The 57671-nt window shown below is 58.0% G+C and carries 45 protein-coding genes (2 of these 45 cut by a window edge); 28 read left to right on the forward strand and 17 right to left on the reverse strand.

Annotated elements, in window-relative coordinates; all coding sequences use genetic code 11:
* Window positions 1–570 carry the final stretch of a TonB-dependent receptor gene (locus tag ACTHLA_RS09910; protein WP_440188149.1) on the forward strand. The gene continues 2451 nt to the left of window position 1, outside the view, so the window shows 570 of its 3021 coding nt (coding positions 2452–3021); its start codon lies off the left edge, out of view; its stop codon occupies window positions 568–570.
* 225 nt (window positions 571–795) lie between these two features.
* On the opposite strand, the gene ACTHLA_RS09915 is transcribed toward ACTHLA_RS09910, so the two are convergent.
* Window positions 796–1347, reverse strand: a complete 552-nt coding sequence (locus tag ACTHLA_RS09915) for a DUF2059 domain-containing protein (protein ID WP_440188152.1) — start codon at window positions 1345–1347, stop codon at window positions 796–798.
* Between the two features lie 228 nt (window positions 1348–1575).
* A complete protein-coding gene (locus tag ACTHLA_RS09920) occupies window positions 1576–4470 on the reverse strand; it encodes a TonB-dependent receptor domain-containing protein (protein ID WP_440188155.1) in 2895 nt (964 codons plus the stop codon).
* A 371-nt stretch (window positions 4471–4841) separates the two neighbouring features.
* Here ACTHLA_RS09920 and ACTHLA_RS09925 point away from each other — a divergent pair, with 371 nt between their 5' ends.
* The 6 genes from ACTHLA_RS09925 (at window position 4842) to ACTHLA_RS09950 (ending at window position 14169) form a co-directional block, all read left to right on the forward strand.
* Window positions 4842–6938 carry an alpha/beta hydrolase family protein gene (locus ACTHLA_RS09925; protein WP_440188158.1) on the forward strand — a complete coding sequence of 699 codons (2097 nt, stop codon included), beginning with the start codon at window positions 4842–4844 and terminating at the stop codon, window positions 6936–6938.
* A gap of 162 nt (window positions 6939–7100) precedes the next feature.
* Window positions 7101–8663 carry an amidase gene (locus ACTHLA_RS09930; RefSeq protein ID WP_440188161.1) on the forward strand — a complete coding sequence of 521 codons (1563 nt, stop codon included), beginning with the start codon at window positions 7101–7103 and terminating at the stop codon, window positions 8661–8663.
* 231 nt (window positions 8664–8894) lie between these two features.
* Complete coding sequence (locus ACTHLA_RS09935; RefSeq protein WP_440188164.1) at window positions 8895–9470, forward strand: OmpA family protein; 576 nt, start codon at window positions 8895–8897, stop codon at window positions 9468–9470.
* A 190-nt stretch (window positions 9471–9660) separates the two neighbouring features.
* On the forward strand, window positions 9661–9891 hold the full coding sequence (locus ACTHLA_RS09940) for a hypothetical protein (protein ID WP_440188167.1): 231 nt from the start codon (window positions 9661–9663) through the stop codon (window positions 9889–9891).
* A gap of 812 nt (window positions 9892–10703) precedes the next feature.
* On the forward strand, window positions 10704–11786 hold the full coding sequence (locus tag ACTHLA_RS09945) for an AAA family ATPase (protein ID WP_440188170.1): 1083 nt from the start codon (window positions 10704–10706) through the stop codon (window positions 11784–11786).
* 85 nt (window positions 11787–11871) lie between these two features.
* Entirely contained in the window at window positions 11872–14169 is a 2298-nt protein-coding gene (locus tag ACTHLA_RS09950; RefSeq protein WP_440188173.1) for a S8 family peptidase, read from the forward strand.
* A 350-nt stretch (window positions 14170–14519) separates the two neighbouring features.
* Here ACTHLA_RS09950 and ACTHLA_RS09955 read toward each other — a convergent pair whose 3' ends face one another.
* The 3 genes from ACTHLA_RS09955 to ACTHLA_RS09965 form a co-directional block, all read right to left on the reverse strand.
* Window positions 14520–15758 carry an ATP-grasp domain-containing protein gene (locus ACTHLA_RS09955; protein ID WP_440188176.1) on the reverse strand — a complete coding sequence of 413 codons (1239 nt, stop codon included), beginning with the start codon at window positions 15756–15758 and terminating at the stop codon, window positions 14520–14522.
* Between the two features lie 576 nt (window positions 15759–16334).
* Window positions 16335–16826 carry a hypothetical protein gene (locus ACTHLA_RS09960; RefSeq protein ID WP_440188179.1) on the reverse strand — a complete coding sequence of 164 codons (492 nt, stop codon included), beginning with the start codon at window positions 16824–16826 and terminating at the stop codon, window positions 16335–16337.
* Window positions 16823–17155 carry a PadR family transcriptional regulator gene (locus tag ACTHLA_RS09965; RefSeq protein WP_440188182.1) on the reverse strand — a complete coding sequence of 111 codons (333 nt, stop codon included), beginning with the start codon at window positions 17153–17155 and terminating at the stop codon, window positions 16823–16825. The genes ACTHLA_RS09960 and ACTHLA_RS09965 overlap by 4 nt, the downstream gene beginning before the upstream one ends.
* A 379-nt stretch (window positions 17156–17534) precedes the next feature.
* Here ACTHLA_RS09965 and ACTHLA_RS09970 point away from each other — a divergent pair, with 379 nt between their 5' ends.
* Window positions 17535–18320 (forward strand): YoaK family protein, encoded by a 786-nt coding sequence (locus tag ACTHLA_RS09970; protein WP_440188316.1) that lies wholly within the window; start codon window positions 17535–17537, stop codon window positions 18318–18320.
* 18 nt (window positions 18321–18338) lie between these two features.
* Window positions 18339–19067 carry a methyltransferase domain-containing protein gene (locus ACTHLA_RS09975; RefSeq protein ID WP_440188185.1) on the forward strand — a complete coding sequence of 243 codons (729 nt, stop codon included), beginning with the start codon at window positions 18339–18341 and terminating at the stop codon, window positions 19065–19067.
* A gap of 138 nt (window positions 19068–19205) precedes the next feature.
* On the opposite strand, the gene ACTHLA_RS09980 is transcribed toward ACTHLA_RS09975, so the two are convergent.
* Window positions 19206–19952 carry an alpha/beta hydrolase gene (locus ACTHLA_RS09980; RefSeq protein WP_440188188.1) on the reverse strand — a complete coding sequence of 249 codons (747 nt, stop codon included), beginning with the start codon at window positions 19950–19952 and terminating at the stop codon, window positions 19206–19208.
* A gap of 762 nt (window positions 19953–20714) precedes the next feature.
* Between ACTHLA_RS09980 and ACTHLA_RS09985 the strand changes: the two genes are divergently transcribed.
* Window positions 20715–21125 carry a helix-turn-helix domain-containing protein gene (locus ACTHLA_RS09985; protein ID WP_440188191.1) on the forward strand — a complete coding sequence of 137 codons (411 nt, stop codon included), beginning with the start codon at window positions 20715–20717 and terminating at the stop codon, window positions 21123–21125.
* Window positions 21126–21303: 178 nt separating this feature from the next.
* Complete coding sequence (locus tag ACTHLA_RS09990; protein WP_440188194.1) at window positions 21304–21519, forward strand: hypothetical protein; 216 nt, start codon at window positions 21304–21306, stop codon at window positions 21517–21519.
* Window positions 21520–21571: 52 nt separating this feature from the next.
* Here the strand turns inward: ACTHLA_RS09990 and ACTHLA_RS09995 are convergent, their stop codons facing one another.
* Complete coding sequence (locus ACTHLA_RS09995) at window positions 21572–24982, reverse strand: DEAD/DEAH box helicase (protein WP_440188197.1); 3411 nt, start codon at window positions 24980–24982, stop codon at window positions 21572–21574.
* A gap of 426 nt (window positions 24983–25408) precedes the next feature.
* Between ACTHLA_RS09995 and ACTHLA_RS10000 the strand changes: the two genes are divergently transcribed.
* On the forward strand, window positions 25409–25933 hold the full coding sequence (locus tag ACTHLA_RS10000; protein ID WP_440188200.1) for a glycine zipper 2TM domain-containing protein: 525 nt from the start codon (window positions 25409–25411) through the stop codon (window positions 25931–25933).
* Window positions 25934–26371: 438 nt separating this feature from the next.
* Here the strand turns inward: ACTHLA_RS10000 and ACTHLA_RS10005 are convergent, their stop codons facing one another.
* Entirely contained in the window at window positions 26372–27988 is a 1617-nt protein-coding gene (locus ACTHLA_RS10005; protein ID WP_440188203.1) for a Na+/H+ antiporter, read from the reverse strand.
* Window positions 27989–28833: 845 nt separating this feature from the next.
* Between ACTHLA_RS10005 and ACTHLA_RS10010 the strand changes: the two genes are divergently transcribed.
* The 4 genes from ACTHLA_RS10010 (at window position 28834) to ACTHLA_RS10025 (ending at window position 33880) form a co-directional block, all read left to right on the forward strand.
* Window positions 28834–29082, forward strand: a complete 249-nt coding sequence (locus tag ACTHLA_RS10010; RefSeq protein ID WP_440188205.1) for an antitoxin — start codon at window positions 28834–28836, stop codon at window positions 29080–29082.
* A 2-nt stretch (window positions 29083–29084) separates the two neighbouring features.
* Entirely contained in the window at window positions 29085–29390 is a 306-nt protein-coding gene (locus tag ACTHLA_RS10015; RefSeq protein WP_440188208.1) for a type II toxin-antitoxin system RelE/ParE family toxin, read from the forward strand.
* A 293-nt stretch (window positions 29391–29683) separates the two neighbouring features.
* A complete protein-coding gene (locus tag ACTHLA_RS10020; RefSeq protein WP_440188211.1) occupies window positions 29684–31759 on the forward strand; it encodes a hypothetical protein in 2076 nt (691 codons plus the stop codon).
* A 33-nt stretch (window positions 31760–31792) separates the two neighbouring features.
* Entirely contained in the window at window positions 31793–33880 is a 2088-nt protein-coding gene (locus ACTHLA_RS10025) for an AAA family ATPase (RefSeq protein WP_440188214.1), read from the forward strand.
* 23 nt (window positions 33881–33903) lie between these two features.
* Here ACTHLA_RS10025 and ACTHLA_RS10030 read toward each other — a convergent pair whose 3' ends face one another.
* Genes ACTHLA_RS10030 through dcm form a run of 4 tightly spaced genes read right to left on the reverse strand, consistent with a single transcriptional unit; the run spans window position 33904 to window position 36942 of the window.
* A complete protein-coding gene (locus tag ACTHLA_RS10030) occupies window positions 33904–34629 on the reverse strand; it encodes an MvaI/BcnI family restriction endonuclease (protein ID WP_440188319.1) in 726 nt (241 codons plus the stop codon).
* A gap of 2 nt (window positions 34630–34631) precedes the next feature.
* The gene (locus ACTHLA_RS10035) at window positions 34632–35231 is read right to left on the reverse strand and encodes a hypothetical protein (protein ID WP_440188217.1); all 600 of its coding nucleotides are present in this window, start codon (window positions 35229–35231) and stop codon (window positions 34632–34634) included.
* Window positions 35232–35714, reverse strand: coding sequence for a very short patch repair endonuclease (locus ACTHLA_RS10040; protein ID WP_440188220.1), 483 nt, complete (start codon window positions 35712–35714; stop codon window positions 35232–35234).
* Window positions 35677–36942: a DNA (cytosine-5-)-methyltransferase gene (gene dcm, locus ACTHLA_RS10045; protein ID WP_440188223.1), complete on the reverse strand. Its 1266-nt coding sequence runs from the start codon at window positions 36940–36942 to the stop codon at window positions 35677–35679. Before dcm ends, ACTHLA_RS10040 begins: the two co-directional genes overlap by 38 nt.
* Window positions 36943–37726: 784 nt before the next feature.
* Here dcm and ACTHLA_RS10050 point away from each other — a divergent pair.
* The 3 genes from ACTHLA_RS10050 (at window position 37727) to ACTHLA_RS10060 (ending at window position 42372) form a co-directional block, all read left to right on the forward strand.
* Window positions 37727–38134 (forward strand): thioesterase family protein, encoded by a 408-nt coding sequence (locus tag ACTHLA_RS10050; RefSeq protein WP_440188226.1) that lies wholly within the window; start codon window positions 37727–37729, stop codon window positions 38132–38134.
* Window positions 38135–38422: 288 nt separating this feature from the next.
* Window positions 38423–39322, forward strand: a complete 900-nt coding sequence (locus ACTHLA_RS10055; protein WP_440188229.1) for a hypothetical protein — start codon at window positions 38423–38425, stop codon at window positions 39320–39322.
* A 353-nt stretch (window positions 39323–39675) separates the two neighbouring features.
* On the forward strand, window positions 39676–42372 hold the full coding sequence (locus tag ACTHLA_RS10060) for a bifunctional YncE family protein/alkaline phosphatase family protein (protein WP_440188232.1): 2697 nt from the start codon (window positions 39676–39678) through the stop codon (window positions 42370–42372).
* A gap of 811 nt (window positions 42373–43183) precedes the next feature.
* Here ACTHLA_RS10060 and ACTHLA_RS10065 read toward each other — a convergent pair.
* From ACTHLA_RS10065 to ACTHLA_RS10075, 3 genes are all read right to left on the reverse strand, one after another.
* Window positions 43184–44503: a type II toxin-antitoxin system HipA family toxin gene (locus ACTHLA_RS10065; RefSeq protein ID WP_440188235.1), complete on the reverse strand. Its 1320-nt coding sequence runs from the start codon at window positions 44501–44503 to the stop codon at window positions 43184–43186.
* Window positions 44503–44751 (reverse strand): helix-turn-helix domain-containing protein, encoded by a 249-nt coding sequence (locus ACTHLA_RS10070; protein WP_440188238.1) that lies wholly within the window; start codon window positions 44749–44751, stop codon window positions 44503–44505. The genes ACTHLA_RS10065 and ACTHLA_RS10070 overlap by 1 nt, the downstream gene beginning before the upstream one ends.
* Window positions 44752–45224: 473 nt before the next feature.
* A complete protein-coding gene (locus tag ACTHLA_RS10075; protein ID WP_440188241.1) occupies window positions 45225–46184 on the reverse strand; it encodes an aldo/keto reductase in 960 nt (319 codons plus the stop codon).
* Window positions 46185–46317: 133 nt separating this feature from the next.
* Between ACTHLA_RS10075 and ACTHLA_RS10080 the strand changes: the two genes are divergently transcribed.
* From ACTHLA_RS10080 to ACTHLA_RS10120, 9 genes are all read left to right on the forward strand, one after another.
* Entirely contained in the window at window positions 46318–47253 is a 936-nt protein-coding gene (locus ACTHLA_RS10080) for an AraC family transcriptional regulator (RefSeq protein ID WP_440188244.1), read from the forward strand.
* 481 nt (window positions 47254–47734) lie between these two features.
* Window positions 47735–48259: a glycine zipper 2TM domain-containing protein gene (locus ACTHLA_RS10085; RefSeq protein WP_440188247.1), complete on the forward strand. Its 525-nt coding sequence runs from the start codon at window positions 47735–47737 to the stop codon at window positions 48257–48259.
* Window positions 48260–48665: 406 nt separating this feature from the next.
* Complete coding sequence (locus ACTHLA_RS10090) at window positions 48666–48896, forward strand: DUF6429 family protein (RefSeq protein WP_440188249.1); 231 nt, start codon at window positions 48666–48668, stop codon at window positions 48894–48896.
* A gap of 298 nt (window positions 48897–49194) precedes the next feature.
* On the forward strand, window positions 49195–49506 hold the full coding sequence (locus ACTHLA_RS10095) for a helix-turn-helix domain-containing protein (protein ID WP_440188251.1): 312 nt from the start codon (window positions 49195–49197) through the stop codon (window positions 49504–49506).
* Window positions 49496–50629: a hypothetical protein gene (locus tag ACTHLA_RS10100; RefSeq protein WP_440188254.1), complete on the forward strand. Its 1134-nt coding sequence runs from the start codon at window positions 49496–49498 to the stop codon at window positions 50627–50629. Before ACTHLA_RS10095 ends, ACTHLA_RS10100 begins: the two co-directional genes overlap by 11 nt.
* Before the next feature lie 566 nt (window positions 50630–51195).
* A complete protein-coding gene (locus ACTHLA_RS10105; RefSeq protein ID WP_440188257.1) occupies window positions 51196–51501 on the forward strand; it encodes a type II toxin-antitoxin system RelE/ParE family toxin in 306 nt (101 codons plus the stop codon).
* Window positions 51498–51779: a helix-turn-helix domain-containing protein gene (locus ACTHLA_RS10110; RefSeq protein ID WP_440188260.1), complete on the forward strand. Its 282-nt coding sequence runs from the start codon at window positions 51498–51500 to the stop codon at window positions 51777–51779. The genes ACTHLA_RS10105 and ACTHLA_RS10110 overlap by 4 nt, the downstream gene beginning before the upstream one ends.
* A gap of 192 nt (window positions 51780–51971) precedes the next feature.
* Window positions 51972–52553: a hypothetical protein gene (locus ACTHLA_RS10115; protein ID WP_440188263.1), complete on the forward strand. Its 582-nt coding sequence runs from the start codon at window positions 51972–51974 to the stop codon at window positions 52551–52553.
* A 141-nt stretch (window positions 52554–52694) separates the two neighbouring features.
* The gene (locus ACTHLA_RS10120) at window positions 52695–53801 is read left to right on the forward strand and encodes a Fic family protein (RefSeq protein ID WP_440188266.1); all 1107 of its coding nucleotides are present in this window, start codon (window positions 52695–52697) and stop codon (window positions 53799–53801) included.
* 151 nt (window positions 53802–53952) lie between these two features.
* Here ACTHLA_RS10120 and ACTHLA_RS10125 read toward each other — a convergent pair whose 3' ends face one another.
* Window positions 53953–55320 carry an efflux transporter outer membrane subunit gene (locus tag ACTHLA_RS10125; RefSeq protein WP_440188268.1) on the reverse strand — a complete coding sequence of 456 codons (1368 nt, stop codon included), beginning with the start codon at window positions 55318–55320 and terminating at the stop codon, window positions 53953–53955.
* A protein-coding gene (locus tag ACTHLA_RS10130; protein WP_440188271.1) for an efflux RND transporter permease subunit crosses the window boundary here: on the reverse strand, window positions 55313–57671 show its 3' portion. It continues 824 nt past the right edge of the window; 2359 of the gene's 3183 nt are visible here — the last part of the coding sequence; its start codon lies beyond the right edge, outside the window; its stop codon occupies window positions 55313–55315. The genes ACTHLA_RS10125 and ACTHLA_RS10130 overlap by 8 nt, the downstream gene beginning before the upstream one ends.

Below are 57671 nucleotides of genomic sequence, written 5' to 3' on the forward strand. Positions count from 1 at the left end.
TCGCGTCTGTCCGGCAACTATTCGGGCACGGTTACCGAATATGGCAACACGGTCCAGACCGACGCTGGCGCGACATACGCCTGGGATTCGCCTGGCATGGAAGACAATGCGGGCGGCATCCTGCCGGGCGATCGCACCCATACGTTCAAACTCTGGGGTTCGTATGCGTTCAACCCGTCGTTCCTGATGGGCGTGAACCTGCTGGTTCAGTCGCCGGAGCACTTCTCCTGCCTCGGCCTGAACCCGAACGATCCTTACTCGTACGGCTATGGCGATGTGACCCTCTACTGTGGCGGAAAGGCGCAAAAGCAAGGCGGCGGCCTGAAATCCGACTGGACCAAGAATGTCGACCTGTCGTTCCGTTACACCGTGCCTCAGAAATATTCGATCGCAGCCGGCAAGCTGGTTCTGCGCGCGGATATCTTCAACCTGTTCGACACCCACTCGGTGCTGACGCGTTATGTCACCTATGACGGATCCTTTATCGGTCAGGTGGACAGCCAATACGGTAATCCGACCGCCTACAATACGCCGCGCTATATGCGTCTCGGGTTCGACCTGAGCTACTAAGCACGGACGGCTTTTACTTGGCCGAGGCTTTCCTCTCCGGGTTGCTGCGGGTCAGGTAAAAAAAGGGAAGGGCGTTGGCGCGCCCTTCCCACCTTTTATTTCCTGCGCAGGTTGAGGATTGGGTTCTCGGATCTTATCCTTATGGCGCGGACCCGACATAAAAAAGCGCCTGATCCTTAAAGGATCAGGCGCGTTTGGTTTCGGCGCGTCAGATGGGGCCCGCGCTTACGACGCCTTGGCTTTGTCCTTGTCGGCGGGGCAACCGATTTCGGCGCAAACCCGCTTTTGCGTTTCGGCCATCATGTCGGGCATGAAGCTGGGCATCATGCCCATCACCTTGGCCATGACCTGAGGCGTCTTGGCCAGCATGGACTGGCCGACCGGGCTTTCATAGAAGTTGTCCATCGCGGTCAGTTCGTCCATGGTGAACACGTCGGCATAGGCCTGCGCGGTGGCGTCGAGGATCTTGGGCAGATATTCCTGATCGACCTCCATCACGATGCCCATGACCTTCTGCATCTTGGCCGAATCCGCGTCGGTCAGCTCTGGGTGCGATTTTTTCAGGCCCTCGATCATGGCGGGCGTCATCTGCTGCATCATGCCCTTCATCATGGCGTCAAGGTGCATGGCTTCGAACATGCGATGCGTCAGGGCCAGCTTTTCCGGCGTGGCGGTTTCGGCGGCGGCGGGCGCAGCGCCAGTTTGGGCGGCGGCCATATGCGGCACAGCCGTGAAGAAGCACGCCGCGAAGGCGGCGGACAGAATGAATTTACGCATGGAAAATCCCCCGAAAATGTAAAACCGGACTCAACGATCCGGCGTCGTCATATTAGACCTGAGCCTAAGCGCGTGGAAGTGAAATCGGTGTCGCTGAAGGCCTTTTCGCTCTTCGCACTCCATCTTGATGCTTCAATCGAGCGTGAAGATGGAATAGGCGGTGTCGCGGACGAAAAAAGAGCCGCCCCAAAGGACGGCTCTTTCTAAAATCGAACGGGTCGATTTAACTTAGAAGTGCTTGTTCAGCGTGAAGTACACCGAACGACCATAGAGATCGTACATATTCAGCGCCGCGGTGCCGATGCGGAACTCGCCGGACGAGAGGGTCGGCGCCTTCTTATCAAACACGTTATCGACGCCAACCGTCATTTCGAAATTGTCGAAGCGACGCGTGACAGCAAGGCTGTGCAGGACGTAGAACGGCGTGGACAGCAAGATGCGATAGCCATTCGGGTAGTTGGCGGTCTTCGGTTGCACGTCGCTGTAATTATAGAAGCGACGGTCGGAAGCCTGACCTGTCATCTGCATGCCCCAATGATATTCCCAATCGCCCGTCGAGAAGTTGACATTGGTCTGATTGGTGAAAACAGGGTTGCCGACGCTGCCGGTGTAATCGACGGTGTTTTCGCCAATCGTCTCGGCGTTTTTCGTTTGCCATGACGAGCTGGAATAGACTTGAAGGCGACCGAACTGGAACTTCTTCTTATAGTCGATGCGCAGGCTTACGTTTTCGTTCTCGACAGTGGCGATATTGATATAATTGTCATGAACGACCGTGATGTCGTGCGTCTTCGGGTCGCGCGTGAACAATGTGCAGTAATCGTTCGGGAAGGTCTGATTGCCATAGCAGGCGTTGATAATGTTTTGCGATCCGAAGTGGTCGATCTTATTACTGTCTTTGATCGTGTTGTAATTGACCGTGACCTTCAGGTCGGCGAAGGACGGGGTCCAGGACACGCCATAATTGGTATTGATCGCCGTTTCCGGATTCAGACCAGCGCCTCCGCCCGTATAGATGAGCGAGGAGGAAAGCGCGCCGGCATAGTCAGATGGGACGCCATCGGCGGCGCAACGTTGCTGCAGACGCGAATTGTCCGACTCGCCCCATTTGGTGCACGGGTCATTCAGGTCGAGGAAGCCGGTTTGGTTCGCCAGATGGGCTTCATAGATGGTCGGAGCGCGGAACGACGTGCCATGGGTGACAGTAAAGCCGATCGAGTTGGTGATGCCCCAGACCAGGCCAAGCTTGTAGGTGCCATTTGAACCCGCGCTGGAATAGTTCGAGTAACGGCCAGACATGGTGAGGTCCAGCTTTCTGAACAGCGGCTTATTCTTGATCAGCGGGACGTAGAACTCGGCATAGGCCTGCTCAGACGTAAAGGCGCCCTTGGTGATGCCGGTCGTCGAGAAACCCCAGTAGTTCGAGTTCCGGGCGTTATAACCCGGCGTGTCGTTCATCTGATCGCTTTCAAAGAAGACGCCGACCACCGAGCTGACCGCGCCCGCCGGCAGGGAGAACAGATCGCCGGAGATATTGGCTTCCGCAGTCTGCTGCAGATAGGTGGTGTGGCCGTATTCATAGCCGAACAGGAAGTTGTACTGATCCGGCGTGAACTTGCCTTGCAGGACATTGTCCGAGAACCACGGAATATCCATGCAGGCGGCGTTCGAATAAATAATGTCAGGCTGGTAGCATCCGGAGCCGTCAGGGGTTGGGTCCGTCGTGGCGGTCACGCGGTCGTTATAGATAAAGGTCTGGCCGTATTTGGCCTTGCTCTGAGAGACCTGATAATTGGCGTCATAGGTGAAGCCCGACAGGAAACCCTTGTCGAGCGTGCCTGTTACGCCAACGACGCCACGCAGGTAATCAACATCGGCATTTGTGTTGTTCGCGTAGGCAATAATCGGCCGGGCGTAGCCCAGTCCGCCCACGCTCATGAGGCCCGCTGCGACCGTATTGCTGCCATTGTACGGGGAAACGTAAGGGAACAGCTGATAAATCCCTGTGTTTTCACTGACACGGCGATTGTACAGGAGCTCGGTGTAGAGGCTGGCGGTCGAGGACAGATCATAGCCGCCATTGACAAGCAGGCTGAAGGTGCGCACCGGCTGGTACACGGTTTGGGCGCCGTATATGGGGGAATCGTAGTTCAGGTACGGATAGGTGGCCAGATTGCCGGAGCGGCCCGCCCGCACCCAGTCCGGGAGGTAGGAGGCAAGGCCTGCCGCCGGCACATTCGGGTAGCGCGTATGGGTCGGATCGTACTGGAATTCGCCGGCGAAGCCGTAGCCCTGGAAGCTGTTGTTCAAGAGGTTCAGGCACTTATAGTTGCCATTGCTGTCCAGATAGTCCGATCTTGCGCCGGATGTTGGGTCGAAATAGACCTGCTGGGCGCAAGCCGTGTCCTTGCGTTGCGAGACTGTCAGGCCGGTCTGATTGTGATAGCTGGCGATAAAGGAGAGGAAACCCTTGTCGAACGTCTTTCCGCCGTCGATTGTGGCGGTATAGCTCGATCCGCCGCTTCGGGTCGGCACGTCGCCATGAACGATGAAGTCAAAACCGTCCATATTTTTCTTGGTGATGAAGTTCACCACGCCGCCGACAGCCTCGGAGCCGTAGATCGATGAGGAGCCGTCGAGCACGATGTCCACCTGGCGGAATGCGTCGAGCGGCAGAACGTTCAGGTCGATCGGACCGACCGTGCCGCCGATGCCGGCAGGGCCCATACGACGACCGTTGAGAAGGATCAGCGTATTCTGGGCGCCAAGTCCATAGAGGGACAAGGTCTGTACGCCGGAACCGCCAGTAACGACGTAACCGCCAAGGAGCGTATTCGTCTGCTGCGTCGACGCCGCCTGCGGCAGCTTCTGCAGGAGGTCGGCGACGTCAGAATTGCCGTTCTGGACCGCGTCCTCGGCTGTAATCGTCGTGACGGGCGATGCGGAGTTCATGTCCTTGCGACGAATGTGGGTGCCCGTGACCACGACTTCGGTGATTTGATCGTCGGCCTTGGGCGCATCGCTCGTCTTGGCGTCTTGAGCTTGCGCATGCGCGCCCAGGCTGAGGGTCGTCAGAACGGTGGAGGCCAGAATGGCGGTCTTAAACAGACGAGAATGTCTCATTACAAAAAACCCATGTGAACATATTGCGACGCCACACACTTGCCACACGATGGTCGCAAATCAAACGAAATGCCGATGCGTTTCGATTTCAGGTTGCTAATGAGACAAAATAGTCACATTTTCAACCGGGGGCGAAATTGACGAAAAATGGGCCCATAACGGGGCAAAACGTCTACGAACGGCTGTGTGATCGGATCAATTTCTTTAGAAAACTCGTTGCGATGACAACTATGACCAGGGGTTAAGTTGCAACCGATACATGAATGTCACATGGCGGAATTTTGTCGGACCTGTGGCGATCGTGCGTCAAAAAATGCCTTGGCGAAACGGATTTAGCGTTTATTCCAAAGGGACAGGCAAGGAGTGCAAATATGAATCTGAAGCTTCGGCTTTTCACAGCATGCGCCGCAGTGGCGATCGCCCTTGGCGCCGCGCCAACCCTGGCGGCGGTCGCCATACCCGCAACGGCGCCAAGCGCGGATGATTACGGCGCCGTAGATCGGATCGCCAGCGTCAGCCTCGCCCCGGACGGTCAGCATGTCGCCGCGATTGTCTCAACCGATGGCAAGACGCGCGTCGTGGCGGTTTTTGATCTCAACCATGCCGACCAGGCGCCAAAGATCATTCCCACCGCGCCGGGCCTGGATATCCAAGACGTCGCCTTTGTGAAGAATGATCGCATGGTGCTGACCCTGGTGCAGAAGTTCGATATCGCCGGCGCCCATACGCACGCCTATCGAAGCGTCATAACCGATACGACGGGATCCTTCTTCCAAACCCTGTCTCTCGCCCATAGCGGTCAGGACAAGGAAAACGCTGGCGTATCTTATGAGGTGCGCAATGATATGGGCGGTTTTGGCGGCATGAGCATCGAGTCGTCCTTGCCTGACGACCCCGACAATATTCTCGCCAGAGACGCAGAAACCGGCGACATTTATCGCGTCAACCTGCACGGCTCCAAGTCGAATTTCATCTATCAGAAGGTCTATACGGGCTCAGAAAAGTTCGGCGCGGAAACCTGGGATTTGCATCATAAGGATGTGCTGGCGCGCAAATCCGTCGATTTCCAGGACGGCCACCCCTACATCGCCTTCTCTTTTCGTAATCCTGACACCGGCGCCTGGGAGGAGCATATGCGCTTCTTCGTCAAAGACCGGGAAGACGCCGAAATCCTGGGCTTCACCAAGGATCCCAATGTCGCAATTCTGCGGCTGAACCATGGTCAGGACAAGACGGCCATCTATGAATACTCAATTCGCGAACGCAAGCTGAGCGAGCCCCTGTTCGCCAACGCCGCCTTCGATACGACCGGGGTCATCACCTCGCGCGCGCCGGCCGATTACGGCGCCATCATCGGCTACGCCTATAGCGGCCCCACAGGCAATGACGTCTACTGGGACGACGATCAGATGGTCGCGGTCGACGCTGCGGTCAAGAAGGCGTTGGGCGAGGTTGACGCGCCGCTGATCTGGACCGATGCGGCCTCCGGTCAGAAGATGAAGATCAGCATGCCGCAAAATATTGCCGTGCACATCGAGAGCATGAGCAATGATCGCAAAACCATGATCATTGAGCGCGAAGGCCCCAAACTACCGCCGGAATATTATATTTATCAGTACGGTAAGGGGCTGACGGCGATCGGTAAGTCGCGACCGCAGATCAAGCCGGACGATCTGGGAACGACGACGCTCGTCCAGTATCCAGCAAGAGATGGTCTAATCATCGCCGCTTATCTGACCAAACCCAATCCCGATATCTGGGGCAAGGGGCCTTATCCTGCGATCGTCGTGCCGCACGGCGGGCCTTGGGCGCGTGACGGATGGGTTTGGGATCCGACCGGCTGGAATCAGTATTTTGCGGCGCGCGGCTATGTCGTGATCCAGCCTCAGTACCGCACGTCGACCGGGTGGGGGCAGAAGATCGCGCGCGAGGGCGACAATCAGTACGGGCTGAACATGTCGGATGACAATGACGACGCTGCGCTGTGGCTGGTGTCGCAGGGCTTGGCCAGCAAGGGTCATATCGCGTTACACGGCTATTCCTATGGCGGCTTCGCGGCCTTTGAGGCGGGCGCGCGCAGCGTCAATGACGACGTCTTCCGCTGCGCCATCGCCGGCGCGGGCGTCGCGGACCTCGAGCGCTGGAAGCACTATGCCGGCGAGAGCCGTATCCAGCGTGAGGCGCTGGCCGACACCATGACCGGGCTCAATCCCTGGGATCATGTCGATGATTTCAAGATTCCGATGCTGGTCTATCACGGCAATCGCGATCAGCGCGTGCCCTTCCCCGAAGGCAAGGCGATGTACGACAAGCTCAAGGCCGCCGGCAAGGACGCCCAGTTCATTGAGCTGCAGGACATGGGACACCAGATCAATCTGTGGAGCCCGCAAAACTTTCACGACGTTCTGACGGGCGTTGAAACCTTCCTGGCCAAGGACTGCGGACCTGGCGGCATTGAGGGCCAATAGACAGATAACCGCTGCGCGTCTAACCGAAAGGCGATCGTTCGGGCAGGCTTGACGCTATATCGTCTGGGCCGGACGAAAGGGAAGGGCGTTGGCGCGCCCTTCCCACCTTGCGAAAAGCGTACGGTTCAAGCTTTAGTGGATTCCGACATCAGGGAGGTCATCATGTCCGCGCGTATTATCGCCTGCGCCGCTGTCGTCGCGCTTTCGCTCAGCGCCTGTCACGTCCAGACCGAGGCGACCAAGGCGTCGAATGCGGATGAGGCGGCGGACGCTTTGAAGACCGGCATGTCTGTCGTGGACATTGAGGCGGCTTTAAAGCACGGCGATTTTTCCGCCGTCGAACTGACCCAGGCGGCGCTCGATCGGATCAAGGATCAGGACAAGGATCTGCATGCGGTCATCGCGCTTAATCCTGACGCTCTGAAAGAGGCGCAGGCCATGGACGATGCGCGCAAAGCGGGGCGCGATCTGGGACCGTTGATGGGCGTGCCGGTGCTGATCAAGGACAATATCGAAACGCTCGATCCCATCGCCACCACGGCGGGGTCGCTGGCCTTGAAGGACAATGTCACCCATCGGGATTCGCCGTTGGTCGCGCGGCTGCGCGCGGGCGGGGCGATCATTCTGGGCAAGACCAATCTGTCGGAATGGGCCAATATCCGCTCGACCCATTCGGTTAGCGGCTGGTCGGGCGTGGGCGGGCTGGTGGCCAATCCGTTCGACCATGCGCGCACCGCCTGTGGCTCATCGTCCGGCTCCGGCGCGGCGGTGGCGGCGGGCTATGTCACCCTGGCCGTCGGCACAGAGACCGATGGGTCAGTCACCTGTCCATCGTCCATGATGGGACTGGCGGGTTTAAAGCCGACGCTTGGGCTGATTTCCAGAACCTATGTCGTGCCGATCTCGCATAGTCAGGACACGCCGGGGCCGATGGGACATTCGGTCGCCGACATCGCCGCGATGCTGAATGTGATGGCGGGTTCCGACCCCATGGACGCGGCGACAGCGGAAGCCGACGCGCACAAGGTCGATTATACGCAAGGTCTGGCTGATTACAGTCTCAAGGGCGTGCGGATCGGCGTGCTGCGCGACATCAGCCATGACGACAAGACCAATGCAGTTTTCGACACGGCGCTGAAAAAACTGTCCGATGCGGGCGCGGTTCTGGTCGATATCAAGGACTCATCGGTCAAGGAACCGAAGGGCGCGAACCTCAATGATGATGAGATGACCGTGATGATGACCGAGCTGAAGGCCGATCTGAACGCCTATCTGGCGTCGACGCCTCAGGCGGTCAAGACGCGCACGCTCGCCGACCTCATCGCCTTTGATAAGGACAATGCCGATAAGGAAATGCCCTATTTCCAGCAGGAATTGTTCGAGCAGGCGCAAAAGACCAAGGGGCTGGACGATCCGGCCTACAAGAAGGCGGCGGCGCGCGCCAAGGCCAGCGCGTCTAAACGCATTGACGGCTTATTGAGCGACAACCATGTCGCCTTCCTGATCGCGCCGACCTATGGACCGGCCTGGCTTTCGGATGTCATCTATGGCGATCAGTATAATGGGCCATCGGCGACGCAACTGCCCGCCGTCTCAGGCTACCCGCATCTAAGCGTGCCAATGGGCAAGGTGCAGGGGATGCCGGTCGGACTGTCCTTTATCGGAACGAAGTGGAGCGACGCCGATCTGCTGAAAGCGGGTTATGCGTTTGAGCATATTCAATAAGGGTTGCGTTGTTAGAAAAGCAACCTAAATCCAATTTGCAGGAAATGCGGTAAAAACAATCTGCGCGGTGTATATTTCTGATATTGCTTTTTTATTATTGGCCCTGACTTGAAGTGATGTGACGCCTGATCACGTTCTCCGCCTTTTTTCTGTCCTTATTTGTCGTTTCTATCATTTTAATCGCCGCTATAAGGCGATCTGAAAATGCATAGGTATCGAAAAATGAAAATAATGACCTCCAAAACGCTTCTCATCGCCGCCCCGTTGCTTCTTATGCTTGGTGGGTGCGCCAGCCATCAATATGTCGATAACAAGATCACCACGGTAAATGGCCGACTTGATCAGCAAAACAATCGACTGGACCAGCAAGATGCGCATCTGTCTCAGCTCGATAAGACGAGCCAGGAAGCGCTGGATCGCGCGACGGCGGCCGGGAAACTGGCGGAAGGCAAGTTCGATTACAGCGTCGTTTTGTCCGATGACTCGATCAAGTTCGCGTCCGACAAGGCGACCCTTTCAGACGACGCCAAGGCCCGTCTGGCGCAGCTTGCGAACCAGCTCAAGTCGGATAACAAGAATGTCTATCTTGAAATCCAGGGCTTTACCGATTCGACAGGCACGGATGACATCAACTATAAGCTCGGTTCTGAGCGCGCCGAAAGCGTTCGCCGCTTCCTGAACCAACAAGGCGTGCCATTAAACCGCATGTCCTCTATCTCCTACGGCGCTGAACAGCCTGTGGCGCCCAATTCCACGAAGGCTGGACGCAAAGCCAATCGCCGCGTCGTCATCGTGGTTCTGTCCTAGACGCCGCCACCGGCGTCCACAGGCGGTGTTCGAAGCAGAAATTGATAATATAGGCTATGGAGATCGCATGTCGGCCTAGCGACCACGTAGGCGGGGCTTACCGCTCCATCGAAAGTAGAGACGCTGAAGCTCGGCGAATCTGCTGGCGGTCGCTCAATCGCATGGGCTGTCGCTCGACGGCATCGATATCGTGGAACTGATTGCCGAAGAACAGGATCTCGACGCAGAACATCAATACACCATGTTCCAGCCGTCCGAAGTGGAACTGGGTGTCACGACCAAGAAGATCCTTGACGAAGTCGACAGGATCAAGCCGAGACGCGTCGTCATCGACTCCTTGTCCGAAATCAATCTTTTGGCACAAAGCACCTTGCGGTTCCGCCGCCAGGTCCTAGCGCTCAAGCAATGTTTTGCCGGTTGACAGTCGAAAAGGGAAGATTCTTCAGCTCAGCGAGGCGCCGGCGGGTGATTACACTGTTGGTCAATGAGAATCCACCAGGCCGACGCGTGCAGTCTAAAGACGATTCACACCGTTAAGCCAACCCAATAGTTCTCAATAGATCATGGAAACGAGCAATCCGACTACCAGCGAGCCGAACTCCGTCCAGATCGATATAAGGCCGAATTCGTAACGCCGTTTGAGCTTTGGTATAGCTTGGCCAGAAGTCTTGTAGGTAACTGAGGGCATCCTCCGCAGTTTGCGGCCGCCGGGTCCCACCCTGGAAGTGCTTGGCAAGCAATCCTTCATGGCAAGGTTCTTGCCAAATGACTGTTATACCCAACCGGTCTGCTAGCCGGTCAGCTTGTGCGGCGCGCGAGAAAGCCAGTGTGGGGTCGTGTCGGGTATGATGTCTCACTCCTAAGAGGAGGGGAGTTGTTCGAGCCCGCGAGCACGCCATAGGCGAAAAATGCACTGCCGCGTAACAAAGCGATCAGCGTCGACGCGTGACAGTGTAGCAACTTCGTGCACTCACCGCGTTCACAGCCGCGCAGCTACTCGAGTGCCAGGCCACCGGAAGTAAGCGCGTCCATATAGCGAACTCGGCCTCCAGCCAGTCACCGTTGCTCAGGTTTTCCTTAATCTGGTTGCAGATTTCGAGAAAGGTCTGCACGCTAATGACATCATTTGGATCGAAAGGTCGTATAAGGAGCACATATTCATTAACCAAAATGGCCGAATAAATGTAGGCTCGGTAACCCGAGTCTCAGTGAGCTCGCAACACAGGCTGTCCAATGGCATCGGCGCAACAACTGATCGGGCTTGTCAAAAGCCACGCTGAGGGTGACGAGGATCGTTTCTACGACCTCGCGATGCAACTTGCTGCAGCTGAAGCGCAAAAGGGCCATACCAGGCTTGCGGAGCAATTGCGATCGTGGGCGGAGGCCGGACAGTCGCCTCCTCAAAGGCCGGCAGCGAAGACGACACCGCTTGTAGCGCCCCGAGGCGATCTGGCGGGACTGCTATCGGCAAGTTATCCGAAAACACGGGTAGTCGATCTGATTGTATCCGGCCACATGGACGACGAGCTTAGGCATATCGTCGCCGAAACCCGGATGACGGATGCGCTCGAAGCGAAGGGTCTGCGGCCGCGCCGCCGATTGCTGCTTTCGGGTCCACCAGGCACTGGCAAGACTATGAGCGCCTCCGCGCTGGCGGGTGAACTGAAATTTCCTCTGTTCACCGTCCTGCTGCACGGACTGATAACCAAATACATGGGCGAAACCGCACAGAAACTTCGCTTAGTGTTCGACGCGGTTCGGAGTACGCGAGGCGTGTATCTGTTTGACGAGATAGATGCCTTAGCTGCGACGCGCGGCGGAGAAGCGGACGTCGGCGAAGCACGCCGCATCCTGAATTCATTCCTCCAGTTTCTTGACGAAGACACCGGACCTTCCATAATCGTCGCGACGACTAACCTGCCGCAGATCTTGGACCGGGCAATCCTGCGGCGCTTCGATCTGGTGCTATCATATGAACTTCCGGACGATCAAGCGATCGAAACCGCGATGCGGCGCCGTCTCAAGGCCTTCGATGTCACGAACATCGACTGGCCGCGTGTCTCGCAACTGGCATATGGACTTTCTACCGCAGACGTCATAGCTGCGAGTGAAGACGCAGCGCGCAGAGCAGTCCTTGAGCAGTCGGAACGGATTGAAACGAAATCCCTCTCCACCTCGCTCGAACGCCGTCGCTCGCTACAAGGCATAGGGGGAGATGCGCATGGCACGGGATCGCAGGCACCTGATCCTAAACGAAATCGGCGTCGGCCGACCCTTCCAGCCAAGGACGGGGGGAAGTTCAAAGCGGCCAAGTGATGTGCGGGACCGGGCTGCGCACGCTCAGGCCCTACTACACATCCTCGATCACCTGCCTGATCCCGCCAGACAGGGGCTGGAAGGCGTGTATCTGAGCATCGAGGGGCGTACGGGCGAGAAGATTAAGACGTCCAGCCTAAACTCCAGCGGCCTCAACCTGCTTACCGTCCACGCGGAAGACCCGATCGAGCATGTGCCCGCGCAAGCGACAGTGTTTGCAACCCCAAAAGGATTGGCAGCGCTTCGCAGAAAAATCAGTGAGTTTGAGACGGAAGACACACCCATCCGGGACGATGGCACAGGCGGGCGCCCAAAAAACGCTGACCTAGTCCAGAGCATCGGCATGATCGTTGAAGCTAGTCTGCGGGAACTGTGGCGCGGCCCCCCGGAGAAGTTTCCAAAAGGCGAGCAGCCGCATCCTTGGGAAATTTGGCTAGCACCCGAGCAGGCTGACAATTTCATTGCCAAAGCCGCGCAGGCCAACGTCGTTTTCAGTACTGATCGCCTGGAATTTCCTGAAGACGTCGTCGTCCTCGCAACGGCGACACGCGAAGTCTTAGCCAGGGCAATCAAACAATTCGGATGCGTGAAAGCGCTGGCCGCGCCGCAAAATGTCACTGAACTCTTCCGTTCTATGCCGATCGAGGAACAGGACGGATGGATGGACGACCTCCTGCGTTTGGTCACCTACAGCCAAAACCCGAACTCCAACTACGTCACGCTGCTTGATACAGGCATCTCGCTGGCACACCCTCTTATCTCTCCAGCCCTCGATCCAGACGATCGCCATGCTGCCCGCCCGGGCTGGGACATCGCGGATCATGACGGTCACGGTACCGAATTGGCCGGTTTAGCATTATTCGGTGATTTGACATCAGCTCTTCAAGCGCGTGCCCCGATAGACATCAATTACCGCCTGGAATCTGGTAAAATCATCCCAGACGCGGGCGGTAATCCCCACCATCTGCTCGGCGCAATAACCCGTTCAGCCATTGACGCTGTTGAGACCAGAGGTGACCGGCGGCGTACTTTCGCTATGGCGACAACCACGGAGGACGATACCCCTCATGATGGCGCCCCTACCTCTTGGTCAGGCGCGTTGGATTTGCTTTCAGCTGGAGCTGCGGGCAATCGTCGAATATCTAGGCTGATTTTAGTCTCCGCCGGAAATACGCCGTCGAATCGCTTAGTCGATCACGACTACTTGCCTGTCTGCGATCACGAAGACAACGAGCTGGAATCACCGGCACATGCCTGGAATGTCATTGCGGTCGGCGCCTATACGACAAAAACGGTCCTTCCCGCCGGCCAACCGTTCCGGGTCCTTGCAGAAGCTGGCGATTTGTCTCCCTCCTCCCGTACCGCGAGCTGGTTTTCTCATTGGCCAATAAAACCCGACGTCGTCTTAGAGGGCGGGAATTGGGTGAAGGATGCACATAACCCTCCCTTCGCACACGACGGGCTTCAACTCCTCACGACGGCTCACAACTACCCGGCAACGACCTTCACCACGACTGGCGCGACAAGTGGTGCCACCGCCTTAGCTGCCAAGGCTATTTCCGAGCTTTGGGCGGATTACCCAGATCTTTGGCCAGAGACGATTCGTGCCCTGTTTGTAAACTCCGCGCGATGGACTCCTAGGATGCTGACACATCTCGGCGAACGCAATCCACCGCTCAAGGGTTCGTACGATCCACTGTTCACCCGTTATGGGTACGGAGTTCCTGACCTTGGCCGCGCGCGCCGAAGTGCTGCCAACGCACTGAGCCTGATCATCCAGGACACGATTACCCCCTATAAGGCCTCGAGCAAGTCCGGCGCCAATCACACTCATAACGAAATGAAGGTGTTTGAACTCCCCTGGCCGACAGAAGCTCTCAGGGCGCTCGGCGCGACCCAGGTCACTCTGCGGGTGGCGCTGAGCACCTTCATCGTCCCCAATCCGTCTGAACCCGCGCGGGGGTCGAAGTTTGGTTATGCGTCACACAATTTGCGCTTCAAACTGAACTGGGCGGATGAACAACTTGGCCAATTCCTCGGTCGGATCAGCAAAATAGCCGAAGATGAGGCGGGACCAGAAATCGAGGGTAAAGACGGCTGGGACTTCGGATCTAATCGGCGCGATGTGGGGTCTCTTCACATCGATCAATTGACTTGTCCAGCATCGGACCTCGCGCGCCGCAACTTGCTCGCCGTCCATCCCGTCACAGGTTGGTGGAAGGCGAAGGGGACATCGAACCCGGAACAACGCTCGGCACGCTTCGCGCTCATTGTTGAAATCGACACCGGCACCGTCGATGCTGATATTTACACAGAGACGAAAACGAAGGCCGACCTTCTGCTCGCTCAGAAAGTGCGTCTGGACGAGGCGGTTAAGGTTTGAACACTTTGCTCGATCGCATAAAGGTTGCGACCACGTACATAATCACAAAACCTTTTCACTGTCCCTGATCGGGCACGTTCAACCACCTCAAACGCACAACACGGATATTAACTGATACTGAGGCACGTAATTTCGGACCGGTAGTGCAGCAACCGACACATGCAAGATCTGCGACCGGCGCCGTGAGGCCAGCGGCCTGAAAGCTTTTTTGATGTCGCAAAGGGCGACGTTGGGACGGGCGCGCGATGCGAAGGGGCCGGAACCAGTTTCCTCATCTGCGTGAGCCGCCGCGCCTCGTCGCTGCGAAGCGAGGCGCCGGGCCGTTACGCCTGAGGGTTCGCGACCGGGAGCTAAGCGCCTCCGGCAGCGGCCTGCGCCGCAGCGATGAAGGCCGCGAACAGTTTGCGCATGGCGGGGCGCTTGTAGGGAAACAGCTCCGGATCGTCCATGTCGTGGACGATCATGGCCACGTCGAGCTCGAATATCAACAGACGGCCGTCGCGCGTTTCTGCGCAGTCCATGCCGAAATAGTCGAGCCCGATCTTGCGGTGGAGCGCCTCGAACGCCGCGGCATGGCGCACGGCGAAGTCGGTGTCGAAGGCGTCCATCCAAGCGGCTTCGGCGGCGCGCTTGTCCGCATCGGCCATCATGTCGGCGTTCATGTAGTGCACCATCCATCGCCGCGAGGTCGCCTGATGGCTGGCGAACGGGCGGCCGTTGATCAGCACGATCCTCTGCTTGGTGTAAAGGCCGTCCCCGTCGCTGTAGTCGATGAAGGCGGCGACGTAGAATTCCGACTCGGACTGACCCGCCAGGTAGGCCTGCAAGTCGGCGCGACCGTCGAGCTTGACCAGGCCATGACCGGCATGGGTGCCGACTGGCCTTATCGTCACGGGATAGGTCAGATCTTCAGTCAGTTCGGCGCTATCGTGCGATCGTTCCGCCGCCAGGGACAGCGCCTGGCGGTCTAGGCGCTTCGTCTTAGGCGAGCAGATAGAAGGCTCGTCGCTGAGCAGATGATGCACGCTGTCGCGCGTCATCTGATTGATCAGGCCCGGACGGTTGTTCATTATAGGATAGGGCCAGTCCGCCAGCAGGTCATTAAGACGCGCCAGCACTGGACCGTTCTCATTGCTTTCACCCACCGCCATGAAAGCCACGTCATGCTCCGGCAGGCCATCAAGCGATGTTGTCTCGGCGTCGACATAACGCAGCCACAGCACGCAGTTCGAGCCATCGAGCAGGAAGTCCAGCGGCGTGTTCGCCATGAAATCTCCAGCGGTGACAAAGGCGAGCAGGCGCAGGCCGCTGCCGTCGCCATGGCGTACGCAAAAATCGCGCTGGAGGCTCAGGGCGCCTTCCATGACCTGGCGCGCGTCTTCGGAGCGCCCCAGACTTTGCAATGTGATCGCCATGTCCATCATGGCGGCGGCGTCAGCGGGGTTGGCCGTGACGCGCGCCATCATCGTCTCCCATAAGGGGTTCAGATCCTGGCCCCGAAAGGCCATCGGCACGATGCGGTTCATGCCGGTGATCTGCGTCGTCGCATCCAGGACCGGCGAAGGGATGGACATGTCGCCTGTGGGCATCGGGGTCTCCGTAAATCGTGAAGCGAACGGGCGGACCTGGCGTCTCAAGCGGCTTCGGCCCACACGGATAGGGCCGGTCGCCCCCCCACGTCAAGCGCCTCGCCGACAGGGCCTTCGATGTGAATGCAGACGCCGTCGGGGCCGGGATGCTTAATGGCCTGGGCCAGGGCTCGCACTTGAGTCTGGTCCGGTAAGGCTTCGCGCCCTATGACGTCCGCAATGCCGCACATATCGCCAGGTCTTCCCGAATAAGCTCGCGCGCAATCAATGCGACGCGGTTATCAAGGCGTTGACACCATGTAGCGGCGCAGGTCGTAAAAGATGTTCACGTCCAATATTCAGTCGTGAGGCCGTGACGACGTCATCCGGATCAAACCGAGCCCTGTGCGAGACAACATGCCTTCGCACGTCAAACTCAGTCACTGCATCGTCGCGAAAAATGAGACGGATCGGAGTCTCGCCTGCCTGGAAACGGCGCGCGGGCTCTTCGATGAGGTCCGTCGTCGACGACGGGTCCGAGGACGCAAGCGTTGCGCGAGCCAAAGAGGCGGGCGCGAACCACAAGAGCCCGTTGAGTTACAAGCGATAAATCCATACGGGAAGAAGCGCGGCGACCAAGGCTAAGATCTGGCGCGATACGACGCCAAGGCACGCCATAGGGTAGGTCCTGATCCAGCGAAGGAGAAAGAAGCCGATAATGGGAACCTGGCCAACGACCATAAGCTGAAAGATATGCGCGGCGGCGCCTTCGTCCGCCTGATGTTGGCCGCCCGTCGTGGCTATGTAGACGACGGCGATCAATAGCGCCGTCAACGACATCAACAACGGCAGCGCGCCGCTTGGTTTTGTCGAGAGCGTTATCATCTGCTTGGGACCTGCGAGCATGGCGTACATCCGGGGGGCTGACAATGTGACGATCCACTCCAACATGATCGTTTTGAAGATGTCGAAAATGGCGGCTGCGCTCAGGCCTTCGACGTCAAGCAGCTCCAGGAACTCTTGCCCGTACCGATCTTGCCACCGGCCAGGGAAGAGGCGGATAAGCCATTTGTAATCGCGTTGAGTCATAGAGGCGCCAATCGAGCTGCGCCAATGGCGACAATACGCTGCATGACGCCAAGTCTCGCGGCGAACGCGGCATGGCCGGCGCGCGTCAGGCGATAGGGTTGTCGCCGATCGTCAACGGGAAGCGGTTCAATCAAACCTTGCCGCTCCAGGCGTCCGATGGCGCCGTAAAGGGTTCCCGGCCCCAGCCGTCGCCCGCACATGATGTCTATGTCGTTCAACATGGCGTGGCCGTGTTTTGGTCCCTCGGCCAGACTGGCCAGAACCAGGAACGGCGGGTCGGCAAAATGCTCTTCCGAATTGACCTTCGCTACGTTTTGGATAGTACGCATGACGTAGTAATATCGCAAGGCGACGTCATGTTAATGGGTATCATGCCGTCAATGTCCGATGTGAGACCTGTCCGTACTGCCCTTTGAACGCCAACTCGCGTGTCCCCCACGCGCCAGAAGATCCTGCGCTTGGGGCGCGCAAGCGCACAATACGGCTCCCCCGCCGCGCCGTCGTCCAGATGAATGCGTGAGCCGCGAATATCCCTGGAGGTCAGGCCGACGATTTCCTCACGGGGGAGGCGTCTGGTCAGGACGCGGGCATTTGCCTCCTGGCGGGCTGACGATGGGTCGCCGACGAACATTTAGATCGCACCGGCCCCGGTTTTGTGAGAGGGGGTCTTAAGAAGGGATTCACCTCGACGACATTACGCTTTTGGACGTGGCGCTGGGCGCTTTGGAAGGAGAAGTCGAATTGCTGGTTCATCACGGCCCCGAGCGCGAAGACGCCGCAGACCGGCGCTTAGCCTCTACGCTCGCGAGCGTAGCGGGGGCGCTGAACGCGGCGGCTTTTTACGCTGTAGGCTTTTTCTCAGCCAATATGACGGGTAATGTCTCCTCCCTTTCCGATCACGTGGCGACGGGGCGGCTCAGGTCCGGAGCGATCTACCTTTTCGTTGTCGCAGCCTTCATTCTCGGCGCCTTCGTCTCTACTCTGTTCATCAATGCGGGGCGCAGGCGAGGGGCCGCCGGCGTCTACGCCCTGGTCATTCTGATCGAAGCGCTTGGCATGGCGCCACTTACGATGAGCGGACTGTGGGCGGGCCCGACGTGGCGTCTTCCTTCTATAGTCCTGGGGCTTGCCTTCTTGATGGGGCTGCAAAACGCCGTCGTCACCCGCATTTCCGAAGCCCGCGTCAGAACGACGCATGTGTCGGGCATGGCCACGGATATTGGCATTGAGTTTGGCCTTTTGTTCGATCATATGCGCCATCCAGGGTCGTCCGAGACGATCCAGCCTGTCCGGCGTCGTCTGCGGCTCCACGCAGAGACCATGCTGGCATTCCTTTTCGGCGGGGTCATCGGCGTAGCGCTTTATCAACACATTGGCGTCTTCCTGTTCGCCGTCGCTGGCGTCATACTCGCGCTGATCTCCTTTTACGCGCTCTATCGACAGAAGAAGGCGCCATACGTCCCCTCCAAGCCTCCGCTGTCCAACGATCTTTAGGATTGAGATATTATCTCCATGCGACAACTGGTTGCCCATTCCGGCCGCTTCGGCAAGATCAGAATTTATGAGCGTCTTGAGGACGGCGCCCGTTATTTCATGACGGGCGCGAGTGTTCAAACCCTCATCGACGCAGACGGCGTCAGCCTGTTCGGCTATATCAACGCCTGCAAGATCTTACTGCGGCCATTCCGCAAGATCCTGATGCTGGGCGGCGGCGGGGGAAGTCTGGCCTCGATGCTCGCCCGCAAGGGACATGTGGTCACCGTCGTCGACATCGACCCGGTCGCCGAGGAGGTGGCGCGCGCCTATTTTGGACTCGACAAACGGGTGCGCTGGCTGACAGATGACGCGCGCACCTTTCCCTTCACGGTCCGTGCGCGCTATGACGCCGTCATGGTGGACGCCTGCACCGACCTCGGCACGGATTCGCGCTTTTTCAACCCCTATTGGCTGGCGCGCGCCATGACGGCGTGCCGACCGAAGGGCGTTTTGTTGCTTAACCTGGCCTTGGAGGCGGCCAAGATCGGCTATGGGCGGACGATCGCAGAAGCTGTTTCGCGGCTTGGCTTTCATGCTGAGCTGCTTCAACCGGACGATGGCTGGGAAGGCAATGAGATTCTTCAGATATCACGCCGGGCGCGTCCGGCTCTGATAGGCCCGTCGGATATTCATTCGCGTCCGGCTGAATCGCGCACCTACCTGATGTCTTTGCGGCGTATGTCCCTCCAACCGTCTTCGCCCTGACACGACACGCCAAACCTATGGGACCAGCCTAACCCGCATCCATATCATTGAAGGAGGCGTGAAGCGCATCGCTGAAGCCGACCATCTTGCTGAGCCATCTGGCCGAGCATGGTGTGCGCGAAGATGCGTTCTGACCTATTAGCTGGTCGGCAGCATGCCTATTTTCGATAGCCAGGGTTCCAGCAAGTCCGGCCAGTGCGTGATCGGCGCCTGGGTCCTGCGCAGACCAAAGGCGTGTCCGCCTTTGGCGTAGGTGTGGATCTCAGCTGGAATTTCGTGCGCCCGCAAGGCGCGATAATATGTCTGTCCGTGGATAACGGGGTCAACAGGGTCGTCGTCTGCCTGAATAATCAATGTCGGCGGCGTGATCGGCGTGATGACAATATCGTTCCTGAGCTGACCGGTGCGGGCGTCCCAGAGATGTCCCGGATAGAGAAGAACCGCAAAGTTTGGAACGCTGCTTTTTTGATCTGCCTCGTCTTTAGGTTCATAGGCCCTATGCGCATGCGTGCTGACGTCTGCGGCGAGGCGCCCTCCCGCAGAAAAGCCTACGACGCCTATCTTCTGAGGGTTTATGCCAAGTTCGACAGAGCGCAAACGCAGGAGGCCTATCGCCCTTTGGGCGTCCTGCAGCGCGAGCGGGTGGGGCGGGTCGGTCTCGCAATTGCATTTGGGGTCATGATGCGGTCCTCCATCGGGGACCCTGTACTTTAGAACCACACAGTTCAGCCCCCTGGCCGTCGCCCAGTCGCAAACCTCGGTCCCTTCCAGGTCGATGGCGAGTTTTTTATAGCCTCCCCCAGGAAAGACTAAGAGGGTCACGCCGGTGTTTTCGCCCTTGGCTCGATAGAAGGTCATGGTGGGTTGCGAGACGTCGCTCACCATCAAGACGGATCTACCCGCGACCCGCGATTTATAAGGCGCTGCGGATTCAGGTCTGTCTGGATGCGCTGGCGCATTGGGCGTCGCGCCTGTCCATAGGGGTATTTGCCGGGCGGTCGCGTTGGGACGCCAGACGGCGGCTCCTGCTTGCCGCCCGAGTAAGGCTGCGGTGAGGCAGATCAAGAAACCGAGGACTTTGACAGGTCTCAAAAGCATTTTGGTTCTCAAAGCGTGATGTCTCACGCCGAAGTGGTTGCAAGTCGGATCAGGGCCGGCGCGAAGTCTAGCGTTCCGGCAGAACGAATGATAGGCACACCTTCGCGCCACCCGGAAGGGTGAGGCTCTTTGCTTTCAAGCATACAGTAGTGGGTCAGTTTGAAATTATCGCGTCGGTCAACCTGCTGCACAGCCATAATCGGCTTCCGGGTATCGCTGTGGGGCGTCAATTTAACGACGATGTTCATACCTGTAAGAGGCGGCGCGCCCCACGCTCTTTGTTAAAAAATGGATTGCCACAGGCCGCACAGGGACATATTGGACGTCAACCTGCGGCCAGGAGGCGGGGTGGCGGCAGGATCTTCGCGACGTGAACTGTCGGTCTTCCTCGGGGAAGAATTACGACCTTCTCGCTTAGGTGGTGTCTTCTTACATGAATCGGTCAAAGAGGGCGGGCTTAAGTGACGATCTCGTCTCAGAGGTTGATGAGGGCGGCTCGCTGCGCGGGGCGCCTGACATTTGCGGCGGCGAAACATAGAAGAGGCGAGCATGGCGATTAGAGGCGGTGGAAGACAGGCGGCGCACACGGTCGATATCCATGTTGGCGGCCGCATCCGTCTGCGCCGCAAATATCTTGGCGTCAGTCAGCAAGCGATCGCCGATCCTTTAGACCTGACATTTCAGCAGGTGCAAAAATATGAGAGCGGGGACAACCGGGTCAGCGCCTCAAAGCTCTACGAGATCGCCCGGATCCTCAAAGTCCCCGTCGTCTATTTTTTTGACGGCCTGGATGGAACACCGGAGGCGTTATCCCCCTCCGGCCATGAGGATATGGCCCATGCCTTCTTGTTCACGAAGGAGGGACTTGAACTGGCTGAAGCCTTCCCCCGCGTTCAAAATTCAAAGCGACGGCGCAAGGTTCTGGATCTTGTGAGGACCCTGGCGGAGGAGGACGACTAGGCGCCCGCTTTGGCAAAGTGGCGCAACAGTCATCTTCATGCAGCGTCGCAGGGCTTGCCCTGCTGCATCGTCAGAATTTCGTCCCTTACCAGACCACGCGGCTATGAGCGCCGCGCGCCGCGCTTGATCAGGTCTGAGGTCCCTATCGCCGCTCGAAGGCAGGGTATGCGTAGCGCCCTTGGGGACGATTTATGATCTGGTCGCAGGCGACATGCGGCCACGGGCGACATTGCGTCCACAGGCGACATTGCGTCCACAGGCGACAGGGGCGATCCTGACGCAAAGACAATTCGGTCTTGTCGGCGTGCAGGCGGAGGACGTGCTGCGGCGACGCAATCCGGGGGCGATCCAGGCGTCCGCCTTTTCCAAAGCCAGCCTCTGGCCACGTTCATAAACGCCACATGCAGCCTCGCGGTCCACGCATGTATCGCTGCCTGACCGCGGCGCTATTCAAACAAGAGCCTGACATCCTCTTCGGTGATCATGTCAGACAGCTTGCCTTCCTGATTGACGAGGCCGTCGGCGAGGGCGCGCTTCTTGGCTTTGAGCACATCCATCTTCTCTTCGATTGAACCTATGACGACGAGTTTATGCACAAAGACCGTCTTGTCCTGGCCGATGCGGTGGGCGCGGTCGATCGCCTGATCTTCGACAGCGGGGTTCCACCAGGGATCGTAGAGGATGACCGTATCGGCGGTGGTGAGGTTCAGTCCGACGCCGCCGGCCTTCAGGCTGATCAGAAACAAGGGGACTTCGCCCGACTGGAAGGCTGTGATCTGGGCTTTGCGGTCCTTTGTGTCGCCCGTCAGCAAGGCATAGGACCAGCCTTCCTGATCGAAAGCCGCCTTGATGAGATCGAGCATGGAGGTGAACTGAGAAAATATCAGAACCCGCCGCCCCTCGGATATGAGTTCGCTCACCATTTCCATCAGCCGCTCAAGCTTGGCCGACGCGGCCGCAGGCGGCGTATCTTCGTCTTTGCGAACGAGGCGGGGATCGCAGCAGATTTGTCGCAGCTTTAGGAGGGCGTCCAGAATGATGATCTGAGAGGCGTGCAGTCCGCGTGCGGCGATGGCGTCGCGCACGCGCTTGTGCATGCTCAGGCGCACCGCTTCGTAGGCGGCCTGCTGTTCCGGGCCGAAGCTGATGCGCTCGACAATATCGATTCTGGGCGGCAGTTCAGGCGCGACCTGCGCCTTGGTGCGTCGCAGCATAAAGGGCCGGATGCGCGCGGCCAGGCGTCGCGCCTTGGCCTCATCGCCTTTTTTCTCGATCGGCTGTCGCCAGTGTTTGGCGAAGGCGGTCTTTGGCCCCAGATAGCCGGGATTGATGAATTCAAACAGGGACCAGAGCTCGCCCAGATGATTTTCCATCGGCGTTCCTGTCAGGCAGAAGCGCTTGGAGGCTTTCAGCTCGTGAATAAGCTTTGTGGTCGCCGTATTGGGGTTCTTGATCGTCTGCGCTTCGTCCAGAATGATCATGCCCCATTCGCGCTCGGCGAATAGCGCCTTGTCTCTGGCGATGAGCGGATAGGTCGTCACGACGACATCGCTCGCCTCTACCTCGCCCAATTGCTCCCAGCGGTTCTGTCCCTGCCAGATAAGGAGGCGAAGATCCGGCGAAAATTTCGCCGCCTCGGCCCGCCAGTTTTCCATCAGGCTGGTGGGCGCAAGGATCAGATTGGGCGCGCCTTGCCGGCCAAGAGACTTTTCGCGTGCGATCAGCGCCAGGGTCTGGACCGTTTTGCCAAGGCCCATATCGTCGGCGAGTATGCCGCCGAGGCCGGCCTCTGCGAGAAAGCTTAGCCAGTCCAGGCCGCGCGCCTGGTAGGGCCGCAGGCTTGCCTGAAAAGATGGCGGCGGGGCGGCGGTCGGGATGTCGCCTGTCTCACGCAGCTTCTCGCCGAGGGTGAGGAGGCTGGTGTTGATGTCGACGACGACATTGTCGCGCCCGAGCGCCTCGGTGAGGTCAAACAGCATCGGCGCTTCGGCGCGGCTGAATCGCGCGCCTTCCAGGCGCTCGCGCATGGCGAAGAGGGCGCCCAGATGGTCAAGGAGCGGGAGGATCTTGCCGGCGGGCATAGGCAAGAGGCTTCCGTCGGCAAGCGGCAGAAAGACGGGTTCGTCCAGATCGAGCGCCCGGATGGCGTTCTCCCCCGACTCCAGCATCTTGGCGAGGGGTTCGATCAGGTCCTGCCATTCACCGTCGATCTTGACGCCGAGATCGAGCTCGAACCAGTCGATGCCAGAGCCCTCGCCTGAGTGCACGCGCCCGCCAATTGGGCCGTCGGGGCGCGCCAGTCGAAACGGAAAATCCCTGTCGATTTCGATGATCCAGCCGTCGCGCTGAAGATCTGGTATGTCGTAATATTGAAAGTCCTGCCAACCCCAGCCCAGGCCGTCTACGTCACCATCATCCGTCACATAGGCGTCCGCCAGAGTCGCCTTGAACTGCGGATAGATTTCCGAAGCTGGCAGAAGCATGGTCATGTCGAGCGCGTCGATCGCCTTGGCTTCGCTTGCTGGATCGCGGTGGATCTCCACGCGGACGCCTTCATGGAAGCGCTGGGCGAACGAAGGCCCGCCAGGCGCAAGGCGAAAGCCCTCATAATCAAAGATAAGCTTGCCGATAGCGACCAAGAGCGGCTCGGGTTGATTCCAGGATGAATAATAGCTTTGAGACGGGCTGATACGGACGCTTGTCAGTTGTAGCACCGGACGGGGCGCCGTTTTAACAAGTCTTGCCTCGCCGACCTTGGGCGCGGGCAGAAGGCGCGACAGGCGAGCGCCGGATTTTTCCAGCCGGTCAGAGAAGCTATCGAGTTGCGACACAGGAAGAAGCGGCGCCTGCGTCAACCGACGGGCCAGGCGCGGGGCGATACCGAGATCTATGGCGCCCACGAGGCCGGCCTCGACATCGATATAGACCGGCGGCGAGGCCGACAGGATCTGGACCGGACCAGCGCCATCCCGTCCCAAACCTGGCGCATCCTCAGCCTCTGCGTCCAACAAGGCGTCTGATTGAAGATGGGCCATCAGGCAAAGCGTGTCGTCGCCCTTCGTGGCCCAGCGCAGAGTGGCCTTGCGGGCTGGACCCTTTGACAGAACCGGTCCGTTGACGTCGCCATGGCGCGCACGGCCAGTGGCGAGTATGAGGTCCAGAACCTCGCCGCCTTCATCCTCCGTCAAAATCTCGGTTTTACGGCCTAAGGCGCGCGGCAAGGCGCGCAATCTCGGCAGGATGATGCGGTCCTCGCGGGTCATATACTTGGTCGGGCCGTTATTACCGTAGGACTGCAGATCGTAGGCCTTGGGCGAGGAATATTGGCCGGTTTTCAGGCGGCGCGCCGATTGCAGGAAGAGGCCAAGTTCCGGCGTGCTCGCATAGGCGTTGATGGGCGCAAGAACATAGATCAGGGCCTGCGAAGAGGCGGCGGGCGCGTCGTCTTCCGCGCCTTCGGCTTGAGCCACTCTGTCGAGCCAGTGGACGAGACCGGGCTCCAGATAGGCCCGCGGCGCAGGCGCTAAAGCGCCGGGCCTGGACACGGCCGGCGGAGGCGTTTTGCCATAAGCGGACCCGGGCGTGGTCAGGGCTTTCAGCACAAGGGCCGCCACGTGCTTGCAGTTGACGCCCACCGGGCAGGTGCATAGCCCTCTGACGGCGTAACGGCCGTCAGAGCCCGGCGTAAGTGAGACTTGCTGAACATAGCGTCGGCCGCCCGAGCCCAGGGTTATGCCTGTGAGGGTGTCGTCCTGGCGCGACAGGCTGAGCACCCTGCCTTCGGACAGATAGGCCGCTCCACGGCTCAGGGTTTGAGCATCGAAGACGTAACTGAAATTTGAAGGGCTGAAATTCATGGAGGGTCCAAGGCGATTCGCAAGGCGGATGTGATCGCCAAACCCGCGTCCTTTCAAGCCAAATCGTGGAAGCTGTCCATCATTTCATCCCTTAAGGAGCCGGCGCCGCCGCGAGGGCGCACTTGACATCTCCCATAGGCTATCGGGTCCCATAGGCTATCGGGCGGCTGACCGCCCTGGGGCCGATGTTTTGTTCATGGCGCCTACCGCGGCGTCTTGATTGTGGGGCTTGGGGAAGCCTCCGCGTTACAAGTTTGACGCGGGCCCTTCCAGCGCGAAGCGGCTTGGGCCTTAAGTCTTCCCAGGCGGCTCTCTTCTGAGGCCGACATGAACGGATATGAATACCGCACTCAGACGGCGTTCAGCTACGGGCGACTAATATGATCTCAACATCCGGTGAGCGACCGGTGTGATGGAGATTTGAAGATGGAAACGCTGTCCAAGATTGCTATCGTGTCCACTCTGGCCGCCGCAGCTGCGATGGCGGTCGCTCTGCCGGCCTCGGCCGATTGTTATCGTCGCAGCGCCAATGGCGCGGACGGCGCCGTCATTGGCGCCATAGCGGGCGCCCTTTTTGGCAACGCCGCCTCGGGTCGGCATGACCGCGGCATGGGGACAGCTGCGGGCGCGCTTGTCGGCGCCGCCGTCGGCTCATCCGTTGCGCGCAACAACACGAGTTGCGCCTATGATCGGGGTGGCTATGGCTACCGCGACAGCGCTTATCGTTCCGACGCCTATGCTCAGCGTGATTATGGCAGAGGAGGCTATAGCCGGGGCGACTATGGTCAGGGTTATGACAACCAGCCGGTTTACCGCAGCTACAGCTATGAGCGCGTCGACTCTTATCCGGCGCGCGGTTACGGCTCGGGCGGTTACGCCTCTGGCGGCGACGGTTGGCGTCAGTCGCATGAAGAGCATTACCAACGCCACGATGATTATCGGGGATGGTGACAAAAGGGCCGGCGTCCGCAGGGACGCCGGCCCTTTTGACGCATCGTTCATGCGATCATGAGCTTAGCTATGAGACCTTGGTCGTTTGCGATGGCCCGCAAAAAGACCAACGAGGCTTATGGCCTTTAAGACCTTCAGGTTGATCAGAGCTGACGGCGGGGCGTATCGGAAGTCGCAAGCTGATTTTTCCCGAAGCTTGGCGTTCATGGGCGCGGCGCCGGGCCGCAGCGTGAACGAGCGTCAAAGCCTTGAGCCGAGTTGACGGGTATAGTCGCAACTTTCGCGGGGGCGTTCAGATCATCGTCGTCCGCCTCCCGGCTATCGAACCGATGCGAAGATTTCCTGATCGGGCTTTGACGGAGACAATGGCGCTTCCGATGCGCTCGAATTTCAGAAACATGACGGCGCTAATCTTCAAGCCGTCAACCATGGCGCATCCTATGAATTCAGTCGTTCTTCGAGAAGATCGATCTCGCTTACGAGCTTACGCACCAGATCGTCAGGTAGCTCGCCGCTGCGCCCCATCTGATAGTAGGCGTCGCGCTCCGCGCGCAGGCCCTCTCGGCGGAAGTCGCGCTCTAACTGTAAAAAGACGCGGCGTTGTTCAGGGGTTTTCGCCTCATCTTCAAGCCCTTTTAGCCGGTCATGATAGGGTTGCGAGGCCCGGTTGCTCATCAGGCCGTAAACTTCAGATTCAGCGCTCGATGCGGCGTTGCGCAGGGCTTCAATGGCCTTCATGGCCGCCCGGGCTGCACGGACGCGCGCCTCTTGGATGCGTCTGTGCGCTGAATCGTCTTCAGGCAAATCTAGGCCTTTGAGCAGAACAGGCAGCAAGAAGGTGGCGATCAGCAGCGAGGCGATAATCACGCCGGCCGCGAGGAAGATGACGAGGTTGCGCACCGGAAAGGCGTCGCCGCTCGCGACCGCGAACGGAATGGTTAAGACGCCCGCCAGGGTCAGGGCGCCGCGCACCCCGGCGACCGAGGTGACCGCGATCAGGCGGAAGTTCGTCGGGATCGGCGCGCCTTTGCGCCTGATCTGAGTCAGCGCGAAGGAGAGCCACACCCAGCAAAAGCGTAAGGCCCCCAGCGCCACCGTGATGGCCAGGATATAGAACAGCATCCACATCGGGTCGCGGTGGCCGGTGACCGACACCAGATGTTCGGCGCGCGCCATGATGCTGGGAAATTGCTCGCCCAGCAGCACGAAGATCACGCCATTGAGCGCAAATTGCACCGTATCCCAGACGGCGCCGCGCTGCAGGCGTGTGGCGGGCAGGGCGCGCCCGGATTGTTCGGCGTAGCTCATGGTGATCCCTGCGGCGACGGCGGCGAGAATGCCTGAGCCGTGCAGCAGTTCGGCCAGCAGATAGGCGCCCATGGGGATCAGGAGGCTGATGACGATTTCCGTCCCCGGCTCTTCCCCCAGCCAGCTCGTCAGCCGTCCCTTGATCAGATTGACGCAGAAGGTGACGGCGACGCCACAGGCGATCCCGCAGGCAGCCAGCCACAGGAACAGGCCGGAGGCGTGCAAAAGGCTGAACGATCCGGTCACCACCACGCCGACGGCGACGCGCAGGCAGACGAGGCCGGAGGCGTCGTTGAGCAGAGATTCGCCCTCCAGAATGTGCTTAAGCCTGGGCGGTAACGAGCGCCCGCGCGCAATGGCCGATAGGGCCACTGGATCGGTCGGCGAGATCACCGCCGCCAAAGCGAAGGCGACGGTCAGCGGCATGTCCGGGATCAGCCAGTGAATGATCAATCCACCGCCGAGAACAGTGAAAACGACGAGCCCGACCGCCATTTGCAAGATGGGGCGCCAGTCGTTGAGCAGGCCCGCCTTGGGGATGCGCCAACCTTCTATGAACAGAAGCGGCGGCAGGAACAGGAGAAAGAAGACGTCAGGCTCAAGATCAATGGTCTTGCCGGTCGCCATCACGATCGCCACGCCGAGGCCGATCTGCACCAGTGGGGTGGGGATGGGAAGGGCGCGCGAAATCCAGCCGCTCACCACGACAGCCAGCAGAAATATCAGCGAAATAATGACGGCTTCCATGCCCCTGCTGTGTCATTCCCCGTATGGGAAAGCAATGGGAAAGGCGCTAATTTGGGCTGACTTTATTGGCCACAGCTGCGTAGAGCGCGACCGGATTTGCCGCGGGGCCGGTCCAGGCGTCCGCGACGGCGGCGATCAGCGAAATTTGCGACGCATACGTTTGGCTGGCGCTACAAGGCTTTCGACAAAGACGTCATCGCGACCAAGACGTTTGGCGCGAACAATGTCTTGGGCGTCTCAGGGCGGACGGTCGGTCCCGCCATCATTTTGAATTAAACCGCTGTGTTTGCGGCGGTTTTGTCATTTCGAGACCATTCAAACCCAACATTGACCCCAGCAGTGGCATGGCTTGCTGGTGAATTGAGCCGGACGCAACAGGACATTTATTGGAGTTTACACCCAAAACATTGCATCTTCGGATCATGTCCTGTTCGCCTCACGAGCCCAGCGAAGACTTGCGCAGCCTTCCCCGATATGGCGCTACGGATGAAGGCGCCGTCCAAGGGCGGTTGATCGATCTCATAAAAGAGAAGGTCATCCTACGATCTCGCAAGAAGCTGACACCTCCTAAGGGTTTTGAGCCGATCTCTGCGAGAGAACCTTCGGCGCAAGAAAACTTTCTCGACGCAGCTTCGGGCAATTGAGCTGGACCCAGAAAACTGCACAGGTAGCTAGGCTGGGAGCACATCAACCTCACCGGCGAATACCGCTGGCCAAATCCTTAGCGTAGGATTTCATCCTCTCCCGCAAACGTCCCCATCATTGTTGCGACATCCGACATATGCTGGATGTCCAAGCATCTTTGTGCTAATGTGGGGATGTGGGAGTTTACAAGGTTGGTATCAATGAGCCGCTTAACTATCGACATGACGGACCAGCAGCATCAAGCTTTGAAAGTCCATGCCGCGTTGCAGGGTAAAACCATTAAACAGTACGCGCTCGAACGACTGTTTCCCGGCGACACCGACGCCGATCAAGCCTGGCTGGAACTGAAAACCTTGCTTGGTGACCGCATCAAAGCGGGCTTAGCTGGCGAAATATCGACCAAGAGTATCGACCAAATCCTTGATGAAGAACTGGCTGAGAGCGGCTAGGCGTGAGTTATCTTCTGACCGATGCGGCCGAAGCCGACATGCGATCTATTATCCGGTACACACGTAAACAATGGGGCGCTGCACAGGTGCGCAGCTACATTGCCAAGCTGACAGTCGGTATTGCCAATGTCGCCATTGGGAAGGGCGTCTTCAAACAATTGGACACGCTCTATCCGACATTACGCATAGCCCGTTGTGAACATCACTACGTGTTTTGTCTGCCGCGTCAGGATGCTCCAGCGCTAATAATAGCCATTTTCCACGAGCGTATGGATTTGACCGCCCGTCTCGCCGACAGACTCTCGTAGAGCGCATAATAGGAACCTACGGCTACTAGACCGCTGGGCTGTCCTGTCTTATTCAGTGCGCCCCGACGGCGCGTAACACCAGTGGAGGAAGGTTCCTGCCAGTCTATAAAAATATATCATAAAATCAGATATTTGTAAGGGCGTTTTTGGGCTGTGTGTCTGAAGATGTGTCTGAATCTACGTATCTACGCCGATTTCCATTCATCGGATCGAAGACTTGTGCAGAGGACACGCCCGAATTCCTTTTGACTGCCTCCGTGTTTCAGTGTCATTTTCCCCCATAGGTATTATTCTTGCGCAAAATGGAATCGGGGGCCGAATTGGATTATTCGTTAGAGCAATTTTGGAAGCGCAAGCTTGGGGTCCGAAACTTGCGTGGCGCACTTGAGCGGCCGGGCTGGTCAGGTGACGAAAGCGGTCTCGTCACATTTTTAGAGGCACCACTTTCTCATAGTGCCGAGTTGACCGATACGTTGCCAGAAGAGAGTTCAATTATTCTGGTATCAGCACCTGGCGCCGTCGGTAAATCTACGTTAGCGCGGCAAATTTCGGCGGCGACCGGTGCGGTTTACATAGATTTGGCCAAGGCCGCCCCTGTGGGCGGCGACACAATTAGTGGTGGTTTAGCGAAAACCGGTCTTTACCAAGCGTGGCAGGCCGGTGAAGTTGCGTTGTTAATCGATGGTCTGGATGAGGCTCGTCTTCGCGTTACGCAAGAAGCGTTTGAAGCTTTCTTACAGGATGTCGCTGACATATCAAAAGCACGGCAGCTACCAACCGTGCTATTTGGTCGGACTGGCGCTGTGCAGGACGCATGGCTGATATTGGCAGATCAGCAAGTCTCCACTTCCATTTTGGAAATCGGATTTTATGATGCCAATGCCGCGAAAGACTTTGCGATGGCAGTGGTGGCAAAGGATAATCCGGATCGTTCACATCGCACCGTAGAAGCGGAAGCTGTAAGCCTTCTTCTCAATCGTATACGGGAGCAAACGAAGACTGATGGAGACCGCTTTGCTGGCTACGCTCCGGTTTTGCAGGCGGTGGCACGCCGCGTATCCGCAGAAAAAAATGTTGCGAGTCTTCTTGCGGAGGTAAGGCAAGGGTCTCAGCCGATAACTCTACAAAGTGTGGTTTGGTCCATCTTGGATCGTGAACACAACAAATTATCGTCTCTCCAATTTCAGGATGAAACCCTACGAGAGAAACTCTATAACCGCGACGAGCAATTAGCCCGCTTGAGTGCAAGGGTGTTCGGACATAACCCACCCGATTTGCCACCTATGAGCGCCAAAGACCTAGAAACTTATAATGGCGCGTTACAAAGTTGGGTTCCTGACCACCCTTTCTTGAACGGTGCCCGTGATGCCTCGTCTGCCGTGTTTGATGCGGTGATTGTCGCCAGTGGCTTGAAGGACAATCGGCTGAGGGAAACTGTACTTCAGAGGGAACTGCATCGAGGCAGTGCAGCCAATCCTTTCCTCGCGGAGTTCTACCTATCCAAGGACAATGCTGAAGCCGATTATGTTCCTTCAGAGCATATTGGAATACTGTATTCATCTGTACGCGCCAGATTGTCGCTGGCAGATACTGCAAATTTGACCATCGAAGGCGGGGAGGATGACGACGGGAATGCCATTCTTGAGGCCGACGTAGAAATTACCCTTATGCGTGGTGATCGGCCCGAAGAACAAACTCGAAAGATCACATTATTAACTGATCAAACTGGAACATTCAGGTTGGGCAGTTATATAGGCGGCATGAGCCTAGATATCCCCTTATCGAAAGTTGAAATTGGCCCTGGTCCGGAAGCAACAGTTTTTGCACCAATCAATATCCAGTGTGATGAACTCATCATTACAGCGGGACGTTTATTCGTTGAAGCCTCTCAGGATAAAGCGCAGTCGGTTGTGTATTTGGCTGCAAACAAGTTTCTCGCCACACAACCTATGTCCCCTCCGATTTTGCGCGGCAATGTTCAACTGTCCGTTATATGGCCTGGGGCTAACAGTTTCCCATGGACGAATTTCGCAACTACTCCGATCGAACCGGCCGATCCTAGAATTAAGGAAGGCCTTCACAGGTTCCGAAAGTTTGTCACATCATTCCGCTCTCACAGTAAAGGAGAATTAGCGAGGTATTCCGCAAAGCTTGAGCATAAGCGAATGACTAAGGGATTGGGACAAGCCATTCTCGATCACATGAAGGATACGGGGATTATGACCAAGCGGAGCGCAAATGACCCAATGTATATTATGGACGCCGATAAGTTGGGTGATATTTCCGGCGCGACATATGCACAGGCGATGGCCTTTCAATTCAACGACAAAACCATCGAGTTTGTACGACAGGCGGTAAAATCAGAGTAGTAATTCGTTGCCGTCTTTGCCGGGAGAACGCAAATGGCTAATTTCAATATAACGATCGAAAACTGTAACAGCATTGACCAAGCGACGGTCGTTGTCACTAAAGGCAGCCTCAATATAAAATATGGCCCAAATGGTATTGGTAAAAGCACCATTGCAAAAGCGATCGTTTGCCAAACGCGCAATGACGGCTCACTTGAAGGTCTGACGCCGTTTAAAAATCGCGGCAAGGCTGCCAGCCCGAAACCCGCAGTGACCGGTGTCGATGACATCAAATCATCGCTAGTGTTCGATGAAGAGTATGTCAGCCAGTTTGCTTTTCAGCAGGATGAAGTTGTTAAAAACAGCTTTGACATATTTATAAAGACGCCGGAATACGAAGCTACGTTGACCGAAATAGATACCTTATTTCTCGGTATAAAGAAGGCGTTTGCCGACAATGTTGACCTTGAACAGACCTTAAAGGATTTGAAAGACCTTCGGGATGCTTTCGGGAGTTCGACCGCCGACAAAATTCACAAGTCGAGTAAGATTCACAAGGCTTTTGGCTCAGGCAACAAGATCGACAATGTGCCGGAGGTTCTAAAGCCGTATGAGACCTTCATCAAGAGTAACGAGCCTTCAAAGTGGATTGCCTGGCAGATCAAGGGCAATGAATTTTTAAAGCTGGGCGAAACATGCCCGTATTGCTCCAATGATCTTCCGGAGGGACCGCAGAAGGAAACCGTCCTCGCCGTTGAGAAGGAATATGACGTAAAGGCCGTTGATCACCTGAACACCCTAAAGGCCATCATCCAGCGTCTTGGTAAGTATTTCAGCGACAAGTGCCGTGAGAATCTTGATAAGGTTACGAAAGCAAAAATTGAGCTGACTGCTCAAGAGCAGGGCTTTCTCACCAGCCTGAGAACCGACATTGAAGCCCTCATCGGAAAGCTTGAATCCCTTCGTTCGATATCGTTCTTCTCGCTGAGAGACGTCGATAAAATAAAGGATAACATCGAGGCTTTGAAAATCGATTTGGCCTTTATTGAAAAGCTCGATTCGGAAGAGACGAGAAAGGTAATCGACCCAATTAACGTCCAGCTTGAAACGTTGATAAAAGAGGTTGGAACTCTCACCGGCACGATCAACAAACACAAAGCAAGAATCGCCAAGACAATCAAAGACAACCAGGAAAGCATCAATGCATTCCTTAAATCGGCTGGTTACAAGTATCAGGTTGTTATTACGGCCGAACCAGACTCGTACAAGATGAAGCTTGTTCATCAAGACCTCAACAAATATATTGAGTCAGCAGCTAGTCACCTCAGCTATGGGGAGAAAAACGCATTCGCTTTGGTTTTGTTTATGCACCAAGTGCTAAGCGAGAATCCTGATATTGTGATTCTAGACGACCCCATTTCATCATTCGATAAGAACAAGAAATTCGCCATCCTGCATGAACTGTTTCAAGGTAGGGCCAGCCTGAAAGGCAGGACGACTTTGATGCTTACGCATGATATTGAACCGGCAATTGATGTGATAAAAAGCATCAGCCGGGTCTTCCAAGGCTCGTCACCGACAGCGACGTTCTTAAGTTCAAAAGCAGGTGTCATTAGCGAAGTGCCTATTCTCCGCGACGATATCCAGACGTTCGCCAAAATTTGCAATGACAATATGGGAACGCTTGCAGACCCGGTGATCAAGGCGATTTATATGCGTCGGTACTACGAAATTCTGGATGATGTGGGGATGGAATACAACATGCTTGCCAGCCTCTTCAAAAAGCGACCGGTTCCGACCGTTAAGACGGATGCCGGTCAGCGTGATATGACGCCGGCCGAAAAGCAACAGGCAGAGGCGGAAATCAAGAAGTGCATTCCGGAATTTGATTACGACAGCCTTGTTCAAGACGTTTCTGACGACGCCAAGATGAAAGCGAAATTTGCCGCAACAGATGTGGGGTATGAAAAAATCCAGCTTTTCCGAATTTTACGCGGCCAACATGACGATGATGTCATTACGAAATTTATCAATGAATCCTATCACATCGAGAATGAGTATGTGATGCAGTTGAATCCGCACAAATTTGAAAGTGTACCGGAATACGTCATTGAAGAATGCGCGAAAATTATTGCGGCTTGAACCGACATGGCATCATGTCGGGACTAGGCTGCGCCTAACAAATCGACTTCCTCGTGGCTATGATACATCTGTGTGATCTGGTGATGCTTGACCCGGAACTGGCTTCGCCGTTTCAGCTTGGGCGTCGCTGTTGAAGCGGCTTCCAGTTTTACCGCCGGATCATAATAGACAACGCCCGTCGTGAAAGCCTTGAGGAAAAGCAGGAAGTCAGTCTGCTCGCAAAGCAGAACGCGCGGTCCGTAGGCATATTCAGGTGGCGGCGTGCGGAACAGGGAGGGCACATAAGCAGCCTGGGCGTGTTTGCGGTTCCAGTGCTGCATCATGCCGGTGAACGACCAGATGGCTGCCGGTTCTTCATCCCGGTCGAGAAGCATGATGCCGCCGGTCAGATCAATGGTTCCGTCTGCCGGGTTGAAACCCTTCATGGTCATGCGCAGGCCGGTATCGGCGTGATAGTCCTTTTCGCAGGTATAGATGCCGCCGAAGTTCGGGCGGTCCGGCTTTCCCTTTTTGTCGGGATAGCCATAGCGGCGCAGAAAGGCTTCGGGGCCTTCGGCCTTGTAGAGGCCACCGGTCGGCTCCGGCGTCATCAATGTTACCGGCGAACTCGGCGCAAACTTTGTGAAATCCTTGACGCCATATTGTTTGATTTCCCAGCCCATGAAGTCCGGCTCGGCGATGCCATTCGGGGTAATCCCCAGTTCTGCTTCAAGGGTGTAACCACCTGCGTTCGGCGCGCTGTAAGGCATCTTCACGCCGCCTTTCCGAGGCGTTGCGAGGCAATCCAGTGCAGTTGATAGATGCGCTTCAGCTCGGCCAGCAGGATTTCTTTCGGGCTTGTCTTGCTGTCAGGGTCGGCGGGCAACTCAAGGAAAACACCGACCTGTTGCCACTCCCGCGCGTTCAGCTCAACGGCTGCCGGATGATCGGCTGCTGTGGCATAGCCGAGCACATCACCTGATGGCGTCATACCCATGAAAAGGACGCGCCCGGCGTCCCGCACGGCCATGATGTCTGACGGCGCAGCCTTGCAGCCTTTGAGGAAGCCCGACATGCGGACTTCGGGATAATCCGGATAGAGGATCAGTTGCGCGTCAGGAGCCAGATGCCTGCCGTCAGTATCCAGCCAGAAGAATCTGACACCTGCCTTCGGGCGATCCTGTTTGCTGCCCGCCATCGGGCGCGTATCGACCACGATCTCGCCATGCGGGATGATGTTGAGCGCGCCGAAACCACCGCCGAGATAGACCTGGTTCTTGGAATTATCGTTCGGGGCAAGCTTCTTGGCATAGATGCGCTCTGCGCCGTTGTCGCGCATCATCTTGAGAAGTTGTGAGAGTGATGCGACCAACTATTCGCCCCTGATTTCCAATGTCTGTTCTTCCGATTTTATCCAGGCAATCAGGCGAAGCATGACGTCTGCGAAATCCGGCTTTGTACGCCCTTTCAGCGCGCATTCCCATATTGTGGCGATTCGCCAGCCCTGTATCTCCAGTTGTGCCACTGCAACTTTGTCGCGGGCGACGTTGCCATTGATCTTGACGCGCCAGAAGTCGGGACGGGACTTCGGCCATTTGAACAGATGACAGTCATGGCCATGCCAGAAACAGCCATGCGTGAATACGACGGCATTCCAGCGCGGCAAGACGATATCGGGATGTCCCGGCAATTTTCGGTCATGAAGCCTGTACCGGAAACCTGCTGCATGAAGCCCCTTGCGGATCATGATTTCCGGTTTCGTGTTCTTGCCACGAATACCGGACATCATGCGGCTGCGCGTGGCCTGATCAACGATATCAGACGGCAATGCGCTGCTGTCCTCCGCCTGTTTCACCCTCGGCAACTGCCGCACGGAGGAAGGGTTCCATATGTCGTGCAACGGCCTCGACCACCGGCACCACGACGGCATTGCCAAACTGGCGATAGGCCTGTGTATCAGAGACGGGAATGATAAAGGGCTTGTCGCCGGGCTTCTCGAAGCCCATCAGACGGGCACATTCGCGCGGTGTCAGGCGGCGCGGATTCCGGCGTGGCTGCTTCACAAGGATTTCCGAGCCGTCCTTGTAGTAGCGTGCTGAAAGCGTGCGGGTCACATCGTCCGGTCCGACAAGGCCGAAGCCGAACCCGTTGCCCGCTGCGCGGTGCTTCTCGGCATAGTTCTGCAAATAGCGCCACAGATGATCGGTCAGGGTATATTTGTCGATGACGCGCCCGGTTTTCGGGTCAAGGTAATGCCCGTCATCAAAATCAGGATGCCCTGAGCCATGGAGGATCGTGCCGAGCTTCGGCCCGTTCGACGGATTAGGGATTTTCATATTGTCGAAGGTGAAGTCGTTTTTCTCGCGGAAGCCAACGATGAAAATGCGCTCCCGGTGCTGCGGCACCCAAGATTTTGCGTCGATGACCTTGTAGTGAACCTGATAGCCAAGTTCCTCAGTCAGGGTGCGGTGGATGACTTCAAAGGTACGGCCCTTGTCGTGGCTGACGAGGTTCTTGACGTTTTCAAGCAGGAAGGCGCGCGGACGATGATATTCGAGGATTTGCGCGACATTGAAAAACAGGGTGCCTTGGGCTTCGTCATGAAACCCGTGCTTGCGGCCCAGCGCATTTTTCTTGGAGACACCGGCAATCGAGAAAGGCTGGCAGGGGAATCCGGCCAGAAGCAGATCATGATCAGGAATGGCATTTAGCGGCACCTTGGTGATATCGCCTGTCACCTCATGATCATCGTCGTAATTGGCCTTGTAGGTCTGCTGGGAGTATTTGTCCCATTCGCTCGTGAAGACGCATTTGCCGCCAAGAGGCGAGAAGGCGCGGCGTAACCCGCCAATGCCTGCGAAGAGGTCGATAAAGGTGAAATCTGGCTCGCCGTAACTTTCAGGCCGGTGTTCTGCCGCCATTTTCTCCAGAAGCTGAACAGCAGCCTTGCGCGGTTCTGCCTCGCCATTTTCCCACCGGTAGATCGTCCGGCGGGAGAAGCCGGTGGTCTCTACGAGCTGGTCGATACTGAGGCCTGTACGGGCACGGAGGCGGGAAAAATCGGAGACATTTTCTGTGAGCATGGGCACCTCTGGGAATCTTTGTGCCACGCTGTCATGAATCGGCCTCGCCCGGCAAGGGGAAAAAGAACAATAAGAGAACATAACTTCCCTGATTATCACTTATCCAAGGTTTTGGGTTGCCCTGCAACCGACTAGCCCCGTGGCAATGAGCAGGTAACAGCGGTCAAGGCCGCGCCCCATAAGGCGGCGCGCATGAAGCATGGCCTTTACCGCAAAAGGGCGCAGCCCTGTTCCTCGTCTATCACCCTGTTCAATTCAGCGACGGAACAGCGCGACGATCAGCGGCTGTAGCCGTCCACGCTTCCTGTTCAAGGCTTCTCGCTTCCGCACCTTGTTTGTGCAGCTTCGACCGTACCGGCGCATCGCGCGGCCTGTTCCCATGAGAGCGTAGTGGAGACGGCAGACCTCCTGCTGTCGCGCAATTCCGCGCGCCTGAATATGGGGGATGACATGACATACACAGAACTGAGCCTTTTGATGACCGCTATTGCTCACCTTATCGCAGCTCTTGCTGTGGATCGGCGTCCAAATTAGACGCCGATAGAGGGTCCCTTTTCGACGCCGGTTGACACGCCTTGTGCGCGCGCGGGATCGGCGCATGACGCCCGGCGTTGATAACGAAGAGGGGCAAGGCTCTGGCCGATTCTTTTCAGACGCACCGGGGTGAGGCGAACTTTTTTGCCCTCATATTGACATTACGCGCCGCTGGTTTTGTCGTCTACGCGCACAAGCAAGGGAGACTATCGACATGTACAGCAAGGCTCTTATCGCCGGTTGGGCCGACATGGATTTTAACGCCCATATGGGCGCCGCCGCCTACCTCTTGAAATGTTTCGACGTGCGGATGATGTTCTTCGCTGAAAAAGGCTTTCCCATGGGCGAATTCGCCAGACTGAGAATCGGCCCCATCGGCATGAAGGACGAACTTGAATATTTTCGCGAAGTCGGTCTGCTTGACAGCATTGTCGTCACCTTGCAGGTGGCTGGCCTGTCCCAAGATGGCAGCCGTTGGCGGTTGCGGCAGGAGATACTGCGAGATGACAAGCTGTGCGCGCGGCTGACGAGCGTCGGCGGCTGGATGGACCTTTCAGCGCGCAAACTGATAGCCCCTCCTGAGGCCTTGAGCGCGCTCTTCGGCCCAGAGCTCAGGGCGGACGATTTCTCGGAGCTATCGTCCAGCCTCAAGCCGTAGGTCGGGCGCGCGCCGTCCTTTTTGGAGATATTGCCGCCTTCGGCGAAGGGGGAGGGGCCGAGACGTTCAAGAGCCGCGCCCGCATCGGGGGATCCCTTATCAATTCAACATCTACGACGCTATATCGGATGTTTTAGATTATGTACGGCGCGTCAGGTCAGGGAGCTTATCGACCTGGCTTAGCGAGCTGACCGGCGAGGCGCTTCAGAAAACGGTCCGACTGAGACTTGGCTTTGACAAGCGGCGTCTCGTCCGCGTAACGATGTCATCTCAGTCAGGGGCGAGTCGATGTCGAATAGGGTTGATGAGGCGCTGATGCAGTGGCTCGAATGTGATATGTCGCCGTCGGCCGTCGGCAGGCTCGTCGATCATCCGAATTTCAGGCAGGCGGCTCGGGCGCTGAACAGGGTCAAGGTCGAGGCGGCCTTGCACCCTGTCATGTCTTTGTTCTCAAAAGACGCAGGCCACTATGTCGCCGCCGCCATGTGTTTTTCCTTGGCGGGCAATGGCGGGATCACCCTGCCGCGTCTGAAAGCGGCGAGCGCCAAGAGCCGGTTGATGAGCGCAGGCCGCGCGCGCGCCATGCTGGGCTACTGGGTCCATGTCGGCTTCTTAAGCGTGGAGTCGCATAGACAGGGTAGGGACGCGGCGCGCTTTATCCCGACCGAGCGCTTCGTCGACGCCTGGTGCGGGCGCATGCGAAGCGGTCTTGCAAGCGCGGCGCAGCTTGAACCCTCTGTCGACGCCGTTCTGACGATGATGCATGATCGACGCATCTTGGTGAGCTACGCTCAGGTTCGGGGCGAAACCGTTCTTGCGGGTCTTGCACGGGCTGAGGGGCACGAATCGTCTTTTGCGCGGATCTTCAACCACAGCGTCGGCGGCGGCCGCGCGCTGGCCCTCCTGTTGAGTCGGGAGGCTGATGGCGCAAGCCTGGCGTCGGGCCCGATCGCTTTTTCGGTTCAAGAGATTTCGGAGCACTGCAAGATCTCGCGCATTCAGGCCAGGCGCCTGTTCGACGCCGCCGAGGCCGAAGGTCTGATCGAGATCAAGGACGGCGCGCTGACATTTTCAGAAGCGGCGCGCCGTCATATCACCTACGCAACCGCCTTCGAATTCGCCAGCATGTTGCGCTCGGCGGCCGTCACGCTGAAGGCGTTCAGCGCCCCTGTTCTGGCGGCTGAATAAAGGCTTCGTTCTGGCAAGGGACAAGATCATCCTCATCTGCGAAGATCAATTTGGGCCATCGTCCTCCTGGCGAGGGGCGTCTCATCAATGGCGTTTGAGACGAGCTCAGCCTTGGCGGCGCGATTTTTTGTGGCGGCTCGCGCTTAAACTTGCGATCGTCACATAAGCTTTGCTTATCTGCGCCAATGCTTTCCTCGTTCATGCCTTCGGAGGTCAGATCGATGATTAAGGCGCTTAGGCTCGCCACCGCCGCGTTTGTCATCCTGCAAGCGGGCGCCGCTGTGGCGCAAAATGATCATCCTCTTCCGACGGGGCAGACATTAACGCCCTTGGCGATGACATCGGCGACCTATATGCCGCTTCGGACCGCTATGGGACCGCACCCTGACTATGTCGCCGATGGCGCAGCCGCCATGCGCGTCAGTCCGGATGGGCGCCATATGCTGGTTCTGACCAGCGGATTTAATCTCTATAACGGGTCTGACGGGAAGCTGGTCAAGGCGCAGTCAGGTCAATATGTCTTCATCTACGATCTGAGCGACAAGGGCGCGGTCCACCGCCAGACGCTTGAGGTTCCAAACGCCTTTTACGGCTTGTCCTGGCGTCCTGATGGATCCGGTTTTTTCGTATCCGGGGGCGTCGACGATGAGGTTTATGAATTCGTCAAAGCCAGGAGCGGCTTTCGTCAGAAGGGCGCGCCGATCAAGCTGGGCCACGCCAATGGCAATGGTATTGACGTGAAACCGCAAGTGGGCGGTCTGGCGCTCAGCCCAGATGGGCGAAGGCTGCTTGTCGCCAACTACTATAACGATTCCGTCACGCTCATCGACGTGGCTACGCGGAGTATTCTCACCGAACAGGACCTTCGCCCCGGCAAGATCTCGCCTGACCAGCATGGCGTCGCCGGCGGCGAATATCCTCTTGACGTGGTATGGCGCGATGACCGCCACGCCTATGTCGGAGCTGTGCGCGATCGTGAGGTCGTCGCCCTTGACGTCAGGCGCGACAAAGGGCGCGACAAAATCAGCGTCGCCAAGAGGATGCGCACGATCGGCGAGCCGACGGCGATGTTGATCGACCCGGAGCGTCACAGGCTCTATGTCACGGAAGACAATGACGACAAGCTGGCTGTGATCGACGCCTCGGAAGATCAGCTTGTCAGCGAGGACCCGATCGGCTTTCCAGAGCAGATGAACGCTGGCGACCTTGGCAAGGGGTTTAATCCGAACGCCCTGGCGCTGTTGCCCGACGGACGCCTTCTGGCGTCGCTCGGCGGCGTCAACGCGGTTGCGCTGGTCGATGTCAGCAAGGATCGGGCGCGTGTCTTAGGCCTTGCCCCGAGCGCCTGGTATCCGAGCGCCGTGGCGAGCGCGCATGGCTTTGTCTTTATCGCCAACCGCAAGAGTGCGCCAGGGCCCAATCCGCAGGGATGTCAGCCGAAGCTGGCCGTGGAACGCGCACAACCTGCGGCCTGCGGCGCGTCCAACCAGTACATTTTCCAGCTGGAAAAGGCCGGTCTGTTGCAGGCCCCGATGCCGGATCCACGGGATTGGGCGCGTCTGACGCTCCAGGTCGCCGACAATACGGGCCTTGACCGGCAAGGCGAACGCGCAAAGGCCGAGGCGATCATGGCTGAGGTCAGCCAAAGGATAGCGCACGTCATCTTCATCATCAAAGAGAACCGCACCTATGATCAGGTTCTGGGGGATCTTGAGGTCGGCGACGGCGATCCGCGTCTGGCGATCCTTGGCGAGCGATTAACGCCCAATCATCATGACCTGGCGCGTCAATTTGTCGACTTCGACAATTTCATGGACTCTGGCGAGCAATCAAGTACGGGCTGGACATGGTCGACGGCGGCGCGCACGACGGATATTCTTGAGAAAACGGCGCCGGTCAACTACGCGGGCCGTGGCCTAGCCTATGAGTCGGAGGGAACGTCGCGCTACGTCAACACCGCCCTGTCAGGCGATGCGCGCCGCGCCGCCAATCCCAAGGCTCCCAAGGATGATGATGTCCTGCCCGGACCACTCGCCATTGCCTCCCCGGACGCAAAGGAAGATGATTTGCCGGGGCAGGGCTATCTGTGGAACTCGGCGCTGCGCGCAGGACTGAGCGTTCGTAATTACGGCTTCGCCAATGACATGCCCTACGATTCCGGCGCGCCGGGCGCCGCGCCGCTTTCACGCCGGGCCTTTGACGAGCGCACCCGCGTCTTTATCTCCGATGATCGGGCGCTGGCGGGGGTGAGCGATCCCTATTATCGCGGCTTCGATCAGAAATTTCCAGACTATTGGAATGTTCAGGAGTGGATGCGCGAGTTCAAACAGCAGGAGACCGACAAATCCATGCCGGCCCTGACCCTGTTGCGCATCAGTCATGATCATTTCGGCGAGTTCGACAAGGCGATTGACGGCGTCAATACGGTCGAGACCGAGATGGCGGACAATGACTACGCCCTCGGGCTCGTGGCGCAGCGCGTCGCGCACAGCGCCTTCAGGGACAACACGCTGATCTTTGTTATCGAAGACGACGCCCAGAACGGGGCCGATCATGTTAGCGCCAGGCGGAGCCTCGCCTACATTATTGGCCCCTATGTCCGCCATCATGCGGTGGTGTCGAGCGCCTACACGACGATCAACATGCTGCGCACGATTGAGGATATTCTGCATCTTGCGCCGATGGGCCTGAATGACGCTCTGGCGACGCCCATGGCAGACGCCTTTGACCTGAACCAGACCGACTGGAATTATCAGGCGAAGGCTTCGAGCGTCCTGAAAGCCACCGCCTTACCGATCCCGGCAGAGGACTTCGTTCCTGACGCGCTTGCCCGCGCCTGTCCCGTTCATACAGCCGCCTATTGGACGCGGGCGATGCGCGGGCAGGATTTTGAGGTCGAGGACCATCTGGATACAAAGGCCTTCAATGCGGCGCTGTGGACGGGCCTTTCGGGCGAGGAAGGCGTCCTAACGCGTACAGGCGAAGATCTGAGGATTAAACGTCAAGCGCTTCTAAAGCGGACCGATATGCGATCGCCGTGTCCTCGCTAGCCTAGCCTTGGCGAGATCTTATAAGGTCGGGAGATTAAGGTTAGCCTGACTGCCAACGACTTTTGACAAGGAGCGCGCTTTGATCTGATGGAAGAAGGTCAGCGCTTTAGCGAAGGTCGGCTGCCTTGGCGTCGAGATCACCGGCTCTGCGACGCGGCCTTCTCAAACGCGGTCGCCGGGCCGAACATGGCGTTGAGCGAAAGGGTTGAGGGAGGACGCGCCAACATCCTCCCTCAGAATTTGTCGACGCTGCGGCTACCCGGAGAGATAAACTGTTCGCCGACAAACTGAACGAAGCCGATGTTAAGATGCCTCAATCTTCGGGCGAAACAATAGCCTTTGTAACCAAGTCAAAAATGTTCCGTAAGGGCAAGATGCGGGTCGCGAAGCCCATGGCGGCGCATCTAAGCCTTCAGAGACATCTTAGCCGCCCTCACGAACGGCAAGGGTTGTTGATTTTCGACGAAGTCTCACCTGCCTGAAGGGGAAAATGGCGCGGGTATCAAGCGCCTCAAGCCAATCATGTGGCGTCTGCAAGCAGGCCTTTAGGGGAGGCCTTGCTGGAGCCGGCTTATCTTGCCGCCAATACGCTTAGTCATGTTCAGCAGGTTGGCGCATTTATGAATTGAAGTCGAGTGTAAGCATGGTTCATGACGCAAAGCCAAACTTGGGTTGTTGCGAGGAGGCCTTATGACACTACGCTTTGTCTTGCGTCGTCGGCAAGAGGAACCCTTTCGCTGATCGTGCGGCGCTGGCGAAGTCAGGTCGATGCGGGCGACCTTGGCGCGCCGACGGCGGCCTCCTCAAGCGTTCAGAGCATCCCCAGGCAGTCGGCGAGGCCAACCAGTCGCTCACGGAAGCCCCTGGCAATGGAATCTGCGACGCTGCCTGGGAAATCCCTGGGCAGCGTATTTAAAATATTGTCCAGATGCGTCCCGGCATTGTCCGCTAGGTCCTCAAAGATTGTGGTAACTAAATCCGGATTGAGGCCAGCCCTTTGCGCGCTCTGGACGAAGTGGCGGGGGGCGATTGAGTCGATTTCATAATGGCGGCGGTCTCCAACGGCCATTGCTAACTTCATTCGGTTACGGTTGATTTGTCCAGCATCGACGCTCGGCTGTGCTGACAGCACGTCATAGAGCGGCGTCAGGCGATAACGTCCGCCTGGATAGAGAAAGACGCTAAAATTCTTCCCGTGGCCGTCCGTAGCGCCGAGTAACCAGAACACGACCATGGTTTTGAAAAAAATCTGCCTGTCCTTAGTCACCTCATCGCTGCCGCCGAGCAGCTTCAGGATGCTTTGAATGCCGGGGCCGCCCTCTCTTTCGTATTTCAACGTCCAGGGCGTTGAGAGCGCCTGACAGCAATCCTCCTGCGGAACACGGAGTAATCTGCCGTCGTCCGTCCATTCACGGTCGAACCGTTCAACGACGAGCACGCGATTACCGCCGAAGTCCGCCATATTGACAGATGCGCTTGGCAGGCCCAGCTCTGACATGAGTTTCAGACAAAAATACTCGTTCTCAACGCTATTCGAAAGATCAATGCCGTTGGGGAGCTGTCCGATTTGTGGCTTGAAGATATGTGTGGTGGGCGTTGCGCCGAGTGGCTTTAGCCATTGTCCATTCAGGCGCAGCAGAGCCGTCTTTTCCTGTGCGCCTGCGATCGAAATTCTGAAATCATCATCTTCATTCAAGCCTAGCGGGGCGGTGGCGAGATTGGAGAGAATAGCCCCGATCTCGCTATCAGATACAGCCCTGCCTTCGAGGCTCACGGTGGGTTTCGGCTCGGCGTCTTCTAATAGAAATTGCATCGCGCCGACGCAGTCGCGGCCAAGGGCGGCCAATAAGCTGTAGGCGTCGACGCCTTCGGCGCCGACCTTTGCCGCGACCTTGATACGGATCGCTTCGTTATCGGGCAAAAGGTTGTCAAAGACGGCGCTGACCGGTGCGCCGATATAGCGATCTTCCCTGAGAGGAAGCGAAAGCGAGACCGGCATGGCGTGTTCCCATGAGAGCCAGTCAGGATTATAGGTGAAATCTATCGCGCCGCTGGGCGCTTTGCAGAGCACGCCGACGTGGCGATTGTTGAGGAATACATTCAACGGCGCATAATAACGACGGCGCGCCATTAGAATATGTCCGAAAGCTTGGTCGCCTTCCCCTTGCTGCGGGGACGTAGAACGATTTCGAGTTCAAGCGCATTTAAGATGGCGAACAGCGTGTCAAGCGTTGCGCCTTTGCCGGCTTCAAGGTTGGAAACGGTTGCCTGGCGTTTACCGACACGGCTTCCCAGATCACCTTGTGGGATGTCGGAACTCTTCCGGTATCGGCGTAACAGGGCGCCGAGCTGTTTCTCGTTGCGCGCAATCTGTTCCATAAACACTCCATTTAAGGGGTGCATATACGAAAATCAGTATAGTTTGTCAATATACCAATTTCCGTATAAAATTAAATTATACGCCTTTTCGTATAAATGCTCAATATCCGAAAAAGCATGTGCCGCGTGCTCGACTGCAAAAGAAGAGCCTATGGCGACAGGCTACCGATCAAGCACGATTTTGAAGCCCCACGCATAATCCCATCGCGATGACGATTCATCGTTTCCGATGAGGCCGACATCTTCGCTCACCGATCGTCGTAACGGATCACCGGGCGCGTAACATCGCATTCAGATCCGTCCGTTTCGCGTCCAAAGACCACCCTATTTTCCTCTGACATGAGCGAATATCCGTGGCTCAGGCATCTTTTTGGGTGACGACCGACTGTCGGTCTCGTTCCTGAGATGCTGATATCGCGCAATTTCGAAATGGCCGCAGCCGACCTGCCCAGAAAGGGGATGACGAAAAGACGTCAGTCGTGCATCTCCTTTTCCCACCAGCCGCGGGTGTTCACCTTAGCGGCGTCAGCAAGGGCTTCCAACTCGGCGATCTCGTCAGGGGTGAGTTTTATGCGGCTAGCCCGAACCAAGCCATCGATATAGCTCCCCTTTGTGACGCCGATGATCGGCGTCGCGCCCTTGGCGATAGCCCATGCCACGGCGACGTCGGCGGCAGCCGCAGAGTGGCTTCGTCCCATCGAGGCGAGTCTGTCAGTTAGCGCCTTCAAACGGGGCAATATGTCATTATAGGCCTGCGCGCGATTTGTGCCTTGGGGCAACAGATTCTGCGCACTGTATTTGCCACTCAAGGCGCCCTGTTCAAGAACCATATAGGCGAAGAACGTGATGCTGTGATTGCGGCAGTGGTCGAGGATGCCGGCATCCTCGGAGCTGCGATAGAGGAGGCTATAATGATTCTGGACGGCTTCGACCCGGAACCCGGCTTCGCCGAGGATCTGGTCGGCGAGTTTGATTTCGCTCAGATTGTGATTAGAGACCCCGACATGCTTCACCTTTCCGCTCTTCAGCAATGGAATAAGGCGGGGCGTCCATCGCGCCACATCGGCTGGATTGTGAATCCAGTAGAGGTCAATGTAGTCGGCGCCGAGGCGCGTCAGGCTCTGTTCCAGCATGTCCGCCACCGGATCCTCGCCGCTTCCTGCAGCTTGCGGGGTGAACTTCGTTGAGAGCTGGTAATCGCTACGCGGATAGCGCTTCAGGACTTCGCCAAGCACGGTCTCGGCGCGGCCCATGCCATATACGAAGGCGCAGTCCCACAGGGTGAACCCGGCCGCTTGCGCCCTGTCAGCTAACGCTTCCAGATCGGCGCGCGTGAGGGTGCTGCCAAAGTAACCGTCGCCGGTCTCGCCACTGTCGCCCCAAGCCCAGGTGCCCAACGCAATCGTGGGGGATTTCAGGTTCTCGATCGTCATATTTTCTCCATGCGCGCTCTGCGGCCAACTACGTTGCGCCACGCTGCGGGCACTTTGTTGCAAGGCGGCCCCGATGGTTAGCCTGATGCGCCGTAATTCCTGCCTAATCCTCCAGGGGAGAGGCGAGTCCGTCTTGTCGTTGCGCCACGTGCGTGCGATGTTTGGTTTCATGACGACGCTGAATGAAATCGCCGCTGTCATTAGCCGGCACGTCTCAAAGGATGGCTTTCACGCCACCCCCATAGAACGCGCGACACTTGTTCGATCCTCCACGTTGACGATGCCAATGCCGACTGTGTACCGGCCGCAACTCTGCCTTGTCGCGCAGGGGCGCAAGGATGTGACAATGGGCGATCACATCTTCAAATATTCACCCGGCCGCTATGGAATCGTGACCCATGACCTTCCAGCGATTGGGCATGTGGTGGAGGCGACGCCCGATAAGCCCTATCTCTGCCTTTATCTCGATTTCGACCCGATTATGCTAGGCGACCTGGCGGCGCGCGTGCCGCCGCCGGCGGGAACGCCATCTCCTCCCATAGGCAAGACGGTGTCCGATGCCGGTCCTGGTCTGCTTGATGCGACGCTACGTCTGCTGCGCCTGCTTGACGATCCGACGGCGCTGCACGTGCTCGGTCCTCTCGCCGAGCAGGAAATCATCTATCATCTGCTTGCCGGGCCAGACGGCGTCAGAATGCGTCACGTCGCCTTAAGCCAGGGCCGAGTGGCGCAGATCGGCCGCGCCATTGCCTGGATTGGCCAGAATTTCCGGGAACGGCTGAGCATCGAGCAACTTGCCACGGAAACAGGCATGAGTCCGTCGAGCTTGCATGAGCATTTTCGCGCCGTGACGGCGACCACGCCACTGCAATTCCAAAAACAGCTCAGACTGCAAGAGGCGCGCAGTCTGATGTTGATGCAGGATATCGATGTTGCGACCGCCGCCCTGCGCGTTGGTTACGAAAGCCCAACGCAGTTCAGTCGCGAATATCGCCGTCACTTTGGCGAGCCGCCCGCGCGCGACATAGCCCGCCTGCGCGCTTCACCTAACTTAGCCGTCGTCGCTTGATCATTTGCCCGTGATGCTTTGGACGACCTGAGAGTTTGCGATAACCAAGATCACGAACCATTCGGCTGAAGCTGTTTTCGGCGATGGAGATGCCCCCATTCGTCGTAAATTCATCCCACCAAATCGATAAGGCGCCAATGAACAACGCCATCAACGGCAGGAATTGGCCCTTGTTCAAGCTTTGGCGCCGGGACCTGCCTTTGCGCGGCGTTCAGTTTCGGGCGGGCGCCTTTCGCTTTGCGGTCAATTAGACCTTCATGGCCCTATGCGTTGAAGCGCAAAACCCAATCGCGAAAGATTTGCAGTGTACTGCCCAACCTCATGACCGCGTCGCTGCGGCTTAAGTCTCTCATGACGTACGCGGCTCTCTTCTGAGGCCGACATGAACGGATATGAATACCGCACTCAGACGGCGTTCAGCTACGGGCGACTAATATGATCTCAACATCCGGTGAGCGACCGGTGCGATGGAGATTTGAAGATGAAAACGCTGTCCAAGATTGCTATCGTGTCCACTCTGGCCGCCGCAGCTGCGATGGCGGTCGCTCTGCCGGCCTCGGCCGATTGTTATCGTCGCAGCGCCAATGGCGCGGACGGCGCCGTCATTGGCGCCATAGCGGGCGCCTTTTTAGGCAACGCCGCCTCCGGTCGGCATGACCGCGGCATGGGAACGGCTGCGGGGGCGCTTGTCGGCGCCGCCGTCGGCTCATCCGTTGCGCGCAACAATACGAGTTGCTCTTATGATAACCGCGGCTATGGCTACCGCGACAGCGCTTATCGTTCCGACGCCTATGCTCAGCGTGATTACGGCAGAGGAGGCTATGGCCGGGGCGACTATGGTCAGGGCTATGACAATCAGCCGGTTTACCGCAGCTACAGCTATGAGCGCGTCGACTCTTATCCGGCGCGCGGTTACGGCTCGGGCGGTTACGCCTCTGGCGGCGACGGTTGGCGTCAGTCGCATGAAGAGCATTACCAACGCGACGATGATTATCAGGGGTGGTGACAAAAGGGCCGGCGTCCGCAGGGACGCCGGCCCTTTTGACGCATCGCTCATGCGATCATGAGCTTAGCTATGAGACTTTGGTCGTTTGCGATGGCCCGCGTAAAGTTCCAAGAGGCTTATGGCCTTTAAGGCCTTCAGGTTGACCGGAGCTGACGGCGGGGCGTACGGCTTCTCAGCCTTATGGCGCGTCATCGTCGGCGGCGCTGGCCTGTTCCTGATCTATGGCCTCTACGCGCTCTGAGCAGGGTCAGGGCGGGAGCCGACAAGACATCATCGCTTCGGCAATCGTGCCGCTACGAGTTTAGATTGAGGCCGCCTTGATGTCCGTGGTGCACAAGGCCCATTTCCTTCGTCGCAACCGTCAGCTAAACCTTCATTGTCAGCTGCGGGCGGAGGCCAATAGGTCATGGACATCGATGTTGATAAGATCGACGACGCCGTTCTGGCCCTTCTTTATCTGACGCTGGACCGTGACGGCCGGGCCTGGAAAGGTTTCGACTGGGCCGTCATGAACCGCTTGCATGAGAAGGGCCTGATCTTCGACCCGGTCAACACGGCCAAATCGGTCCAGTTAACTCAAGAGGGCGTATGTCAGTCCAAAGCCCTCTTTGAGCGCCTGTTCGCCAGTGCCGAATAATACCCATCATCGCATTTGCTTTCCACTCGCGTCTATGTCACATTGTCGGTGCAACCGCCACATGCGGTTGTGGGGCCGTGGAAAGCCTCCTCGCTAAGTAGTTGATACCGGCTATCTCCGGTGCGAATTCCTTTGACCTCTGTTTTGGTCGGGGAGCCTATGGCGCATGCAATAGGCCCCGGCTAAAGGCCATAGGGACCGACTTAGCGCGGTTTTCCAACTCCCCGATCACCAAAGCTCAGAAGTCGACCAGGCGGTATGCACCCGCTTGGCCTCTTCGATTGGAAAGGGGTTAGACATGCGTATGCGTAGAGCGGTGCGTCGGCCAACCGGCGCTGATGCAGGTAATAGTAATTCCAATATTGTCAACGAACGCCTCGGCGAGATCATGCGGGAGCGCCGCAAAAAGATAGGTCTGTCGCGTCAGGGCCTGGCCGACCAACTCGCTATGACCAAGGCCGACATCCGAAGCCACGAAAAGGGCCGCATCCCCTTCGGCGCGGACATGCTGGTGGCGATGCGCATTGCTCTGAAGGTGCGCATGGGCTTCCTCACCGACCCGATCACTTCACTGGTTCGCAAGACGGGAGTGTCGCGTCATGTCCGCTGATGATCGCATCCATACGAAAACCCCCGATCTGACGCCCGGTTATGCGGTGCGCGAATACGAAGCCGCCGAAGCCGTAATCGCTTCAGGGGCCGACGCCGATATCGAGGGCCTCTTAAACCTGATCCTGCTGGGCGATCAGCGTAGTGAGAACGATCATCGTGAACCGTTGCCGCACCAAGACTGGGAGGCCATCCGAGATCAGGCGGGCGCGGTTCTGCTTCACCGCTTGCAAGGGCAAGGGGCGGATGAAGGCGAGGCAGAGACTATCAACGCCGACTGGTACGACCATGCCGCCATCTGGCAGCCCCGCAACTACCGCCAGGCGCTGCACGATATAGGCGGCATGCCGGACGCTGACCTCCTGACTCTCTACGTTCAGGCAGCCGAGAACGCCTACCTGCATGAAGGCGAGCCGATGGAAGCGCGATGGCGAAAAGTCGTCATCGCTTGCCGGGATGAGGTCGCGCGCCGCGTCAGCCATACTGACAAAGCCGATGATACTTCCTCCGCTCCTACCGAGTTCGCCGCCGCTTCCGCTGATGGTCCCGCCTCAGGTGGCGATGCCGATGATGCCGAAGACGGCGAAGACGATGAGACTGATATTGAGGACGACTATGTCAGCCTGCGCGACCTGCTGCGCGTGGCGGAGCAGGTGTTCCGACCCGACATGCCGGACGCACAATTGCTCGACCTCTACGTCATGGCGCGTCATTTCGTATCGCCCGACGCCGAAACCGTGTTTGACGACATGTTCGACGAGGCGACCGAGATGCTGATGCAACGTCTTGATCTCGATAGTCTGGAACGGGTTTCGGCAACCCGTCCCTCGTTTGATTATCCCGATCAGGGTGAGGAGGCCCTGTCAGCGGTTCTTACCGGCAAACTCCCGAGCGATTGCCTGGTGAACCTCTACATGCTGAGTTGGGATGATCAGGACAAGGGCTCAGCGTGGACAAGCGTCGCAGACTTATCGCGCGCCCAGTTGTTGTGTCGCATGAACCCGCAGACGCCCTATGACCGGCAGGACAGTTACGACGCCTGGGCCTGCGCGGCGCACGTCCGACGCCTGTTATCGCACCAGGGCGTCAATCTACCCAAGTTTGATCGAGGCGATCATGGCTAAACGCATATCGTTTGATGCTTCCAGCTATCGCTAAGGTCCTCTTAGGGAAGGCCACGCGTGCACCAGTGCCGGACGATCATGAGCATAGGCGAAAGCCGATGGCTGACGCGATCCGCAGCATGGACGCCGACGAGAGCGGCTTGACGGAGATCCTAGACCGCCTTGAACGTTCCGTGATGAAGCGTGAACTGCCTGGTAGACTGAATCCGCCCATTCCATTTCTATATTAAATGGCAAACACCCGTCGCGAACCCCATTTCAGGAAGATTAAGCGGCGTCGGCCATAGGCCGACAACATTATTAGCCCTTTAGGGCATGGCTTCAGGTTTGAAATGCCTCAAGCCCGATTTTTTGCGGCCGAAGAGGCCGAAAAAATCGCCCTCCGGGTAAAGGGCTTGACCCATTCCAAACCTTACGCCGCTTGCTTACCATGCCCTAAGCGGGAAAGTGTCCCGCTTAGGGGCATTTCATGACAAAATAGGCGATGCGGACCGGCCATTGTCTTTTATACAAAATTTTATATAGGTGTTGAATGGATGATCTAAAGGCCGTCGTTTTCTGGGGTAGTGCCCTCAGATGATCTGAAGGATTTGCCGGATACCGCTCGGCGTGAAGCTGGCCACCAGCTCGACCAAGTGCAACGCGGCCTTGAGCCTGACGACTGGAAGCCGATGGCGACCGTAGGGGCAGGGGTCCAAGAAATACGGATCAGGGACGCGGCCGGAGCCTTCCGGGTGATCTATGTCGCTAAGTTTTCGGATGCAGTTTACGTCCTGCACTGTTTCCAGAAGAAGGCCCAAAAGACCAGCAAGTGGGATTTGGACGTGGCCCAGGGCCGATACAAAGACTTGGTGAAGGAGTTGAAAGCATGAGCAACGAAAAATTCGCCAGCGTTTGGGACGCTATCGAGAGCACCCCGGCTGAGGCTGAAAACATGCGCCTGCGATCGGCGCTCATGATCGAGCTGAAAGACTATATCAAGCGCGAAGGTCTGACTCAGGCTAAGGCGGCGAGCGTACTGGGTGTAACCCAGCCCCGTATTTCCGACCTGCTGCGCGGTAAAATTGATTTGTTCGGCCTGGACATGCTCGTCACCATGATCGCCAAGACCGGCCAGCACGTCGAAATGCGCATATCCCGTGCCGCGTAAACTCGCCTTATACGTCTTTTCCGGGAAAAATTCCCGACTTTCGCGTCACCCAGAACCCTGAAAGCTATCCGGAAATGAACCGAAATTCCCCTTATTCTTGCTGCCGTTTCGGTTCTGACCCTGCACACTGAGGCACATTCAGCGACATCGCATAAATCATCATCAGCAACAGCACGCCCATGGAAATCAAGGGTGGTAGGCCGTGGTGAAGACGCTCAAAAGCTTCTCTGTGTCAGTTCGAAAAACAGCATCAGCCTTAGCTGGCCATACAAAACAACGCCGGCGCGGTTCTGCATATCTGGTGATCAGGAAAGTCTGTCAGCCGGTCGATACGACGCTTTCATACAGCTATTCGGAGACGGACAAATCCTGCCGGACGAGGGATTTACGGTAACAGTTGACGATCGTCCACCGCTCTACATCAAAGGCATTCGGACAGATGACGGCAGTGCAGACACGGCGTTTCTGTATGACGACATGAAGGTAGTACGCCTTTTGAACACGGCCCATACCCTCAAAATCAAGGCGACCTACTATCAAAACGGTTCACAAACTGCGGTCTTCGATGTCAGTAAAATCCCGGTCCATGTCTTTGGCCTGACAACCATCGAAATAATGGATCGCGATGACGAGCTCAAATTTGCCGATACGCCTGAGAAAAAGAAGGAAGTGACGCGAAAGTACGACTGCATCAACGAGGGCGGCGCCAACTGCGGGCAGATTATGATCTATGATTACTCGATCCAGGCGTTAAAGCCGGCGCCAGAAGAATAAAAAAGCCCCAGGCTTGCCCAGTGCTTACCGACCAATCGAGAGGAGCCGCTGAAGCGCTTTTCCCACTGTGATGGATAAGGCGTGGATTTATAAATCATCATGAAGTATGTTTATGATCTATAAATCGGATATTTATCGATCATGATCTGGAATTGGCAGCAGGACGACTGGCCGAATTTTCGCTGGGACGCGCGCAAACTCGCCGCCGCCGAGACCGCCTTTATCGAAGGCACGGGCGTCAGCATCGGCGTGTCCAGACATCTCAGCGCGCCGGAACGCCAGAACCTCAGCGTCGAAATCCTCAGCCATGAAGCCGTGGACACCTCGGCTATCGAAGGCGAACATCTGGACCGCGATAGCGTACAATCCTCAATCCAGCGCCAGCTTGGCCTTGCGCCCGGCAGACGATCCGCCACGCCCGCCGAGACGGGCATCGCCGAGATGATGGTTGATCTCTACCGCGATCTGGCCACGCCGCTTGATGAGGCCACACTGCTGCGGTGGCATCGGCTGCTGATGCGTGGGCGCGACGACCTGAGCGATATAGGCCGCTATCGCACGGATTCCGAGCCGATGCAGATTGTCTCCGGCGCCATCTATGACCCGAAGGTGCATTATGAGGCCCCACCTTCAAAACAGGTCCCCGCCGAGATGACGCGCTTTCTGGACTGGTTCGCGGCAACTGGGCCGGGTTCAGAACAGGCGCTGCCCGCTGTAACGCGCGCAGGTCTAGCCCATCTATGGTTTGAGAGCATCCACCCATTTGAGGACGGCAACGGCCGCGCCGGGCGCGCCATTGCGGAGAAGGCGCTGGCGCAAGGGCTATCCACGCCCGTGATCACGGGCCTGTCGGGAACCTTGCTCAAACATCGCAAAGCCTATTACGCGGCGCTGGAGCGCGCGAGCCAGACGCTTGATGTCACCGACTGGCTTATCTGGTTCGCAGACCAGGCGATTGCGGCGCAGAAACGCACCCTGGCGCAGATCGAGTTCATTCTCGCCAAGACCAAGCTGCTGCGCAGGGTCAAATTCGACCTCAACCTCCGTCAGGAGAAGGCGCTGCTGCGCATGTTCGCCGAAGGCCCCGACGGCTTCAAAGGCGGCTTGAGCGCGGGCAACTATATGACCATCACCGGCACGCCGTCAGCGACCGCCACGCGCGACCTGGCGGCGCTGGTCGAGATGAAGGCGCTTACCCGAACGGGTGATCGCAAGTCGACGCGGTATTATCTGAATCTGACTGAATAACCTGCAGACATAATAACTTGCGCCCGCCGGCCATCCACGTGCAAATCGGCCACGGCATCATGTGCAACAAGGCATTTGTGACGCGAGCCTCAAGAACGGACTGTCAGGAGACGCAGGGGATGAGGTCCACGGGGCCTTCGGTATTGGCTGGCTAGTTCAAACTATCATCGTCCGCCAGCGCTGCGTAGAGCGCGACCAGGTTTCTGGCCTTGAGCGCCTTGAGACTGATCAGCGAGGATTGCGACGCATAGAGGGTGCGTTGCGCCGTCAGCAGGGTCAGGTAGGAATCCGCTCCAGCCTGATAACGCGCCTGCGACAGGTCGAGCGAACGCTGCGCCGCCTGCGATGACGCGCTTTGAGCTTGCAGCCGCTCGTCGATGCGCGCACGGACCGCGAGTGCAGAATTCACGTCCGAAAACGCGCTTTGGATCGCCCGTTCGTATTGGGCGACGGCGATGTCACGGCTGACCTTGGCCGAGCGTAAGGCGTTCAGATTGGCCCCGCCGGAAAAGATCGGAACACTGATATTGGCGCCATAGCTCCATTTGCCATTGCCCGACTTGAACAGATCGCCAAGCTGGCTGGAGGCCGAACCCGCCGACCCCGTCAGGCTGATCGACGGGAAGAAGGCGGCGCGCGCCGCGCCGATGTCGGCATTGTAGGCTTTCAGGTCATGTTCGGCGGCCAGCACGTCAGGACGGTTGAGGAGCACGTCCGACGGCAGGCCGACCGGGATGGACTCGGCGACCATGGCGTCGGACAGGCCGGACGGCAGCAGATCAGCCGGGACGTCCGCGCCGACCAGAAGAGTGAGCGCCGCCTTGTCCTGGTCGACGAAGGTGGCGTCGGCGGCGGCATTGGCGCGCGCCTGCTGCATTTCAGTCTCGATCTGGTTCAGGTCGAGATCGGAGATGGCGCCGAAGCTGGCCTGCTTTTGCGCGATGCCATAGGCGTCATTCAGGCTGGTATAGGTCTGTTGCGCCAGTTTGAGCGCGTCCTGGTCAGCGGCCAGGCCAATCCAGGCGTCGGCGACGGCGGCGATCAGCGAAATTTGCGCGGCGTTGCGGTTTTCCTGCGAGGCGAAGAAGTCTTCCTTCGCGGCGTTTTTCAGGCTTTGCACGCGCCCGAACAGATCCAGCTCCCACGACAGGCCAAGATTAGCGGTATAGGCATTATTGTCGCCGCCTGCGTCCGTATGAGTTTTGGTCCCGGAGCCGGATGCGTCCAGCGACGGGAACAGCCCGGCGCGTTCAATGCCGTACTGCGCGCGCGCCTTTTGTACATTGAGCGTCGCCACGCGCAGGTCGCGGTTATTCTGAAGCGCCAGCTCTATGGTCTTTTGCAGAGCCGTATCGGTGAACAGCGAACGCCAGCTCAGGCGCGCGTCGGAGGCGGCGGGCGCCGCAACCGACCAGTCCTGCGCCACGGGCAGGCCGGGCCGTTCATAGCGCGGCGCCAATGTGCAGCCGGAGACGCCGATGGCGAGCGCCAGCAGGGAAGGCAGGATCAGTTTAGACATGACGGCCCTCCTTGATGGCGCGTTTTTCCTCGACGTCCTGCGGCAGGCGGTCCTGCTTAAAGACGCGCTGCACCAGCACGAAGAACAGGGGCACAAAGAAGATGGCGAGGAAGGTCGCGGCCAGCACCCCGCCAATCAGGCCGGTGCCGATCGCGTGCTGCGCCGACGAGCCCGCCGAATTGGCCAGGGCCAGCGGCAGGATGCCGAAGGTGAAAGCCAGCGAGGTCATGATGATCGGTCGCAGACGGATGCGCACGGCCTCCAGCGTGGCGGCCACCAACCCTCGGCCTTCCTCGTGCAGGATTTTGGCGAACTCCACGATCAGAATGGCGTTCTTCGCCGACAGGCCCATAGTGGCCAGAAGACCGACCTGGAAATAGATGTCGTTGTCGAGGCCTCGCAGCCAGGTGCCGACCAGCGCGCCGAATATGCCGAGCGGCACGACGAAGATGACCGCGAACGGGATCGACCAGCTTTCATAAAGCGCAGCCAGCAGAAGGAAGACGACCAGAAGCGACAGGGCGTAAAGGGCGGGGGCCTGTTGGCCCGATTCCTTTTCCTGCAAGGAGAGGCCGGTCCATTCGTAGCCCCAGTCGCCGGGAAGCTGCGAAACGAGCTTTTCCATGACGTCCATGGCCTTGCCGTTCGACTGCCCCGGAGCGGCGGAGCCTTGTATCTCCATGGCGCCAGAACCGTTATAGCGCTGCAGGTCCGGTGGGCCGAAACTCCAGTTTGACGTACCGATGGCTGAGAAGGGCACCATGGCGCCTGCCGAGTTTTTGACGAACCAGCGGTTGATGTCGTCGGGACGCGAGCGGAACTGCGCATCGCCCTGGACGTAGACGCGCTTGATGCGGCCGCGGTCGATGAAGTCGTTGACATAGGTGCCGCCAAGCGCGGTCGACAAAAGCGCATTGACGTCGCTGACCTTCACGCCGAGCGCTCCGGCCTTGGTGTTGTCGATATCGATATGCAATTGCGGGGTGTCGTCCTGACCATTGGCGCGGACGCTTGACAGGACTGGGCTCTTATTGGCGAGCGCGACCAGTTGATCGCGAGCGGCGGCGAGGGCGTCATGCCCCTTGCCATTGACGTCCTTCAGCTCAAGGTCAAAGCCTGAGGCATTGCCGAGTTCCCGCACGGGCGGCGGAATGGTCGGGATCACCATGGCGTCATGGATGCTGGCGAAGGCCTTGCGCGCGCGCGCCTGCACGGCCTGCACCTTCATGTCGGCGGCATGGCGGTATTTGAAGTCCTTCATGCGGCAGATCACCATGCCCATATTCTCGCCGGAACCTGCGAAGGAGAAGCCGCCGATGGCGAAGACATAGTCGACCGCCTTGTCCTTTTCATAAACGGCCTCGACGCGGTTGAGCACCTTCATCGTTTGATCGGTCGTCGATCCGACCGGCAACTGAACGATGGTGGTGAGCATGCCCTGATCTTCATCGGGCAGGAAGGAGGTGGGCAGCGTCATCGCCAGGGCGACCAGACCTGCGATGATCAGGCCGTAAACGCCGAGGAACATGGCGGGTTTGCGGATAATGCCGCGCACCGACATCTGGTAGCGATGGGCGAACACCTGAAAGCCGCGGTTAAAGGCAGAGAGCACGCCCTTGACCTTGACGTCTTCGTCGTGTTCGGCGGCGGCGGGTATGCCCTCGCCGGGCTTAGGTTTGCGCAGCATGGTCGCGCACAGGGGAGGGGTAAGGATCAGGGCGACCACGACGGAAAGCGCCATGGCGGAAACGAGCGTGACCGAAAACTGGCGATAGATGATGCCTTGCGTGCCGCCAAAGAAGGCCATTGGCACGAACATGGCGGCCAGCACCGAAGCGACGCCGACGAGCGCGCCGGTAATCTCGTCCATGGAGCGGCGGGTGGCCTCCTTCGGATCCAGCCCTTCCTCCTGCATGACGCGCTCGACGTTTTCCACGACGACGATGGCGTCGTCCACGAGCAGGCCGATGGCGAGCACAAGGCCGAACATGGTCAGGGTATTGATCGAGTATCCGAACGCCGCCAAGATCCCGAATGTCCCCAGAAGCACGACGGGCACGGCGATGGCTGGGATCAGGGTGGCGCGCCAATTCTGCAGGAAGACGAACATGACGATGAAGACGAGGACGACGGCTTCAATCAGCGTCTTGACCACGTCCTCGATCGACAGTTTCACGAACTGGGTCGAGTCGTTCGGAATGGCGTATTTAAGGCCGGTCGGGAAGGAGGGCTGCATCTCTTTGAGGAGGGCCTTGACCTCGTCTGCGGTCTTAAGCGCATTGGCGCCTGTGGCCAATGACACCTGGATGCCTGCAGCGAGATGCCCGTTCATGCGCGCGATGTGGCCGTAG

It is taken from the genome of Asticcacaulis sp., from assembly GCF_051956075.1.
Lineage (GTDB): Bacteria > Pseudomonadota > Alphaproteobacteria > Caulobacterales > Caulobacteraceae > Asticcacaulis.

Coding starts and splice junctions, on each gene's coding strand:
- ACTHLA_RS09935 (WP_440188164.1), top strand. CDS start 8,895: ATGACCTCCAAAACGCTTCTCATCGCCGCCCCGTTGCTTCTTATGCTT.
- ACTHLA_RS09960 (WP_440188179.1), bottom strand. CDS start 16,826: ATGACTCAACGCGATTACAAATGGCTTATCCGCCTCTTCCCTGGCCGG.
- ACTHLA_RS10030 (WP_440188319.1), bottom strand. CDS start 34,629: ATGCCTTACAGCGCGCCGAACGCAGGTGGTTACACCCTTGAAGCAGAA.
- ACTHLA_RS09955 (WP_440188176.1), bottom strand. CDS start 15,758: ATGCCCACAGGCGACATGTCCATCCCTTCGCCGGTCCTGGATGCGACG.
- ACTHLA_RS09965 (WP_440188182.1), bottom strand. CDS start 17,155: ATGCGTACTATCCAAAACGTAGCGAAGGTCAATTCGGAAGAGCATTTT.
- ACTHLA_RS10025 (WP_440188214.1), top strand. CDS start 31,793: ATGGCTAATTTCAATATAACGATCGAAAACTGTAACAGCATTGACCAA.
- ACTHLA_RS09985 (WP_440188191.1), top strand. CDS start 20,715: ATGGCGATTAGAGGCGGTGGAAGACAGGCGGCGCACACGGTCGATATC.
- ACTHLA_RS09995 (WP_440188197.1), bottom strand. CDS start 24,982: ATGAATTTCAGCCCTTCAAATTTCAGTTACGTCTTCGATGCTCAAACC.
- ACTHLA_RS10060 (WP_440188232.1), top strand. CDS start 39,676: ATGCCGCTTCGGACCGCTATGGGACCGCACCCTGACTATGTCGCCGAT.
- ACTHLA_RS10000 (WP_440188200.1), top strand. CDS start 25,409: ATGGAAACGCTGTCCAAGATTGCTATCGTGTCCACTCTGGCCGCCGCA.
- ACTHLA_RS10095 (WP_440188251.1), top strand. CDS start 49,195: ATGCGTATGCGTAGAGCGGTGCGTCGGCCAACCGGCGCTGATGCAGGT.
- ACTHLA_RS10050 (WP_440188226.1), top strand. CDS start 37,727: ATGGATTTTAACGCCCATATGGGCGCCGCCGCCTACCTCTTGAAATGT.
- ACTHLA_RS10085 (WP_440188247.1), top strand. CDS start 47,735: ATGAAAACGCTGTCCAAGATTGCTATCGTGTCCACTCTGGCCGCCGCA.
- ACTHLA_RS09920 (WP_440188155.1), bottom strand. CDS start 4,470: ATGAGACATTCTCGTCTGTTTAAGACCGCCATTCTGGCCTCCACCGTT.
- ACTHLA_RS10110 (WP_440188260.1), top strand. CDS start 51,498: ATGAGCAACGAAAAATTCGCCAGCGTTTGGGACGCTATCGAGAGCACC.
- ACTHLA_RS10075 (WP_440188241.1), bottom strand. CDS start 46,184: ATGACGATCGAGAACCTGAAATCCCCCACGATTGCGTTGGGCACCTGG.
- ACTHLA_RS10070 (WP_440188238.1), bottom strand. CDS start 44,751: ATGGAACAGATTGCGCGCAACGAGAAACAGCTCGGCGCCCTGTTACGC.
- ACTHLA_RS10090 (WP_440188249.1), top strand. CDS start 48,666: ATGGACATCGATGTTGATAAGATCGACGACGCCGTTCTGGCCCTTCTT.
- dcm (WP_440188223.1), bottom strand. CDS start 36,942: ATGCTCACAGAAAATGTCTCCGATTTTTCCCGCCTCCGTGCCCGTACA.
- ACTHLA_RS10005 (WP_440188203.1), bottom strand. CDS start 27,988: ATGGAAGCCGTCATTATTTCGCTGATATTTCTGCTGGCTGTCGTGGTG.
- ACTHLA_RS10125 (WP_440188268.1), bottom strand. CDS start 55,320: ATGTCTAAACTGATCCTGCCTTCCCTGCTGGCGCTCGCCATCGGCGTC.
- ACTHLA_RS10120 (WP_440188266.1), top strand. CDS start 52,695: ATGATCTGGAATTGGCAGCAGGACGACTGGCCGAATTTTCGCTGGGAC.
- ACTHLA_RS09975 (WP_440188185.1), top strand. CDS start 18,339: ATGCGACAACTGGTTGCCCATTCCGGCCGCTTCGGCAAGATCAGAATT.
- ACTHLA_RS10100 (WP_440188254.1), top strand. CDS start 49,496: ATGTCCGCTGATGATCGCATCCATACGAAAACCCCCGATCTGACGCCC.
- ACTHLA_RS10055 (WP_440188229.1), top strand. CDS start 38,423: ATGTCGAATAGGGTTGATGAGGCGCTGATGCAGTGGCTCGAATGTGAT.
- ACTHLA_RS10010 (WP_440188205.1), top strand. CDS start 28,834: ATGAGCCGCTTAACTATCGACATGACGGACCAGCAGCATCAAGCTTTG.
- ACTHLA_RS09925 (WP_440188158.1), top strand. CDS start 4,842: ATGAATCTGAAGCTTCGGCTTTTCACAGCATGCGCCGCAGTGGCGATC.
- ACTHLA_RS09930 (WP_440188161.1), top strand. CDS start 7,101: ATGTCCGCGCGTATTATCGCCTGCGCCGCTGTCGTCGCGCTTTCGCTC.
- ACTHLA_RS09980 (WP_440188188.1), bottom strand. CDS start 19,952: ATGGTGAGCGACGTCTCGCAACCCACCATGACCTTCTATCGAGCCAAG.
- ACTHLA_RS10065 (WP_440188235.1), bottom strand. CDS start 44,503: ATGGCGCGCCGTCGTTATTATGCGCCGTTGAATGTATTCCTCAACAAT.
- ACTHLA_RS09945 (WP_440188170.1), top strand. CDS start 10,704: ATGGCATCGGCGCAACAACTGATCGGGCTTGTCAAAAGCCACGCTGAG.
- ACTHLA_RS09915 (WP_440188152.1), bottom strand. CDS start 1,347: ATGCGTAAATTCATTCTGTCCGCCGCCTTCGCGGCGTGCTTCTTCACG.